Consider the following 57671-nt stretch of genomic DNA (forward strand, 5'->3'; position numbering starts at 1 on the left):
GTATCCACCCGAGCAACCCCGTCTAGGAAAAGCGGGTTTTGTAGTGCTGGGGGTATAACTGCCGCAGGTCTTTGTGGTTGATCGTCAGGATGTGTTCCAGCACATACTTCAGCCACTCATTGGCATTCACCCCATGCGCCTGACAGATGGCAAACAGCGAGTAGATGCCCGCTGCCCGCTGAGCGGCCGCATGCGAGCCGGCAAACAGATAGTTCTTGCGGCCAAGGGCGATCGGCCGGATGGCATTCTCCACCAGGTTGTTGTCCAGTTCCAGATGACCATCCTGTAGGTAGGCGCACAGCCCATCCCAGCGGGCCATACTGTAGCTGATGGCTTTGCCCAACTGACTGCGCGGCAGGCTGCTTTGGGCCTGCTGCGCCAGCCACTGACCCCACTCGTTGAGCACCGGCAGGGATTGCGCCAGCCGGAGTTCTTTGCGCTGGGTCGCACTCAGTCCCTGCTGCCGCGCCTGGGCTTCGACGGCGTAGAGCTGCTGAATATACCTCAGGGCCACCTCCGCTCGCCCAGCCTCACTGCTGAGCGCCCGCTCGAACTCCCGACGCGCGTGCGCCAGACACGCCAGGTGGGTCACGCCGGCCTGCCGCCCATACTGGCTGTAGACTCCATAGCCGTCACTTTGCAGATACCCCACAAAGCCCCCCAGCAACTCACGCGGACCCTGGGCCGAGCGCGTAGGCTGGTAGTCAAACAATGTGGTCTGATCCAGCGGACAGTGATAGACCCAGTAGTAGCCCTGATGGCAGGCCCCTTTCCGCTCGCTCTCCAGCACCCGGATCGGCGTCTCATCTACCTGTAGGTACCCTTTGGCTTTGGTATCGGCTTGTAGCTGTTCATACAGCAGGTACACCCGCTCCAGCGCCTGGCGCGTCCAGCCCTCCAGGGTAGAGGCTGCCAGCTCAATGCCCCAACGCTGGAAGCGCTGCCGCTGGCGGTACAAGGGCAGGTGGTCGAGGTACTTATCCACCAGCAAGCCTGCCAGCAGCCCCGCGCCGGGAATGCCTTTGGCAATCACCCGCTCAGGCAAGACCCCGATCTGCACCGGCCCTTCTTTGCTAGCGGCCATGTACTTGTAGCGGATGTAGCGCCGGATGAAGCAGCGGGCCGGCACACACTCCAGTTCGTCGGTGATGTCTTTGCCGATGCAGATAAGCCCCCTGAGATCACCCGCAGGAAAAATCTCGATCTCCTCCACCGGCAGGTGGGCCGGCAAGGGCAGCCGACCCGGATGAGGACGCCTGGCGGAGTTCTGGCGCAAGTGCTGCTGTTTTTGGGCGAGCTGTTGCTGCTGAGCATCTGACTCGGGTGGTGGCTCTAGCGGCAAACTGACCGAAGGGTGTTGAAAGCGCTCCCGCTTCTGGCCAAACAGCATGCGCCGATACTGCTCGACTTGGGCTTGGAGCCCCTCGACCTGCTGCTGGAGCTGGACCAACTGGCGTTGCTGCTGAGCAATCAGCGTTTGCTGTTGCACCAGCAACTGCTGCTGCTCAGCCGGGCTTAGCTGGTGGAGGGGAATGGCCATAGGCGAAAATAGCCAAAAAACAGCAGCTTTGCCAGGTAAGTGGCTGGTTTAGCCGCTGACGGGGTGGCGCATGCGCTTTTTCTGGCGGAAGGTCAGCAACTGAATGCCCTCAACCATCAACACCAACTCGGGCCAGCGCAGGAGTGTAGCCGCCCCGCTGGCCACTGGCCGAGCAAAGCGACCCTGCTCCAGGCGCTTGCTGTAGAGGACAAATCCACCCGGCTCCCAGTGCAGCAGCTTGAGGGTAGTTCGGCTGCGGTTGAGAAAGACAAAGACCTCTCCGCTGGTAGGCTCACGCTGGAGTCCCTGACGCACCAGGCCACAGAGCCCGTCGATGCCCTTGCGCATATCACAAGGGGCAGTGTAGAAGAGATAGGTCTGAGCTGAACTCAGGCTGAACATGCGTCAAGCAGGGTGACTAAGGAGCGCAGCAGGCTAAGTTGGGGGCCGGGTAGTTGGATGCGTACCCCGTTGGGGTAGATTACCTCCAGGGGCAAGGCCGTGGGCTGGGGCTCCAGGGAGAGTGCTACAAAAGCGGGGGGCGGAGCAGCGGCTTGGCGAGCTTTGCGCTGCCAGTAGTAGAACTTGGCCGGGGAGATGCCGGCCTGTTGGCAGAAGTCGGCCAGCGAAAGGCCACTAAGGGGGAAAGCCTCAATCAGGCTGAAGAGTTGCTGAGTCTGGTCAGTAGCTAAAGTAGGCATGGGTGTTTTTTAGCCAAAAGTAGCGGCCCCGTAGGCAGCAGAAAAGACGGGGTTCGTCGGGTGGTTACCTCCTTACCAATCTGCGCCTTCTCCCGTAGCGACTGCACTATATAGGAGCGGCCAAAGTGCCAGGCTACCATGCGCAGGCACTATGGCCGCAGTCCATTATATCTAATTGATGATAATGCGGAAAAGAATTCATTCATTTCTGTTGTACTGTCTTTCACATAAAGCTTTGAAAGCACATTAGACTAAGTAAGGAAGGTCTTCTTTTAGTTAACTATCTTAGAAATATCCGATAATTTAAATTGGGTTGGGATCTTATAGCCATCCATATATAGGGTAGGAGTGGTTTCTATACTTGCTTCTCTACACCAATTTTCATTACAACGTATTATTAAGTCATAATTTTCTACATAATTATAAGTAGGGTGTTTTTTTGCCCATTTATCAAAGTTTTTTTCCGGTGATTTATACCAATCTGATATTGCAAATTCAACGTCAACAATGCTTTGTATTTTTAGCTTTATCAAGTGTAATGCTATTTTAGTATTAAGGCCTTTTACACCGTCACAAATAAAAATAACTTGTAGATTAATATTTGAAGTCTTCTTAATAAGTTGTTCTAACTCGAAGTGCATTTTAGCACACGGTCCACAATATGGGTTAGAAACCATGGTTATAGTATGTTGAGCATCGGGATTTCCGATTAAAATAGCGTGTAAATCTGCTGATACTAAAGGCATTTTATCTTGTTGACTTAGTAATGAAAAGAATAAAGTTGGATTACGCTTAAGTCTCATTAATTCAACCTGGTTTTGTCGCCCGTTCTGTTGAGAAATTAAAAGTGGCTTAAGCACAGCCCAAAACGTAGCAGGTATAATAAAAGCTACAATCACAAAATTACTGGATTGCCAACTTTCTAAAAATAAACCGAAGTTCGAAAGTCCAAAAACTGCATCTAACAATAAAATTACTTGAATAAAGGTACATAGGCTGCACCATTGTTGTACTACAAAACGTTGATAATAGATTGAAAAGAAAGAATACGGTAATACTAAAAGGGAGAAAACACTATTTAAGTGCTTTATACTTGGAAATATTGCAGATAAAAATATTAAAAATATACCACTAATAAAGTATAACATCCCGATTTCAGCCCAACTCAACCACTCAAAAAGTTTAGAGGCTTTTGATTTTAAAATTTTATCACAATTTATTTGGGGTGTGAAACTACATAATTGCTCAGCTAAAGGGTCTCTGAACCCTAGGGTTTTATATACAAGTAGTACACTCACAAATAGTCCTAATGTTCTGTTTATTATTAATAACCAATCACTTAAAGTTAAATATTGGTTGATATTCACTAAAATTATCATTAAAGTTAAAAAAAAGCTTCCTATTATGAATAACTTACGAAGTTGGCTGATCAATTCTATCTTATGTTTGCTTTCATATCCATCTTCACCAGATAACGAATCAACTTCAGCTAATAGAACTACATTTGTCCATTTTTTTTGAAAATCCGTTAGCTCCTCTGTAATAGTTCCTTTTTCACTATCAGTATATGTTATTCTTTCGTCTTTTAACTTATTTACGACTACATACCAACCTCCTTTATAGTTTAAATGAGCTAAGAATGGAGTAGGTAATTCATCTAATTGTTCTATAGACTCCAGATGCAATGCTGCATTTCTTACTCCCACTTCCGTGAGTGTTTCACTAAGCGCTAGCATACTTGGATAGTCTGGGTGACTCACTAAATTATCAGCTAAGGTAAGTCGACTTACCTTAGCTCTAAGGTGGCTAAGTAGCTTAAATGAGGCAACTATAGCATTGTCCTCGGTCGAAAATGTTGTCAGCTTATACACAAAATATACCGTTTAATTTTTAATAATATTATACTAAAGCCATAAAGATTAAGGTTTATTATTTAATGTATAAAAGAATTTAATTTTGGAAATTTTAAATACATAAAATGTTTTGGAAGTTGTTAACTTTTTAATCGTTCTTTATTTCGCAGTTGATTGTTGTTTCTATCGATATTGGCTTACCTTCAATTGAAATGCCCTGAATATTTATTCTAATTTTATGTATAATTTCAGATAGTGAAAAAGCTAAATCAGCCTGCCCCTGTGAGTTGGTCTGCAACACCGGCTTCCAATACAATACATCCCGCTGGTCTTTACCCGTAGGAAATTCGGACGATTCGTAGCCGGGGGTGTAAAACTCCCGCTGAACGGCAAACCCCCGGACGGTAAACCGGTTCTCTTCTTTATCGGTCAGGACCGGCTTAGCTTCTCCACCTTTTCGGGTGTAAATAGCGATAATACCATTACCACCACGGGCTCCATAAGCCGCGCCATTGCCGTATTTGACTACCTCAATCCGCTCCACCTCCCTGGGAAGTAACCTTAGCAGCGCTGTTCCTTCCTCATTTTCACCCAAAGCAACCCCATCTATCAAATAAAGTGGGGGTGATGGCTTTGAGGTTAGGTTACCTGGCCCTCCTATCTGTACATCATAGCCTCCCGACAAGTCTTTGGGCCTAACTCGCACACCCGCCACACGGCCCTGCATCATCTCATATACATTCGTGTAGCGAGAGCGGACCGCTTCGTCAAAGACTAGCGAAACATCAGGTTTGACAATACTGGACCTTTGTATTTCGGGTGGGCGGCTATTTTCCCGATTTGCTTTAACAACTACCTCGTTGAGCAGCCGGGCATCCGCCTGCCGGTATAACTCCGGCCAGGCTCGCTGACGGGACAGACCGGCCTCCAACACTTTTCTCAGGCTGGCCCAATCTACTTCAAGCGTATCTGTAACCGGCAGTTGGGCAAGTCCCGGATTATCCAGTTGTACGGTAGCCCGGATAGGCCGCAACGACTCGTCACTAGCCTGTACATGAAGGCGGGCTGTATCGGGAAGCATCAACCCGCCCAGCCGGAAACGCCCCTGTGCGTCCGTTTTGATACTGCGGGTAAATAGCTGCCCGTTACTCTGGGTGGTAATTAATACTTGGCTGTTGGGAACTGGTTGGCTCCTGCGGTCAATAACACGGCCACTGACGACTACCCCACCCAGGGTATCTGTTTGGGTAAGCTGGGCCGGCTGGTCTTGCCAGCTAAGCCGACGCCAGCCCTGAGTCAGCAGCAAATCATCCAGCGCCCGGCGGGTGTCAGGCCGCTGATTCCGGAAGTAATAGCCCGGCTCCTCTACCCGGCCGCGCAAATCACCGGTCAGCAACAGGTGTGCTCGTATATCGGCCGCCATCGTATCGGCCGTAACCTGGTCGGCATCGGTAATCGATGCCGACAGAAAGCCCACCACCGGCAGATTGTCTTCCCGAACGTGCAGGGTAAACGTGGCCCGCTCGCGAGGCTTATAGCTGGTTTTGCCGGGTATGATGTTGACCTGCACCGAAGGAGTGGTTTCCGGCACAAACACCAGCCTTTCAGCCCAGGGTCGTGCCCGACTGTCCAGCACCGTAAGCTGACACAATCCGGCCTGTAGGGCAGATACCGGTACGGAGAACAAAGCTTTTCCGTCCTGCAATTGCATTTTGGCGTAGTGAGCGAGTACACCCCGACTCTGCACCAGCACATATACAGGTTGCTGGCTGTAGGCTCCCGCCCCCCGTAACCGAACGGTCAACCGGCTGCTGTCGGAGGTCATATCGGCATACAGCACCAACCCTTCTGCTTTTGCCGGTGGTAAAGCGATGCGATTGGAATCGGCCGCTACAACGGCAACATACGTTTGTTGGAGCAACGGAGTCAACTCGACGCTACCCATACCGAAGCGGTTGGTGGTAAAGCTGGTTACCGCCTGTCCCTGTGCGTTTAGGATATGGCCGCTAATAGCCCGCCCTTTCCCGTCCGGCCCCACCGCTTTAATGCCCAGGCGGGCCGGCAGACCGGCAACCCACTGCCCACCTTCAGGTAAGAATTGTAAATCTATTGGGGCATTGATTGCCGTACCGACGGTTGCTGGCTTTGGCGCGGCTTTGGGATTGAAAATAGTCAGCGTACGCTCAAAGGCCGGTCGGCTGAAGGTATTCGGGTGATTCCGTTCCTCCTCCGGGTACGCCCGCAGCTGGTAAGTACCTGATGGCAGTGTATCGGCCAGCGCGAAGCGGGTGTGCCCCCGGCCATCCTTCAGCCGCACCCATTGATGCTCCACCAGTCGTCCACCGGGCGCTATCAGGTCCACATGAAGGGCATCGTCAAGGTCCGTGTATTTGGTGGGTATAAGCTGATGCGTGGCAGCATTCAGCCAGAAAGCACTTACCCACAAGGCGTCACCAGTGACGTATACGCTCTTGTCGATATGCAGAAAGCTGGTCGGCGCCCGGTGTGCATACTGTTTTTTCCACCCGTTGGTCAGCGAGTCCAGCAGCGGGTCGGCGGCCAGGATAGTTCCCTCCACAGGAACGGGTGTTATCACCGAATCGGTAGGTTGGTACTGCCAGTCGGCGGGCAGAAGGTTGGCGAGCCGGTCATTACCGAGGTCACCGTGCAGCAGCATACCCTGAGGTTTGGTAATCCAGCCGTCCAGCGTAACCAGGGCTTCGCCTTTGGGTAAGGTCAGCAGCGAACGGGCAAACGGCATGGCCGGGTTCGCTGGGTTAGTGGCCGGGCGGTGGATGTAAAAAATTTCCAGCACCTTGTCGGTCACAAACCGTCGTTCAAAGGATAATTCACCGGGCCGAAACAGCGTATCGGCCTTTTTATGAAGGCGATGAAAAGCGGTGGAGATGACAGGAAGGCCAGAGGCTAACATCGATGGGGGAAAATCCGTCTCGTATACATCAAAGCCCTGCGCCCGATACGTTCCGTTTATCAGGCTGGCCAGCAGGTGCCGGGTAGAGCCCAGATAGGCCCGCTGGCGGTTGCGTTGCCACCGTTTGGCCTGCTGCGGATCCGCCGGCTGCATTTCCTCAAACCGGCTGTTACCGGCGTAGAGTACTTTACCCCGGAAATAATCGAAATATTGCAACTGGTAATGAATCCGATAACCCAGGGCATTGTTCTCCACAACAAGTGGTTCTGTTGATTTGGCCTGAAGATGCCCATTCGTTTCGGAAAACTGAACCTGGTTTCCGTTCACAAACGTACATTGACCGACAAAAAGGCTATTCCCCAGCAGTTGGGCTTTAAAAATCCGGAAATGACGCTGCCAGTCCCTGGAGTGTTTAGCGACTACCGTAACGGTCTGTAGTCCAATTCCGCTCCGCTTCAGCGCGATATTCACCATACGGGGCTGCTGATTGACAAAACGAAGCGTCTGCCGCGAGGCTTCATAGCCCACATACGATGCTACCAGTTCGACAGTACCCAGCGGTACGCCCGGTAGCCGGTAGTAGCCCAGTTCATCGGTAAGGGTGCCCCTTGTTGTTAAATTGACAAAAACAGTGGCAAAAGGAAGAGGTTCTCCAGTATTAGCATCAGTGAGTCGACCTGACAAGGTAGTGGTGACACTCATCTGCGCGTGGCCTAATTGCCATATAAACGCTATACATAAAATTAAAGACCATTTCATATAGACGAAATCTTCTGCTTCGTACCAACTCTTAAAGCATTTATGAAATTATATTGTAACATCGCAAAAATTAATAATTTTAACAAATTTTATAAAATTTAATGACTGAATTTTTCTTAGTTCACTTGTTATATTCACAATTGGTTTACAGACTTCTCATTCCAAGCGCTAGACTTCGTTTTTTATCATGTAAAGTGTTTTTATAAGCTTTTTTATAGTTTAAGCATAGAGTAATTAACTTTAATAAGTTTTTTGTTGTACTCTTCAATCCTTAATTAGTTTATTAAACAAACCAACGCAAAGAATGAGTATAAATCTTTAATTATTCGCTAAAGGCGTTAACTCGGTATGCTTAATTAAAGCGTAGCTACCCAAGGAGCTACGCTTTCTTGTAAAGAAGAGCTAAAAAGTTTAAACTCTTTTAACAACCTCCTGCATAAGCATTATTGCCAAAGGCGGCTTTGCAAGCAGAATCCGAAGTCGAACCAGTGCAACATCCCCATATTGTACCAACTACAGATCCAGAACCTGAGTCACGACAATTAACATTGCCAAAATTCGAAGATTGGCAGTAGCCATCGCCACCTTTTACTGTTTTCATCTGCTCTTTTGAAAGTAGATGATTAGCTAAATTTACAAGAATTTTTTTCATAAAAGTAAATTAGTTAAAATTGGAAAATTATATTAATTGATCTGCAAATCCACATCATTTATTATTAAGTCTTTAACTAATGAACTAGGAATACTTAAATCTGTGCAAACTTTATCTGGTTTTAATTTGAATGCTGATTCAATACGTTTAAGAATAGTATTAACGCTATCATTTTTAATATCACCCAATAAGCCCCATTCATGATAAGTAACTCTAGCTCCATTACCTATCATATCCATTTTTTTATTTAAAGGGTATATTAACATAGGAATACCTGCAACTATACATTCCTTAATTGAAGTTAAACCCCCATGTGCTATCATTAAATCACACCAACTTAGTATATCTATTTGTGGAGCAAAGGGTACAATAGTAATATTCTTAGGTAAGCTTAAACGTTTTGCAGATTGCTCAAGCGAAGCGGAAAGGATTAGATACAGATCTGGCCTCCTACTAAAAGCATCTATAATCTTAGTTAATAACATGTTAACCGAATTAGCATTTTCCTTCATTAAAGTACCAAAGGCAGCATATACAACCTTTATATCACCGGCTCGTTTTTGATTTATTAGCTCATTTTTGAGACAAAGGTAATCACTTGTAATATAATTTGACTCATCTCTATCTACAGGCGGATTAACATAATACTGATTAGCTTCTTCACGAATATTTCTATACTCAAAAATTTTAGGAGCCAAAATAATAGTTGGTAAATTTTTTGCTTTTTCATAAAAAGAATTATCTTCTTTAAAGACATCGGAGTAACTGATATTATACCGGCGTAAGAGATGCTTGATAAAATAACGATCGGAATATCCACAAAAAGCAATCGTTTCAATAAAATGCTTAAAACGGCGATGGATCAAATGTCTTTCCCACAAAAAATGGCACCAATATTGTGAAAGTTTTGTATTTATAGGAATGAATGCTGAATTTAATGGAGGAATATTTGAGCACCTACTCGTAGATAATTTTGTATTTACTATAGCTATTGAAACTTTGAAAGAAAGCAGATAAATATAATAATAGCTTAAATGCTCATCTAAAAAAATTATCTTTGGTTTATTCTCCTTAACTATAGTTCTAAATAATTGTATTGTATTATACCAATCTTTGTATCGCTTAAATATTGAATTTGGTTCGACTACTTCCTTTATCAACAAACCAAGAAAAACCTTAATTTTATAGATTAAGAATGTAGAGGTATAATCCATATTTATAAAAGTAAAACCTTCATTTTCAACTAATTCTTTTTGGCCTTCGTGTCCAGTAAATAATACTTTATAGCCTCTTTTTTGCCAAAGGTGCGCAAATCCAAAACAGGCAATATAATGACTTGGATATGGAAGTAAGACAAATAGAACGGTCATAAAGATTTTCTTTTATGGATAAAATATATTGTTTGGTTTCATTGAAATAAACATACGTCTCTCATAAGGAGTATAGTCTTTCAGCCGGAGCGTTGAATGACTTAAACCAAACAATTTGGACGCTTTGATCAAAATATTTTCGACCAAAGTGGAGTTAGCAGCGACAAGAATGGCTTTAGAATCGACAAAACTGTTTCCCTACCCTGCAATGGAATGACGAGCCAATCGGGTCTGGTGGACTCGTTGCAGGTGATGATAGACCAGTAGTTCGTAGGTGCGCTGATGATTGGTAAATAGCCGGTTTACAAACATGTGGGCGATACCGGCTATATACTGTCTCCGCTGAAGGCCCGAGTTTCGGTTCAGGTAAGCCGTAATAGTTGAGCTAGTTGTACTAATTCGCAGACGGTATTCACCGAAAAGCTGCTCTACAGGACAAGGCTCAGTCGAACTCGTATCTTCAAATAACTGCATCACTAGCGGCTGGTTATCCCGGTACTTCTTAGCTAAGGTCTGGCGTAAAGATGCTGATCCCCCATGTTCCGCGAAGAGTGTTTGGTACACTTCATCACATACCTGTAGCTTTTCTTCGGGCGATAAGCCAAAAACTGTCTGATACAAGTCGATGCCCTGAATCGCTGTCCGTAGCAAATCAGATGGCGTCAAATCCATTTGGTGCAACTGACAGATGAATTCACTTTCCCGCCAAAAGAGGTATTCTGTCGGCTCAATGGCGGCCTCGCCGTATCGCTCCAGTTCCCGATGGTAGGTATCTACTCTTACTTTGTGAATCTCTCCGGAGGTGGTAAGGGAGGACAAAACTGCTTGACATCTTGTCAGCCAAAGACCTGCCTGTTCCTGGCTGCTAAGCCGAAACCTGATTCGTAAATGAAAATCCGGATCAAAATAGCGAACAAAGAACCAGTATTTTAATTGACCCGAATTCAGCCCTTGTTGGATTAATTCAGATAACTGGTTCAGCACCACATCCGCTGTCGAGCAGCCACAATACACTTTTAAATACAACCACTCGCTGCCAGGAGAGAAGCTGCGTTGGTTGGTTAATAACGGACTTACGTTGACCCTGTATGACACACGGCGATGTTCTTCCTTCTCAGAAATATTAGTAAACGGGATAACCACCTCGTGTGTCATTTTGCCATCCGGCCCCTGCACCGGGCAGTTTTCGGGTGTACGCAGCCACTCGATGACCCTTACCGATTTAAGCCGGCGTATGGTCGAAGTAAAAAGCTGTTGGCATATGGGTGATCGGAGATCTAGAAAGAGCTCTTGATCTCCTTCCTGAAGCGCAATTAAAGCGGGCAGCCCTTCTTGCTGCTGGAGCCGGCAAACATTCTCAGCATCGGTAAGGCCGGCGACTAAATCGGTGTGAGATAGTAACCAGGTGGCTTCCTGGAGGATTATATTCCGGTATTTCACCCTGGGTAGCCGCCGGGCCTGGACTAAGGCTCCCCAATGCCAGCTTACCGAAAACGACGCTTGCTGGTGTTGCAGGTCACATAAGAACCGGTACAGCGGCAAACCGCTGTTATAGTCATGGGCCGTGGTTAGCTGGGGGATTACTTCTTTGCCTAATTGTTTGGATCGGAGAACAATCCGTTGGCCGTGGGGAACCGACACCAGCAAATCGTCGAGTGAGAGTTGTTGGTTAGTCGGTAAGGTTGAATGCGTCAAGTATGGAATTTCATAGGGCCGCAAATGAGGGCGAGCGACCACATTGCCGGTTCGGGGCTGGGGCAGGTGGACTACTTCGGCGTAAATTCGATGGGCATCCTGCTGCTGTCGTCGGGCCAGGTTATCGGTAACCAACCGGGACAATTCCTCATCAGCCGAACAGAAGCGACCGAATAGGTTGAATCCAGAGGGACCGCTTAAGGCTTTTAAGTAAAACTGGTACTGCCCTGCATCGATAGATTCCGTCGAGGAAGCCAGAAAGTAACCTATCGCATAGTAACTATCCGGGAGCTTAACTGCGTCTGTCGTTAACTGAAGCAGATCGTCGTCGGTGATAGTAACCCCACCATCCCGCTGAGGATCCCAGCTTGTGTAGAGCCGGATTCGTAATTGATGCAAGGCATCCTGTAAATAGACGGAAGGGTCCGTTGAGCTTTGCGACACCAACCCCTCAATCAATTCGCCGGCAGTGTTGGTCAACGCATTGCCGTAGCCAATCCCGATCTCCTCATCCAATACGGCTAACAGGGGTATCTCCTGTTCTTCATACCGATCATAGAAGCGTTGTTTGAACGTTACCAAATTATCATTTGGTGCGTTAAAATGGCTAAGCACGTGCAGGGCCGATAGTGATTTTTCGAGTTGCTGGAGCACACGCCCGCTGAGCTGAGGTCTGCTCTCGTCAAAACAAGTATCTGTTTGTAAGATTGGTCCGGAAGACAGAGATAAGCCCAGACCGAGTGTCAGCCTGAAGTTAATCTCTTCCGTTGGCTGGGCTTTTCCTGTGGACTGGGTTAGCACATCCTGAATGGCAATCAGATGAGGTAAACAGTCCGGTGGTGTCGGCCAGCTTCGGATTGTGTTGACCAGGTGGGTGAACGGATCAATCCCGGTGGGAGCAGGTAAGAGCTCACTCGTCAGCAGGCAATCCTCAATCAGACAATCGATGAATGCATAGGCTTCAGCCTGCTGGTCTGGTGAGGCAATGGCCTGAGCTAGTTCCGTCCGGGTAGCTCCCTGACGGGCTAGCGCCAGCACCTTTAGAATAGATGACTCTGCCGGCACCTCACTACTAAAATAATGCCATTGGCCATCTAACCATTGTCTTTCGGTATAGCGCAATCGTTGACCAACCTGGTACAAAGTCTGGTTGGTAACATAGCGGAGTTGGTGTTGAAGCTCAGGCCTATTAGAAAGGGCGTACGCTAGTTCGGTCAGCACCTGCATGTCTAACCGATGATGCGGCCTGGCTTGCCGGTTGGTAAAATCCAGTGTTGATGAAGTACCGAAGTATCCTACGGTACCACCCGCAAACAGCCCGAAAGGCGTACAGCGGGTACTCATCCGCAGGAGGTATTTCAGTCGCGTTTCGGCCACTTTAGGGGAGAGGGTAGCGTTTAGTAGCTCCTGCGTGTTTAACCCTGGAGCCGCAATTCGGATGGCTTCGCTAACGTGTTGATTCGACAACAAGTCCTCAGTATGACCCGTGGAGAGGCAATGCGTCAACCGCTCGATGGAGAGAAGCGGTTGACGCAGCCAAAAGAAATTCGGCAAACTCATAAAGGTGCAGTTCCTAGTAGATCTTACCGAATGGGTTTTGCGGCAGGAGCCTGCCCGTAGATGATACTAGTTGACGTACAGGCCCAGGTAGTAATTGCTCCTTTGCCAACTGACGAGTTGGTAGGTGTGCTGTGGTGGGCAGCCGTACGCTGCTTGCGGTAAGTGAATGGATTCATATAAGAAGAGGATTTAGTTTATCCCAAACATACTTATCCTCATATGGCACCAAAATTTTTTCGACTAAACTGGGTTTAGAATAGACGAAGCCTACCGTAAAGCCGATATAAATTTTTTAAGCTCTTCCCGGAAGTGGAGACCAATTTGCAATTCAACGTCGTTCTCCAGACGAATTACATTGCCTTCGATGAGCTGGATGGCCGATCGCCGAACGATATGAGAGCGGTGAATGCGAACGAAAATAGGGGGAGGGAACAGTTCTGCTGCCTTTTTAAAGGGCATGTGTGTCAAGATGGTTTGATCTTTCAGATGAACTTTGACATAGTCTTTGCAAGCTTCAACGAAAAGGATTTTTTCGTATGGAATTTGCAGTAGCCGTTTATCCTCGCGCAGCCATACCGAGCCATCCAGTAGACCAGAAGGGATAGTCTCGTCGGATGAAGGCAGATAAACGGGTGACCAGTTGGGCGACCTGGTTGCGCGGACCTGTCTCTCCTTGAACTTCACCACGGCTTGCATAAACCGTTCAAAAGCAATAGGCTTCATCAGGTAATCCAGCACGGCGAACTCGTAGCTTTTCAGGGCGTGTTCGGGATAAGCTGTGGTAATGATGATCTCCGGTCGGACGGGTAGTTGAAGCTGCAACAAGTCCATGCCCGTCATTCCCGGCATCTGAATGTCAAGAAATACTAAATGGGGTTGCAGTTGTTGAATGGCTTCAATAGCTTCGTAGGCGTCAGAGCAGGTGGCTACGCACTGCAGATCAGGTACCCGCTCCACAAATACGTCAATGACGTCACGGGCGGGGGGTTCATCATCAACGATGATGACTCGATAAGGCTGGCTCATGTAAGATAAGGGTTAAATGTATGCGAAAGGATTGAGGCTGCTCCTCGATTTGAAGCTCATAGTCTCGGTCATAAAAATGATCCAGGCGTTTACGTACATTGACCAGACCAATGCCGCCAACTCCATTAATTTTTTTGATTGGCCGGCTATTCTCGACAGAAAATACTAAGCTATTCTTTTTAATGGTTAAGCCAATACTCGCCCAACCTGCTTTGGGGTTAGCCTGTAAGCCGTGTTTGAACGCATTTTCAACGAACACAATCAGCAGCAGTGGAGGCACCATAAGTTGACCCGGATTACCCTGCACGGTATACGAAAGATTGAAACTGGCATCATAGCGAATCCGTTGCAACTCGATATAGCTGTCCAAAAACTGGATTTCTTTGGCCAACGGTACCAGTTCGGTTTCAGTTTCGTAGAGCGAATACCGCATCAGATCGGCCAGTTTAAGTACTGTATCCGGCACCTTATCGGGTGATTTAATGGCAAAGGAGTAGATGTTGTTGAGGGTATTGAACAGAAAGTGTGGATTGATCTGCGCTTTCAGAAAATTGAATTCCAGCAGCAGGTTTTCTTTCTCAAGCCGCTCCTGACGAATTTTTAAGCTGAAGAGATCCTTAAATACTTTGAACCCAACGGCGTATAGTAGGTAGTTATAAAAAAGCGAATACGAGAAAAGAAACACGGTAATAGTATCAAAGGGAATTTGCCAGATCGCTAAGCTAGCAACATGTTCGGCATTGCGGCTGTAGATATTGGGTAGGTTTGCTGGACCCAGGTAACGGAGAAAGAATAGAAAATGCCAGTGAACCACCAGGGAGGTTAATACATGCACCCCCAACAGACACAGTACAAACATTCCCATTCTAAATTGACGAAGGATAAATTGGCGAGTCAGCAGGGTAACCAACAGATAGGCTCCAATGGTTAGGCTACCAAAGAAAAGAGTAGACAGAATAATATATTGCTGCCGTGCTTTTGGGTCCGAGACGGGACCACTGATATAGTCAAAGCCACGATAGATCAGCCACAGCGTGGTAGACCAAAGCAGGGCATAGCGGGCTACCCGGTAAGTCCAGGCCGGGCTAGTCAGGAACAGAAAAAAGTGATTTTGGTCTAAGTTCGTTCCCTTTTGGGCTTTTGACGTACCATCCATGAGATTACAATATTGAGCAACTGATTTTGATTGGTGATTCTATTAAGATTTACGGTATGGATATGATAGTGTGATCGGCTGATGCCAAAAGTATGTAAAGTCCCGTAGCTATTTAAATTTATTCGATTAACAGCCTTTTAGGGTCGATTAACTAGGTTTCGGAATAGACGAACGAAGAATTGAATGCCTCGGTGAAATTCGTAAAAGCTGTTTTTCAGCTATTTAGTATCCAGCCGATTACTATAAAATGACACAGATATTTAAGGCGAAGAGTTACACCGCACGGAGGTTGAGCACGGTAAAAAACTACTATTGCGTCTACTTTGACCGCCTGCCATAGTCAGCGCAATCGGAGCTGGCTCTTTAGGTATTTTAACGATAATGTTTTTGTCAGAGGAGTTGACCGGTAGTCATGCAAGTAGAATTCGACTACCTGGTCTGTTTAGAACATCAAATGAAGGTTTTTCGGGTACGGTTCCCCTGTACCTGCCGCTGGCGCGGGGAACAGACCCCGGCCGGCGGCAGGTACAATCCGGCAAAGCAAACCATTATTTATTGTTTGGATCCATATCGCCAAAAATTTCACCAATCGACTTCGGCTTAGCTGACCGGCCAGTGGATGATGTTGATTGAAGTGGAGATTTGGGTACCGGTGCGGAAATCCCGTCGGCCGGCTGAAAGGGAAAAATTGATAGCTGCGGCAGCGGAGGTGTCGGCACTGGGGTAGGCTGTTTGTCAATTCCGAGGGACTTCACCAGGTATGCTGTGCGGTTCCTGACTTTTGGCCGTAAGCCATTAGAGAGCTCTGAATCCACTCTGTAAAACGTCTCTAGGATGGTAAGATCCGACACGATCAACTCTTTCTGCCAGTCCGTCAATTTGTAGTTAGCCATAAGCTTCCAGGCCGCCTGAACAGCTTCGTTGATAGACATGGTATTAATAAATTGCCGGTCCTGCTCAACATTCTCCAGAGCTATCTGTCGTTGTGTTTTGATGGAGAACTCCAATTCAAGAATCCGCTTGCCTTCTTTTTTAGTCGGCCTCCAATCCAGAATCATTCCTGCTTTCTCCAATAGTTCTTTCTGCGCCCTTACCAGAGCATTCCGCTTAAAGTCAGCGAATGAGTGTTGCTCCGGATAGTTGACCATGTGGCGCAACCGATCCACCATGTAGCGAAATTGATTCTGGCCACGGTGGTGATACATTGACACGATCTCGTAGAAGCGCTGGGCGTACACAGATCCTAGTGACAGCATGATATCCAGGTCGTACTTGGTGTAGCGCTGGCCAAGCTCCGCAAAGTGCGGAACAACATCGGCGAACATCGTCAATTCGATAACCTTCTTACCATCTACTATTTCTGATTCTACCCTGGGGAAGGGGGTAATAAACAAGAACTTCTCAGTCTTATCATTCCGATATGATAGACGCTTTGACTGCAAAGAGTCAGCCGCTTCACTGATCTCCCTATAATGTTTCTTGGTCAGTTCGCTATAAGGGATAGTGAATTTGACGTTGAATCCGGGCTTGATTTCGCCTTTTAAGGCCATATGGCCAATCTGATTAACCACTAACACGACAATCTTCTTCTCCAGTTCGCTGAATTCGTGGCGGGACTCGGTGAAAAGATTAGGCTGGTAGTTAGTCGGATGTTTGACATAGTCGGAAGCTAGCAGCGCATCAGGAGTAGACGGTAGATTCATTGATCTAAAGGGTAGGTATATACTAGGCTAAACGTATAAAAACGAGTTTTAAAAAGCAAACTCACTTTTTGTCCTTTATTGAACGGTACCCCCTAAACCTCCTTTTTCACACCCCGCAAAACTCATTTTTCTACAAAGTTCGTGTTACAAAAACTCCTTTTAGAATTGATTAACGGCCAAATTGAGCTGTAAAAGAAAGCTAACAGCTTGAAATACAAGTCACCACGTAAACCTCATTTTTCTCAGGGGTGCCACCTACTAAACCTCTCTTTCTTCCCCATAAAACTCATTTTTCTAATGGTTCATGCACTTAATAATGTCTGTTCTAATACTTCTAAAGTTTAATAAGTAGCAATTTTTCCCGCTCAGTTATCCACAATTGGCCAGAGTAATCAACACCCCGCAAAACTCATTTTTCTAAAGAAGCACCCCATAAAACTCATTTTTACCCCCCACAAAACTCATTTTTTGGCCCCGTAAAACTCATCTTTCCAAAAATTTTACCCCCCACAAAACTCATTTTTACCCCCCACAAAACTCATTTTTGTCTGTATAAACGCTTGATTGTCTGTAGTTTAACTGCATCTAAATCAATCAAACTAAAAATTGATAAAAGATAAAGATCTAAGCGGATTTTTATTGGAAAGGGGATAGAAAGGTTTACTGATAGTATTTATTTACCGTTATAGTAAATATTAGCTGATTTTTCTACCTTTCCGACATGGAAACGAAACGAAAGAAACCCGAAAAGCGGCCAGACTCAGCCCCCCTTGATGCCTTGCGCCTGGTGCTGCGCAGTCACGCTATTGAACTCAAGCCTTTTGTTCACCAGGTGAAGGACTTACCACAGGATCCAGATCTGGAGTACTACTTCGTGCCGGCCGAGTTGAGAGAGACCTACCGGCCATACTACCGACCCGGACGGCCTTACAAAAATTTAAAGCTAGTCAACTTCGACCAGCCAGCTATCTCGCTGTCCTTCTACTTCAAGCACAAATACTCCATCAAGCAGGACGCTCCCGCTGACCAGGCTATTGAATACCTCAAAAATTATCGCGATGAACTCTTCAATAAAAGCCTGTTGACGCAACTCAGCCAGGCTCAGCAAAAGGAGTTACAGGAGGTGGATAATCTGCTGCGGCAGATTCGAGCTACTCCGCAGGCGTTTCAGTACTGCTTTTCGAATTTCCATCACTTCTACCGCTACTGGTATTGTTCTTACCGGTATTTCGAAGAGGAGAAGTCGGAGAAACTGGGAAGCGCAACCGAACACCTCCTGAAGCATTCAGAGCGGGTGAAAGGCCAGGTTAGTCAACGGTTAAACATCATCTTTGTGGATACCGACTATATCACCCGGACTATTCCCCTTTCTCAAGACAATAAGACCATCGAAAAAATACTGGCTACTTATAATCATCGACATTCATTTAGCACAGTAGCTCTATACGTCAAACCGTCGGCTAACAATGCGGATGGTAATAATTAGGTTTTCTCCTAGCATAGTAGGGAATCATTTACGCCGGGCCACCCCGGCGTACCGGTTGCCACGAGCCGGAGCGAGACCGGCCACCTTTAATCTTCTTCGAAATTTATCATAAGGGTATGTGCTGGAGAAGCATACCTTTGTGAAACCACAGACTTAGGAAACTATCTGCGGCCGGTCAGTGGGCCAGAACGTCATGCTTACCATCCAATCAACACCCCTCGGGATGGGCGTCCGCCTATCGGGTAAGGCGGAGCAACTGAATATGCTGGGGGATCAGTTTATCCAACTGGGAATGACTCACCCCAACGAGGCTATTGGGCAACTTATCGCTGCCTTTGGCCATGAACTCAAACCGGCTCGACAACCAGCACGCATAGTTGCCGAATAAGGGAGAGCATCAAAAAGTGTGGGGCAATCCGGGTTAAGCCGCCATTGGAACAGCCACAATAGCTGGTGGCCGAAAACCGGGAAAGCGTGTTCGGAAGCACTCGTCCCACTCCTCATTCAGGACCTTGGTGCGAGCTTGTAACAGCAGATGCGCTCCCTTCTTGCTCCATTGCATTTGTTGATGCTTCACAAAACGTTTGGCGATCACCTGATTGACCGTTGATTCCACAAAACCTGTCGAGACTCTTTCGCCGTATCGGTGTCGTTCCGAATAATCGACGATAGAGGAAGAGTTCTGGCGCACATACTTGCTGAAATCATTCAGGTAATGGGTGAACACTTTTAGCTTATCGTATTTGTGGCCAATCAACTTATCTGCCCTGTGGTTGACTAGAGGTATATCCAGGTTGTCGATTTTTTCCAAAGCCCGTTCTGTGTTGCCATGCCACAAATGCCACTTGATACTGGTCAGTGTTTCGGTTACCTCTTTACCCCGTACTTCATCAACTTTGGTTAGACCCAGCGCATACTGCTGAAGCACAGTAACCCGCATTGTCAAGTGAAACCAGTCCAGAATATGTGTCGATTCTGGATTTAGATAAGCAGTCAATGACCGGAGCGTCGGTGCACCATCGGTGAGAAATTCAACTAATTGATTGGCTTGTAGCCCTTGTGATCGGAGTACCTCAAAAACGCGTCGTCGAGGTTTGGTATCATAATCTTGGACAAACCCAAAGCATTTACCCGCTTTTCCGTCTGGTATACTCCTACCAGTAATGATTTCAAAACCGGCTTTTTTGTGCCAGTGACGGACGTAGCCACCGTCGATACCCACCACGAGTGGGCGCTCAGGAAGCGGCAGAGCTTCCCGTTCCAATTGACAGCAACTGTTGAAAAACGTGGCTTCAGGAGCCAGTTGTTTTTCCTGCACTTCCACCACGGCATGAAGATGGTGCTGAATCGTAGTTGCATTGATTTTTTGATCCACAGGAAGCACTTCTTTGAGCAGGTCAGCGGTTTTCTGATAGGGAATCAGGCTAGCCCATTTGGTCTCCAGATACAGCCGCTCTGGGGTCACGTGCTGACTAAGGATATCTTTGAGAGGACTAAACGTTTTGGCTCTGGTCACTTCGGATGGGTGATAGAAGCGAGGGCTATCGACCATTACGTCGCCGAACAAGGTTTTTAACCGCATGGGGTAAGAGCCTTTCCGGCGTAAACCAACCGGCGTATTGTTCTGAGCATAGTGAGCTATTTGCGTATTAATCAATTTTTGCTGAACTGTACTGAGGATTTCTTTCGATTCAGCCAACGTCAGGCCCAGATTTTCTAAGGTCAATTCATTCCGATGAAGGGTGAAAATAGCTTCCGTTACTGGCTCCTGCTCATCCGACAGGCAAGCCACTAGTTGCAGTTTGAAGTTCATGGCAAAAAAGAAAAGAGTTAAAGAAGTGCTTTCACTTTGCGGACGGTGTTATTGGACACTCGAACGAAGATGATGGCCTGTTGCATAAGCTAAATGTACGCGGCCTGTATCAACTAAACCACTTGGTTTTTCTGATACACTCACTGGCTTGCCGGATCCTCAAAGAAATAGTCATAGGCCCCTTTGGCGTAGAGAAAATCCGACCTACCCTTAAATTGATACAGTTTGGCTAATCGTTGGTTGATGGTAGCTCGGTCAAAGTGTTCAGGCCGATAGGTCCAGAACCAGTCCGGCACATCAAGATCCTGCTCTTCGATCGGCTCCCGTTCCAATAGGCACGTAATCAGATCCCGCTGCCAGCTTAACTGATCTAATGTACGTTGGCGGTAGGCTTCAATGCCGCCAATCTCTTCGGGCGGACAGGCTCGTTGCCCATTTAGGCAGAAAGCAAGCTGTAGAGTGGCAGAAGCGGGTTGAATCTTCTCAATGCGTACCTGGTGCAGCCAGTAATCGGTGAAGTCATAGGTATAGCTGAACTTGTCGTTCACACGCCAAGGAAAATCACCCAACCGAACTTGGTTGGCATCGTCGGCAAAATACATTCCGCCGTAGCGAATGCCATATTGCTTACCCCAAATGTGAAAGCTGTGCAAGTGCCAATTCTCCCAGCCCATGACAACTTGAAAAATGTGATGGAGTTGGGCTAAAGTTGTATCAGCTCGGACCATCAACCGCCGGTAAATCTGCGGACTGACTCCCAGCAGATGTATCTTGAGTTGATAGGCAAGCTCATCAGTCGGGCCTTTCTCGATGACTGGATGGATGGGTTGTTTTTCCATCTGGCAGACAGCTTCTAAGACTCGTCAAAGTTAATCTGTTTTGATGGAGATGCTAGTTGCCCCACACTTTTTGATGCTCTCCTTACCCGCCAGCTGCAGCAACGGGAAGCCGAACTCACCCAGCTTACAGGTCAGCTGGAAGAAAGCCAGGCCGAAAACACCAGGTTGTTAGCACAAGTGGCCAGCCTTCAGCAGAAACTGGAAACCGAAAGCGCCCTGCGCGCTGAGTTTGACGACTTCAAGCAAATGGTCATGACGCTGCTGGCCCAGAAAACGCCCGGCAAACGGAAGACTAAACCGTAAGCGGCTCTTCCCGTCAGCGGTGACGCATTTTGTAACGTTTCGCCTTCTTTTCGAAGGCGGCAGCACCCGGTGGCCCTTTCCGGATAATACTTCCTTTGGCGATTCCGGCTAAAGTGGGCCACGGTGGAAAAGTCGGAACAGGCGTGATTTACCCTTAGGACCGCTACCTTTGTTGCCGGAGAACAATACCTGACTGATGAAATACAAGCCGGCTAAACTTACCCGCCAGCAGAAGAAGCAGCAACAGGCGCAGGAACTGGTTCATCAAGCGGAGCTGGCACCCAATCCGGAAGAGACCTTCGCGTTGATGATGAATGCCCGCGATCTGGACCCGGACAACGTAGAGGTCCTGACCTTTATGGGGGCCTACTGTCCTGAGCCAGCCGTCAGTCTAGCGTTTTTTGAACGGGCCCTTGTCGTTGGTCAGGAGAGGCTAGGGGAAGAGTTTGACGAATTGAGGGGGCATTTCTGGGGCTTTCACCAAACCCGTCCTTACATGCGAGCCAAAGCCGGGTTAATCCAGGCGTTGATGAGTAACGGTCAGCCGGAGCAGGCCATACTGCATTTGTGGGACATGCTGGAGTTAAATAAGATGGATAATCAGGGCATGCGCTATATCCTATCCACGGCTTTGCTGAAGGTACGGGATATGGCTGGATACCAGCAGCTCTTAAACCGGTTCCCGGAGGATAGGCCGGCCGCCTGGTCGTACAATCACGCGTTGTTTCTCTTTCAGACCGAAGGTTCGAACCAAACCAGCCAAACCAAATTGAAGGAGGCCATTAGCCGGAATGGGCATGTCGTAGCTTATCTGCTGGGCACCCAAAAGTTACCTATCCAAGCACCGGCAGCCGTACTACTAGGGCATACCAGTGAAGCAGTGGCCTATGCGCAGCAGAATCGTCCGCTGTGGCAGGCTACGCCGGGTGCGTTGGCGTAGCTGAAACGTATCGCTCAGCCATCTCAGCCATAAATGGAGATACTCTGTGTCGCGCAGCCTACGGTTGTTAGCGATCATTAACGAAGGGAACGTATGCTGTTAACCGATGAGCAGTTACGGGAGATTGCCGGGGAGTTACAAAGCGGGATGCGGTGTTATCTTCATCGTCAAAGCGGGGAGCTGGTGGCCCTGCCTGATGCGGATCAATTTCCGGATGCCGATACCGAACCCTGGCAAGAGGAACAGGCGAAACTAGCCCGTACTCCACAGGAGTACATACCCGTTAGGCCCCTGAATAGTCATGATACGTTCCGGATGATGGAACAGTTTGTGCAGGAGGAGGTAAGCACAGATGCCCTGCGGAGCCGCCTACTCAGAGCCCTGGACCAGCCGAAGCCATTCCGCCATTTCAAAGCCGAAATCGATACCGCCGGCGAGTATCGACAGCGTTGGTTTGCCTCCCAATAGGCAAAGACTGTTGAATGGCTGAAGAGCCAATTACAAGAGGCTGATGAAGGGTAGTGCCCAACTTCGTTTCTTGATGTCCTTCTCTTTCCCTTGGCGAAAGTTAGCAGGCTAAACAGCTTTTTGTATCTTAGGCCTATGCGACCTTAAAAGCCTACTCCTATGAAGCTTGGCCTCAACGAATACACCATCCTGCCCCTTGATGAGCAGGCCAGTCTACTCTGGGTGTATGGTACCCACCTGCTGAACATGAAGCAGCTTGGGAAGTGGTATATCCTCTACCAGCTTTGGGACTTCTTCGTCGAGGTGCGCTATGATCAGGAGTGCAACGAAATTGAGGGGTTATCCACCTTCAACAGCAATCGAGCCTTAGAGCCGTACCTGAGTGAGATAGCGCTAGCGGATCTGCTGGACGAATGATCGTGTATGGATTTAGGGTTGTTGTCGGCAAACAGCATATTTGTTGAAGTCCGCTGTGTTTACTCAGCACAAAACTGTACTGGTTTGATCATTAGCTTATGTCAGTACACCTTTGTAGGTTGACAAAATAAAAACAACCTGTATCCCCTATGACTACAAGTATGTCGACCGGAAACTGGACACTAATTCGCACCGGCTTACTCAAGGAACTGTATCGTGATACCTTAAAAACTAAAACGAAAAAAGTAGTAATAGTTAGACAAGCTATGGGTATATGGGTCTGATTATCCCACCGGAGGTGTACCATCTGGTACTCAAGTGGAATTAGCACTTTTTTATTAATAGTGTAATGTGTAATATTACACGCTACAACTGTGTTATGATTAGGAATTTCCGGCACAAAGGCTTGCAGCTTTACTACGAGGAGGGCAACGGCTCGAAATTGCCCGCGCAGTATCTGCGAAAGATCAATCGCATATTTGACCAGTTAGACGCCATAACATCCCTGAGCGATATTCAGCAAATGGGGTCTGGCATTCACAAACTGACGGGAGATCTAGCCGAGTTTTGGGCTGTCACAGTCACACCGAACTACCGGATAATTTTCCGGTTTGAAGGCGGAGACATACACGATGTAGATTATGTCGATTACCATTGAAGAAAGGGCAGACTATGAAACGGAACCTAGCGCCTGTGCATCCTGGCGAGATCCTTCGAGAAGAATACCTGAAAGCGCGTAACCTTACGGTGACGGAGGTAGCGAAGGGGATTGGTATTGCGCGCGCTAATCTTTCTGCTGTTGTAAACGAGCGGGCGGGCATCAGCCCAGAGCTGGCTGTAAAGCTATCGGAAGCTTTCGGCAACACAGCACAGTTTTGGATGAATTTGCAAAAGAACTATGAACTTTGGCATGCGGAAAAGAAGGTGAATCGTTCAGTAATTCGGCATTTTAGTCAGTTTGATAGTGGGCTTCAGGTATTATGATCCTAAATGAACACCTATCGCAGAAGCGTATTCCATGAAGGATATTCTACTTAGTTTCCTCGAAATACTGAATGAGGATTTTCATTTTGAGGTATACAGAAAGCCTTACGATGGCGCGCCAAAAACAGATTCTGAGCTAAAAGTTTACAGGCTTCCAGAAAAGCTAGGAGCAAATTATCAGCAGTATTATGTTTCTTTGACTAAACGCGAAAGCTTTGAATCTTTCGACTGCAAAGCGAGCGATAACCGAGATCTTACAAAGCGGCTGCTAATTCAGATGCTGCATAATCGGTGTACGCAGCTCGGTTTGCCTCATACTGTAGATGAGGATGGCTTTTTGAAAACGCTTGAGATTAGCACGGAAGCTTATCCTAAAGGGAATCGAGTAATAGTTTTTACACCATATTATTTACAGCGCAAAAATAAGTATGGATTTCTAGTTGATGTTCGATTTCGGCCAAATGATCCATTTGCAAAACCAGATCTGGACACCCTGAAACTAAGTTTCAGCTTAGATAAATCGGGGAATATAAATCGTAGTTTTTACGCTGATAAATACAACAACCTGGTTCAACATTTAAGGGTACTCCTCCCACAGCTTAACTCCTTAATTTGGGGAGCGCTTGAGCTTTCAATAAAAAGCTCTTTTAGCCGAATGCCAGTCAGTACTTTGAGGAAGAAGCAATATATTTTTAAGGGAGGCAATTCAGAAAGTAACCAATATCGAGGCATTCGCCAGTTCCACCCATATAGGTCAATACAGGACGACTGCATGTATATTTTCATCATGGAAGATCGGTTTCGAGATTTTGCTAACAAGCTTTTTCTAAGCTTGATCGGAAAGCAGAACCCAGGAACTTTCCCAGGAATGAAGCAAGTATTTGGAATCGACATTTCAAGAGAAAATGTTCGGCGTGTCCGCATAGCCAACACTGATCAACATGAACTCGATAATGCAATACAAACAGTAAAACAAATTCGAGATTTGGAGACGACTTCAAAGAAGATTGCCATCTTCATTGAAAAGAACAACAACGTTGAAGATGAAAGCGTCTCCGAAACTTATTACTACCTCAAATATCACCTCACTAAGCTAGGTATCCCGCTCCAAGTACTGAGCCATGAAAAGATAAGTGTCGAAAAGACCCTTAAGTGGTCAACATCAAATATTGGGTTGGCTCTATTTTCAAAATTGGGTGGAATTCCTTGGGTTGTAAAACCTAGTACGACTGATTGCCTGATTTTGGGGATCGGAAGCGCACATAAGACAAATGACCAAGGTGGTATTGATCGCTTTTTTGCCTATTCGGTGTGTCTAGATTCTTCAGGCATTTATAGAAAGCTAGAAGTATTGGCTGACGACCATTCGGAAGAGTCTTATCTTGATGCCTTACAGCGCAATCTTATATCCCTTATCAAAGGGCCTGAATTCGCTCATTACACAAGATGCGCTTTACATATACCATTCAAAATAAAACGCAGTGAAATAACTGCTATTCAAACGGCTATAAGTGACATCAGAGATATCGATTTCAAGGTTATTAAAATCAATACGAAGAACAAGTTCTTCGGATATAGCGAGCATAATACGCGAACACCATATGAGAGCTCATTGATGGAGATAAACCGTAATGAGTTTTTGGTTTGGTTTGAAGGGCTACGAATGGGTGAGGAAATATTGAATGAACGGGTCAGTCCACCGGTTCACATCGAGTTCCTAAACTCGGAAGGCACCTCCAAAGATCCGGTAGATACATATCTGCAAGATATAATAAATCTAACTGGGACAAATTGGCGTGGCTTCAATGCTAAAGTGAAACCCATTTCTATTTATTACTCTACTATCATAGCCAAATATTGTAAGGCTTTTGAGGCTTACCCAGATTTCCGCAAGGAGATGTTATCTTTAAATATTCCTTGGTTTTTGTAATCATCCATCATGGCTATTGAGCGTAACAACGTCCTTTTTCTTCTCGGTGCAGGATGTAGCCGCGATGCAGGAATTCCTGTTTCAAGTGAAATGGTCGAGAAGGTCCAAGATCTCATTGTGAATGACGGTGCATGGAGCACCTATAGAGATTTATACTACTATCTACGAAGTTGTATCCAATTTGCTGATGGAATATTCGGGAATTTTGATAGCTCATTTAACATTGAAAAGCTTCTTATCGTAATTAACGAGCTTGAGAAAAAAGAACGTAACTCCATCTTCCCGTTTATTGGAGCATGGGATAACCGCCTTTTAGATTTGGCGGGTGAGAACTTTAAAAAACTGGCTGATTTCAAAGATAAAATAAGAACTGAGCTAGTCAATAAGTGGGTAAAAATCCCAAATTACCGGCTCGCAGAGTATTATAACGGTTTTAACAAATTGCAATTTGGTGAAAGTGGTCTTGGACTGAACCTAAAGGTTTTTAGCCTTAACTATGACCTATGTTTTGAAAAAATTGTAGGTCAACATGCTACTATTGAACTTGGGTTCGATGAGGCAGGAGAATGGAGCTATAACAACTTCGAGTTGTCCGACAGCAAAAGCTATACGCTTTACAAGCTTCATGGTTCTTTAGATTGGTACACCGACAGGGAAACAAAAAGACTGAAACAATCAGCAGAGGCAAACTCTGACCCCTTGTTGATATTTGGTGAGATTAATAAGCTACGAGCAATCGACCCTTATTTATTTTATATCTACGAATTTCGGCGGTTCTGCTTTCATCCTGACTTAAAGCTAATAGTATGCATTGGCTATAGTTTTTCGGATGAACATATTAATGACATTATATCACAAGCTGTCAAAAATAACTCGCAGACAAAGGTTTTAACAACCATTCACGGTACTTCTGAAAGAAGACGGGACGAGATTGTTAAGTCTCTAAATTTAGGCCCAGACTTACGAGATAGAGTTTTATTTGAGCAGACCGATGCTAAACAGTTTTTGGGCGAAACACTTTGCACAGGTTATCTAGCTTCTAAAATAGGTACTTCGGCCGAAACTCTTTTTGAAGCTTAGGTTCACCAATAGGAGATTAAATGCATAGGCCAATTCGAAAGGAAGATTAATGGGGAGTGGCCGCAGTGGCACCGTCCGCGGCTGCGGGACCATCAACATTCGTACGAAATGTTCTACTAGGTTGATTCTAGCATTAAAATAACTCAACTTAAACAGGCGGAAACTTTACCTTGATTGATATACCGCCCGGCGGCCCGGCAAGTTTCTTGCCCAGTAAAACCGGCTCAAGAGCTTTCTTTTTGTTGGGCTGACTTAGGACAGGAAAACGACTGTTTTCTTTACCAAGACCTAAAATTTTGACAATTGGCCTTGATTACCAGTCTATCACAGTATTGATGGAACATTTCGTACGAATGTTGGCGCACCCCAAAAGTGGGCTTGGCTTCCAAGCCAGCAAGAAAATAGAAGTAATAAACAGATATTTAAAAATCTACACTCCAAATTTAGAAAGGAAAATCATTTTCTTCGTTTTGTAAAGCCTGCTCTCTTTCTTTTGCTTGTCTATCGGCTATTTGATTTGCATTAATTATTCCTATTTTTACTATTCTCGGTAATGAAGCACTGGAAAAATGTTTCATATCTACCCTTAAAGACTTACTAGTTATATATTCAGCAAGTTGGGTTTGTATAGATTCCGGAATATATGTTTTATTAAAAACAGTATTAATCTCAGACTGAATTTTCCAACGATCCGCTTCAAACGCTAAATGCCAAAGCTGTTTCAAACATATTAATCTTGTTTCATCATCGTTAACAGTTCTTACAAGCTTAAATAATACTTCACCGAAAGTATTCATTGCGTCAAATGGCCATCCGTATAAACCATAGCACTCATCTAATCTTTCAGAATAAGTATTTACAAAGCTTCTTACGTTACTGCCTAAAGATTGATAATAGTTATATAAGTTGTTGTCTCTAAGCAATAATGTATTTACAGGTTCAATGTAATCATCATAAACATGATTTGTGTACGTACCCATAACCATAAACTGATGCAATTTTACCCAGTCAATTTCTTCTTTCGATTGCAAAAGGTCATGTAGAGTTATATATTCAATAGGAATTTCTTGGTCAAATTGTAGCCTTTTTAATGCATTATAGTGATTTTCAAAATCAGAGATGTCGTTAAATCTATTTTCTGGATTCTCCTCCACTGATTTTGAGATAAGTGATGATAACTCACATTGCTTTAAATTATCTGGATCCTTACCAGTTAAAATAAAATATACCAGCTTACCTAAAGAATAAATATCACTTTTAACTGTAGCACTTTTAAGCATAGTTCTTTGCTCAGGAGAAACATATAAGATTTGGCCATAACCTGATGCACTAGATTTAGTATAGTGTGAAATAGACTCTGTGTCTTTACCTAAACCAAAATCTGAAACTTTAATATTTATTTGTCCATTTTTGATAAAAACAAGAACATTGTTAGCTGAGATATCTCTGTGAACTATATTTTTATTGTGAGCATATTTTATAGCTTGAATAACTTGATCTACAATGGCGTATCTATCCCCTTTATTTAATGTTGAGTTATTCCTTTTTATATAATCATAAAGAGTAAAGTCTGCAAAAGGCATCATATACCAAAGCTTTTCCTTCTCTCTATCGTTGCCTGAATCTATAAGTTCGATAATATTCTCACAACCTTGTAGGTCCTTTAAAAGTTCTACTTCTCTGAGTAGTCTGTATCTGTATTCATCATTTTGGTAATGTTCCTTTTTTAATTCTTTAACTGCAAATTTAATTTTAGATTTTTCGTCCTCGTATAGTTTGACGTTACAAAAATAACCCGCTCCCCGTATAGTTATATATTTTAGGCCATTAAGTACTTCCATGATGGTTAGTTTAATTTTTGTGATACAAAGCTTTATCGAGTTGCCTAAACAAAAAAGAAATTAAGGTAAGTATATCCCAACAATATTGTTTGTTAATTGGCCACTCTATTCCAGGCTCATGAGCTGTAGGATTTCTGATTGCGCTCTTTATTCCACCTTAAATAAATTTTACACCAACTTGCTCGAGCAACTAATGTAAACTTAACAAATCTAAAAGATTTATAGTATGCTCCTTTAAAGTATGTTAACCTCTTAAAGGTAACCAAGTATTACACCAAGCGCCGTTTGACAGTGTTTGGAGGGTGGTCCGGAAATCGTCAAAGTCACTATTATTTTGTTGGTAGTTACACCGAGGGAAATTTGACAGTCGTTGAACCAGGGTCTACAAGCTGTTAAAGTCTCTATAGTGCCGCCAGTAGTTACAAAGAGAAAAATTTTACAACCGTCGAACGAACATTCATAAAATGTTTTTTCACCGTCTTATAAAATCATCTTTATAAGAAGTGGTGAATCTCTGAACTTTTTGGTTTCTTTACTGGTACAATTCTGCTGATATGTCCCGACTGGTCAAATTCACCGACGTTCCCCAATCCGAATTGGGTAAGGCCCAGTCCCGGCTGACGGTTAGCCAACTCATCCGCTACTTTGCCGCCGATCTGCCCAAGGCCAGCAACTACCCGCGCCATGCCAAAGCGTATGTGCGCTATTGCCTGACAGCAAACCTGGGCATTGATGCCTTTAGCTTCGGCCGTTACACGGCCGACCTGCCACCTAACCGGGTCTCACCGTTGCGCAAGTTCCTGCTCTTCTACCAGGCTATCGGGCAGCCCCTGGTGGTAGCCGATTCCCGGCAGCCGAAGATTCCGCCGGCGGCTAATGACCTGGTGCTGCGTTTTATCCGGGAAGCCAAAAACCTGCGGGGGGAACACTCCAAAGAAACCTACACCAAAGCACTTAACGCGTTCTTTACCTATGTAGCCGACCAGCAAGGGTTGGGTCAACCAGCCTCGCTCAGCGGAATAACGGTGGCTGATTTCGTGCAGCACCTGAAGGCAGAAGACTATTCAGCTTTTACTATCAACCTCTACCTCTCGGCCGTTAAGCAACTGGCTAGTTGGTGCATTCGCAAACGGCAGGAACTGAAACTGGAGCCCGAGCAACTCGATGCGCTCCGTGACATAGCTGATGTGCGGGGACTGGCTATCGAGCGTACCTTTTACAAGGACAGCCTGGAGCGATCCGAGCGCCAGCAGTTGCTGGCCGATACCGAGTCGGCCCGCGACAAAGCGATGCTGGCCTTACTGGGGTTGGAAGGGCTGCGAACAGTAGAGGTAACCCGGCTGCGGCTGGGGGATCTGGATTTTACCCGTGGTCAACTGTTGGTGCTGGGTAAAGGTAAGCACACCCGCAAAGCTATAAAATTCTTTGCCGCCTGCCGCCAGCTGCTGCAGGCATACTTAGAGGAAATAGGTCGGTGGCCACTGAAACCGGAATATCGATCAGAAGCCTTGTTTCCGGATCTGAAGACCTATCAGATCCGGTATGTGGTCGATAAACAACTCCGGAAACAAGGGCTTAAGCGCAGCGGAATGTCGGCCCACAGCCTGCGTCATTCGGCAGGCCAGTTGCTGCTTGAAGAGGGTGTTAGCCTGGAGCATGTGCAGCAGCACTTACGGCATGAGACGCTGGAAACCACCCAATTTTATACCAAGAAGAAAACCCGGAGCACGTATTTTCAGCAATTACCGGATTAGTGTTCGCCTGGTTCTGAAGCAGACACCGTGTAGGTACTCAAAACGTGGACTACTGGTTCTGTGTCGCTCTAAACAAGGATAGGCTACATTCTTAACTGCTCGTAATTTCGTTGGAATGGGGATAAAAAATGCATCCTAATCCTATAAAAGTAGCAGTTATAGACCTATAGACTTATAAGTCTAGAGAACTTTAGACCTATAGATCCATAAGCCTATAAGTTTATATATTTATAACTCTATAAGGCTATAGAATTAGGAACTTTTCTGCCAATGCCCCACTGTCGACCAGCCCGCAGAATCGTGCCCCGACGAGGTGTCCCCTCTCCGCTGACGATCTGCCGTCAATGTCTAAACGAGGATCTCCGCAGCTTTGCCCAAAGGCAGCTCTCCCAAGCGCAACTGCCGGCCAGTCCCAAGGATATGCAGGATCAGATCGAACACCTGACCCGCATCGGGGAAGGCATCGCCAGCCGCATGCCCGAGCAGGGCAAGAAAACCTTCTGGCAACGGTTGTTCGGCTAGGGTTGCTGGCCACGCTTCTGGATGTCTTCAATCTCCTCCCGACTGAGGTACTTTTTGGCCATGCTGATACCCCTTTAGCCTTGTACATTCCACCGTCCTGACCCCGCTACGGTGGCCAGGTATTTCAGAACTCCCACATAACCTACATTCTGGCTGCTGACATCGGTCGTTCCATTCATTTTTAACTTAGTTGTGAAGGCTCCGAACAAAGACTAGAATTAAGTGCAGATCCTCAGCACAAAGTAGTATGAAACACATAGCTTTTCTTCATGGTGAATCAGAAGCAGAGACCTATTCTTCGGCGGGTGTGGAATGAGCGCAGAAATTTCCTCCGTCATCGGTGCAGGCCATTCCGGCGTATCATGGGCACAGCGCCCGGACGGAACAGTTATGGACGTGTAAAGCGAAATAGTTGATCCAAAAGCGGTGTTTTGCGCATCAAGACTGAATCTACATAAACACCAGTTTGCCGTTCCTGCCGAATGTCGATCAGACCAAACCAGTTGGCAAACTGCTCAACAAACCGCCAGCGGTATACCCGCTCAAACGCTAACGACAGGCCCGATAGCCGCCCGGATGGAATCGGCTCCCGCAAATGGGGAAAGGCTTGCAGTATTTTGGTGGCATAAAAATCAACTGCCCGCCACTCGCTGCCGTACCGGTGGACCAGGTACAGGGAATAGCCCCAGCCAAATTGACCCGCATTGGTTTGGGTATAGTCCAAGTACGCCCAATTAAACCGCAAAGTGTAATCCTGGAGCAATTGCCGCAAGAGCACCGTGCGCTGTTTGCCTACCAGTTGTTGGGCTGATTTGGTTAAATAGAAGGCATTGTGTCGTTTTCTGACATAGGGACTGAGCGCCAGGCATGCTTTCAGAGCCTGAACAAAGTGCACCGTATCCTCCGAGATCTTTTTCGTGATGCCTCGCTCGATGTCGTCCTGCACCAGGAGCTTACGCTCATACAGGTTTCGACACAGAGCCAGGGGTAGATTTCCTTTAGGTGTTAGTTTAATCGGTGGGTCCACTAGTAGCTGCTGGTATAGGGTCTCCATCAAGACAAAGAAGGGAATTCGATCCAGCAGCGAATCGGTCAAATTAGGCTGTACGTTTAGGAGCGATTCACTTCCCCAGGGATCGCTCAGCAGCCAATGCATCTGATGGGGCGAAAGGCCGTCGAGATCCGGAAGAGGCCGTTGATTACGAGCCTGGACAAAAGCGGCCATTTTTCGATTCACTTCCTCCAACGTTAAGTGACCGTTGGTGACCTCGGGATGAGCAGTGATAAAAGCTTGCCAGATTTCTTCAGCGACTCCCATACGACAGCGACAGGGTGGTGGATCTGTTGGTGAGTAGCTCAAAGATAACGTAAAAGGCAACGAGAGGCATACATCATGGTGCTAAACCCTCTTGTTCGTCCGCCTGGAGTAACGGCCACCGTGGCTGGATTAAGTGGATGGCCTGTAAACTGCGGTTCACCTCTGGGAATAAAGACAATTTAACGGCATACAGTGACGGTGAAGGACCGCTTTCTGCCGTTATAAATACGTTGCGCCGAGATGTACAGTTAAGTTTTGCCTTGCAGCAGAATCTGCTGGATTTCCTCCCGAGACAGGTACTTTTCCGCTACCGGGTTTCCCCCTTTAGCCTCGTAGCCTTCGACCTTCCTGGCCAAATACTCCAGTTCCGTGTAGAGTCGGTTCAACTGCTGTTTCTGATGACTGCGCACCCGGCAGGAAGGGGAGCAAAATTTAGCCCCGGACCGCACCTTGGCCTCTTTGCCACAATACGCACAGTTGATAGTCGCCATAGCCGTAAAGTAACGCTTGTTTCGGTGTAAAGAAAACTTTCTCTTTGTCCCCCTTTTCATTTTTACAATTAGGTGTAGATCGTTAGCTGAAAGTGAACAAACAGCAGGACCGCCCTAGGGTAGAGAAAGGAAGGAGTGGTTTTAAGTACTTTGCCCTGGTTGGCCTGCGCAACGGCACTCCGATTTCCCGGAGACGAACGTAGATGAAAGAGAATGCCTATTTTACACATAACCACAGTTGTGATGCTGTGGTTATGTGTTGTGTAAAACTACCTGTTTTTATCTGATTGGGACAAAATAGATGCAGCTAGCGTATGCGTGAGATCGCTATACTTATTGCTGGCCAGAGCCTTAGCGGCTGCATCTTCCATCGCACTACCGGTCTGATTCCCCTTCTGAACTTGGGAGAGTGCAGAAGCAGCAAACTTTTTAGCAATTGCAGAAGCGTTTGAATCATTTAGCGTCTTTCCCGCTAATGAGGCCACACTAGGTGAAGTACTCTTTTTGTTTGGCATACTCATAAATTAGTTACGGTGTATAAGTAGTTAAAGATACAAAATAGCCTTTAAACCTTATTGTTTTTAGGACTTTTTCAGGCGGCAAAATGCGCTATGCCCTGCGCACCACTCCCATATACCCCATCAGCAAGCTGCAGCTGCCTACCGCTCGTAAATTTTTCTGTAATATCCAGACAGCCTCCGGCGATTCTTCATGAGCGCTATGCTAATTATGCCAAGCCTTAAACTCGTTGGTTGAAGAGCTGGCAGAGCCAGCTTCAGCAATTTGGCTTTAGTGAAGGTGGCCAATTTGGGATTTGCTTTGCCATTTGTTGTATGTAGTCAAATGAAGGTGGCCCGCGCCAGGGTAACTTAGTTTAGCTGTTAAGAAGGCAGAGGGTATTGACTTCAAGGCTCATCTGCGGCTCAATGCAAAATCATTGGCTTTACGCTTTAACAGGTTGCAGTGACTGCATAACCGTTTAAAAAAATGGGCCGGTGTATCTTTGAGATGTCGACCTACTTCCTTTACTTCAGAAGACTATGAGGTAAGTAAATCCCTAAAACAGTGCATTGAAGTAAGTAACCTTGAGCTGAACACTCGCTATCTAAAAACAGATTTAAACATGGAGACCATCTTTTTCCAGATATTTACAATAACTGGCTGGCTCTCAGTGAGTGTATACAAGTCCTCATTTGTTGGTTCAGGCTCACTTTTCTCAAAGTAGTCTCGCTTAGCTTGCCTGTCCTTCCGTTTACCAGCGTCAATCTTTTCTTGAGTCCACTGACCAGCCCACTCTACGCCACCTTTCTTTATCCAGTAATGTGATTGGCATGGAAAGCTCCAGTTGCCAATCGAAGGGCTTAATGAAATGGTGCATCCATTGAAGATTAATGACCAATCAGTGGGCGTCAAAGGAGTTACTACCTCACTACCACAGCCACAGCAACACTTGTGAACAACTGTTGCATACTCTATGGAGACATAGACCACCCCTTCCTGCAACTCCTTTGGGATAAGCTCAACGAATTCGTGTACAACCGACAACCTTTTCTTCATGCTGAATGATCTTCATTTATAAGGCTGTTTCCATCTATGGTGTACGTACTGTGATGTTCACCTTCCAAATCGAGATAGAAACCGAAAAGCTTTTTCCATTTGATAACAGCTAAAGCGGCATTTAACGCGTTTAGATCGGCAATCTGGATATTTTGCTGATACTCATTCACCTCTGCCCCGTCCCCAAAAGATATTCGTCTTTTTTGGTGCACATGGTCGCGTTGCAGTTGAGTGCTGGTCGTCACTCTGACAATGCCGCCGAGCGAAAGCGAATCCATTTCTAGGTATATACCCATGCCCACATCTACAAATGGAATAGCAGCCGCTTCCAGCCGGGCAATAATGGTATGCTTCACTGTGCCCCGGTCAAGGCATAAAAATATGAAGTCCATACCGAGGAGCTGATCAACGTTCTCTTCGGTAAGAAATTCATTATGGGGAATAATGTTCCGGCGCATTTGAGCATAAACACTGGCCAGATAATCCACCTTTTGAGGTTTACTACGTAGCTGTTCCAGCGACGGCGCACCCGGTGCCCGAAACGCGTTATGTTGTGAAAATACATCCCTATCAAAAAGATGAATTTCGTTAACCGGTGTTTTTGCGACTAAATCAAGCACATATGAACCGGTTCCACCTAATCCAATGATAGCTATCCTACCCAACGCCAGCTTGCGGGCAACAGCCGAAATCCCAGCTCGACTTGAGGCCGTGTCCATGTAGCAAAATACTGACTCAACCTCCGATTCCTCAATGACCGGGTAAGTTCGGGCTGTGATCAAAGAGTCAATCGAATGAACGGGGGCAGAAATGATATTGATGTATGTAGTCATTAATTCATAATAGTCGGCGTAGCCAACTTCCAAAGGGAAGGGTTTATTTGACATCATGTGTTGTGCGTACAGGCCAATACCATATGGATAGGGTGGCTGTCCGGCAAGTACCAACTTCACCATTGGAGTTCCGTCTTTGTGGCAGGGGTGCTCACCTGCAAAATAGGCAATGTGAGTAGCTGGCTTTGTAGTGATGTCACCAGCCATACTCAAGGGTGTTACAAGCGTTCCATACGCGACCGCTTGACTAGGGGTCACGTATGGAATGTCGTTAACAATCAAGATTCCTGCTTCCACGGCGATGTTAAACCCTTCGTCGCGGAGCCGCTTCAAATCAGGACTAAGATTTATCAGTTGGTGTGACATTGAAGATCATGCCGTCTTTAAGTTTCACAGTTTCGCCTTCTACTAGGCTACCTTCAGGCTTGTTACCCTGTCCCCTTCGGTACGTTATTGTGTATGTCACGTTGGGACCAGTGGGCGTGTTGGATAAGGCGACCAAATCACTAAAGGAGATGTCCTGTTTGGTTACGGCATGTTGTCGGCCATTGACTATAATGGTAATCTGTTGGCCGGGAGGCAATTTAGAAGCCTCGTTCCTCTCTTGGGAAGCGTTCATATAATATGCTGAATTTATAATGTGTAGTGGATGACAGAATCAATCCATGGTCAATTAACATATTACAAAACCAAAAAGTTCATTTTATAAACACTATCAAATAGTCAATTTTACAAACGTCAATAATATTGACTATGTGTCTTTTTCAAAGTATATTTGCTATGTGAACCAGAAGCAACGACAGCGCCTTTACGATCTATTAGGCGACAACGTTAAGAAGTACCGCTCCCAGAAGGGCTTAACTCAGGAGCAACTGGCTAACGAAATAGCCTTAACCCGCACCTCCATTGTTAATATTGAGCAGGGTCGGCAACACCCGCCATTGTACCTGCTTTTCGATATAGCAAAAGTACTTGGGGTTGAGTTGGGCACGCTACTGCCAGACGAGACCGTTTTTCTGAATACGAGCCTAATTGACGAAGAATCGCTCAAAGACATATCCGAGAAGGATGTACCTAAGCTTACCTCATTCGTTGCAGATTTTATGAAAAAAACTGGAAGCCATGAACAGAAAACGGCAAAGACAGATTGAGGAGATAGCCCATGCTACACTCCGTCGATGCGATGCTTATCCAGTGAATGCGTCTGAGCTAATCAGTAATGGAGGTATTGACGTAAAACAGGTCGCAGCTACCTTAGGTATCGAACTGATGCTTTACGACTTTGGGGAGGATGTGTCGGGAGTGCTGTTGAGAGACGGAGAAAAAGCAAAGATCGGCTATTCTACGCAGACTGGCCTACTCCGGCAGCGGTTTACAATAGCCCATGAGTTGGGTCACTACATTCTGAACCATCAGCGGCAGGGTGTCTTCGTCGATACGCCCGAAAAGTACTTTACATTATTTCGGGATAGCAAATCGTCTACGGGCGAAGATTTCCAGGAACGTGAAGCCAACGCCTTCGCAGCCGCCCTCCTGATGCCCCGTGATCTGCTGATTGAAGCGGCTACCAACATCTACCAGTCGGGCATCACAAGAAAAGAGGATTACGATATGGTGCCCGTGCTGGCCGATGCCTTTAAGGTCAGCAACCTGGCTATGAGCATCAGGCTAACTAACCTTGACCTCGTCTGGTAACTGTGTACTTATCAAAAACCTTTAATAAGCCGGTTGTTTACCTGCTTTGGTGTATCAATTCATATTGGTTTAGCTGTTTTTTACACACTAAGGCCCGTGCGTAGGTTACGGCCACCGAACCATACTTTTTCAGAAAGGGTGCTTTCTCTTCCAGCGTCCCATCAGGTCGGCCAATCTTCTTGCCTTGCAGACGAGCTTCCTCCATCCCGGGCAAAATTCGTTCGCGAAGCGTCTCTCGTTCCAGGCGGGCAAACTCTGCGGGGCCGCCCTGGCCAGTAGGGTAAACATGAACTGAGCAACCGGATTCCGCTTCCCATTTTTGAGTGTCTCCAGACCAAAGTCTTGCACATATATACTGATGCTAACTGAGTCAGCTCGTCGACGATATGCAGTACCTCTACTGTGGAACGACCCAGGCGTGAAACCTCACTGACGAACACCTTCTGAGGGGTAGTTGACACTTTTACTGATAAACTGGGGTATAAAGTTCTGGCCTTACGATTACCAACCATCCAGCGTGATACTATAGTCTTATCTGTCATACGTAGTAAGTTTATTTTACTCGAATTTTTAGATATTCATGATCTGACTACGCTGGCGCGTAATCTGGCCTTGCAGAAACTTTGTAACCAGTACAACTAATCAATCCTGGAAATTCTTACCTTTTCTTTTCACTTATCAAAACAGGATTGGGAGCAGTCGACCGGAAAAGAAAACTGGCTTTGCCACAGGTGTTAATTCTAACCACTACCCAATACAGCCGAGTATTGGAAAGCACAGTTCAATATTGAGCAGATACCCCGGAGTATTCTGTTAGGTGGGAAGAAAATAATTATTGGTCGCGAGATGGACATAGCAGAGCTTACAGGGTTCCTTGAGCAATTGGTAAAAAAATATTTAATATCTTGTGTACTATCCTCGTCAGCTTAGACCATCGAACTTTTTTAAGAAAGAAATACCTAAACGAAAACCGCACTCTCCATGAAAACTATGTCCAATGTGAGTTGCTGCTGTTTGCTTCTGCTGACGATCTATATTAAAAATTTATTATTTACTATAAATCAAAATTGTTTATGACGAATCCAACTTCAACCTTTATTTGGGAAGGGCGCATCCACATTGGCGACGAGCCAGGTATTTACGGCAATGCCAATTACTGCGGTCTTGCCATGGAGTTTCCGCTCACGGTAAAAAATTTTAGTTTATCAAGTCCTAATGGTGATACCATAAAATATGAACTCGACACGGAAAATGTAAATGTGTTCACGGGCTATAATGGCCATCGGATTGTAGTGCGGCAATATACGCCAGATCCACAGCCGGGCAACCCCTATAAGTGGAAAGAGACCATTATCAAGAATTCAGATCGAATTGCCAACGGTGCCACAAAAACGATTGTTGACGTAAATGTGTCGGGTAGTACCGATCCAATCTATTTGAGTATTGCCATTGAAGTGGATACCGATGTGAAACCAGGATTGTATGACGATTTTTTGTTCACTGGGTTGGAATACAGCACTACCTCACAGAACGTTTATGTGATTTTTGGCTTTCGGGAATAAACCAGTAATATGAACAACATTTATCAGCTCAGCTATTACCCGTGGATCACCCAACACAAAACGCCGGAAGTGATCCGCCAGAACATTGACGTTTTTGCTAGGGCTTTACAAGAAGAACTTTCTAAAAGTACAGGGCAGCAAGTGCTAGTCAATGTTCTGCCAGCGATGGAAGTGCCGCAACAAATTTTGTCCCTTGCACAAAACCAATCACACATTGCACTAATGAATCCGTTGGGTTTTATTTATGCGCGCCAGAGGAATAATCAAATTAATGCGGCTGCGGTAGCCCTTCGGATTATTGACGGTAATATAGGTGACAGCTACTTTGCGCAAATCTATACGCATGTGGATACGGGTATAAAAGACCTGCCGGCATTACGTAAACGTTCTATCGGATATGGGTCCTCGCAATCCACCTCCAACTTTATTATTCCAGCGTTTGAACTGAAACAGGCCGGTATTCATCCCTTTGCAGCTTTCAGGAGAATGGAGTTCGTGGGCGGTCACGATAGGGTTGCAATGGCTGTTTATAATAGGCAAATCGATGCGGGTGCTGGCCATGACGGAGTCATCATAGACCTGGCTGGTCAAGCTGGTTACAGCGATGCAAAGGAAAAGCTAATAACGCTTCACCGCTCCAAGCCTATACCCAGCGATCCCGTAGCCGTGAATGTGTCAACGAGTGATGAATACAATGCTATTCAAAAAGCACTCGTGTTGGCTTCACTTAATAGCCCTGCCAAAGAAGCAATATCGGAATTTTGGGGCAACGCACAAGGGCTGAGAGAAACAACGTACCAGCCGTATGAGTATCTCTTAAATGCTGTGGGTGAATTGGGACTAACTGAAAAAGATATTTTCGGTTAAAACATTTTTTTGTTTGGCATTTATACATCAAATCCGTCTGCTTTCAGTTTCAAAGAGAGTTGGTAAAACTGGGGATCAGAGATAGTAGCTGAGGTTTACTTTAATTCACTCAGCTTTTGAAGTGACGCTGCTGCAGAACTTGATTACCTGGAGGGCCTTGGCGGGAATCGGCTCACTCATGGCTGTAGGAATTCTATAGACGCGACCGCAAGGTTGTAAAGTTTTACTCCACTTAAATCATTCGGATACAGCGCTTTATGAGGAGTTGAAGTTTACAGGTTAACGCATTGCTCAATAATTTGAACGTGACTTAGGCTTGCGGTATGGCAAAAGCGGGGTCTTACATTGCCAGTAGGTAATCGTCAAAACTATTATTTAACAATATTAGAGAAGTACAATATCCGTCCAGCTTTTCGTAAGGCTTCGAATGTTGTACTTTTTAAAATGTCGTTAATTCCTCTTGATATCAAATAGAACACCACTTGCCAAAAAGCGATACGTGAAATTGCCTAACTTATACTCTATTAAGCTGTCTGTAGATTGCAGCGTTTCCTTATACCTGCCATGATTAATTTCCTTAAACTCCGGCAAAGTAATCCCTCGGTCATAATGACAGACCAACAACATGAAAAAATTGATGGTACCTAATTCAGCCTCATGGAGAGGTATAAATTTATTATTAGCAGCTTGAGGCAGATCGGCAAATGCTTCAGCTTGAATGTTCACTTCATTTATAATTTTCTTGCTTTCATGGCCCCAGTACTTCTTGGCTACTTTTTCATAACTATCTATCAGATTAGGATTAATTTGCATCAACTGTTTCGCCCATTTATTTAATCCATCTGAAGCGCTAAAATCGGTTAGGAAACCTTCATTAAAATAAAGGTAATGACCTATTTTTGGTACAAAAAAAACACCGTTCTCATCTGGACTTTCTATAGCCAGTACACGAGCAAGATAGTCAATGGATAATGTTCTATTCTCTATACCTTCCTGTAATATATCCTCTGTTGTAACGCTGTTATAAAATTCTTCAAGCTTAAAATCCCTTAGGAAATAATCAACCTTACTTCTTGTAAGCTGGGTAACGTGGGTTTTAGTGCTAACGAAAACAATGTTTTGGGTAAACACCTCAAAAATTACAGCGGTTATATCTGGATTTTCGGGAGGGTAACCGTAATAAGCTTGAACTTGATTCGTATTATACCCCAAATGTTCAGAAATTCCATTTATGGAAGTGTCTTCTAGAGCCTCGGTCAACTCCTTAAAGGCTTGACCCTTAGGAATAAAGATTCCACTTGATTTTTTCTTTTTATTAAAAATTGAAGAAAACATGCTAATAGTGCTTTTAGCTATGAACTGTCTTGGTTTACAAAGTAAACTATTTGTGCGTAGACTAAATAGTTTACTTTGTAAATTCATACAAGTTAAACCACCCAAGAGCCAAGTGGCCGTAAATCAGTTGATGGTTGACAAAACGAATAAGTTTAAAGAATAATAAAAGAGTTGATTAAAAGCCAATCTGAAACCCCGCTTTGTTGTCTTTTGGGAAATCTAGTCTGATTTTTGGATTCTTACCACTGCACAAACCTAAAGGCCGGCGGACAAAGATTAGGGCTTATCTCCCCATGAGCCATAGAAATCGGGCCGGCCTTTTTTCCTTCAGTTTCAGTGGTTCGCTACCGCAGCAGTACTTAAAAGCCTAGGCTTTACATTTACAACTTTGAATTTGCTAAAGCCAGAAAAAGCTGTCAGAGGATTCATTTACTTCCTTTAATAGCAGCATAAAAGCATCGGCTACACTTCTATTATTCATGGTCTCTTAGCAATTACAACAACTTATCAGCCAACAGATAGGCATTATTTAGGTTGAACCTTCTGGAAGTAATACTGTAGAAACCAATTGGGTACAAGCTCTTGGTTGTCAATCTCCCATTTTTTTTCACCCCCAATTACTTTAAAGTAGGCAAAGGGTTCAAAGAGCTCACCAGGGTTTTTAGGTATGGAGTTGTCAAAAAAGAAAGTTTGGTAGGTCAGTTGAGCCGCTTCGTAAAGCAGTTCCAGCGATCGGTAATAACGGGATTCAATTTTGTCCGGCGGCACGTGGTGCCCCCCCTGCTTGGTACGCACCTCCACCCGGAATTTATTCACTTCCGGAGATTCAGTAGAGACGAAATAGAGGTATACTTTATAACCTGCCTCGGCTGCCTGACGCATTACATCCAATTTGGATGGATGGGAAAAAACGGTTTCAAAGGAAAACTTTTTGCGTTCTTCGAGCAGCTTTTTCCGTAGATAATCCGCTAAAATCTGAGCCAGGCGTTCGTCGCTGGTTTCCTCCAGAAGCCGCAGCCGAGTTCCATGCATGGCAAAACTTGCCTGAAACTGAGTTTGCGAAAAAGCCCCGCCGACCAGGCCCGAGGCAAGTGCTACCTCAACAACCTCATCCAGGGTTGGGTTGATTTCGTACTCATCAAACTCAAATCTATCTTCCCGGAGAGATCGGGCAATGTCATCCGCGTTGATGTATAGGCCAAAGTCAACCGGTAATGAATTAATCCGATAAGCCCGTACCGCCTGGATGATCGTACTCTTACCTGAACCATTGGGTCCGGCAAATACCCGTAAGCGAAGCGTCGTGTTAGTCAAGAATTAGCTGCGCAGGACGTTCGACACGATTAATGGGCGCTAGCCTGGTTTCCTGGCCATCCCGGTCCAGGCGCACCACCCACCCATCCTGGGCTTGAATAATGTATCCTGAAACCTCCATTGCCTTTTGGGACGCCTGCCGTACAGCCGCGCTGGTTGCCCGTACCAATACGCGCCGGGTAACATCGGCTCTTCTTCGTTGTGCTTTCTTGGCCATAGCTCGGTTTTTCAACTTTGGATAAAGATATACGTCTTTATATTATAAACGTAAAGGGTACTGATCAAGTTTAATTAAGCACTAATAACAAGTCGAAAAATAACGGTGAAGTGCCCTCAATTTATGTTTACCTTCAAGGAGGGAGCCGGAACGCTGGGCCCTTGGGAACCGGATTGGCTCAATCGTTCCTTCCGGTCATTGAAAGGAATGCCTGATGTAACGACCATCATTCAGGAAATCTGGTGCCGGGGAGCATCAGCCGTCGAGAACCAAGATTGTCATTCGGCAAGTATAATCCGGGCGTAGGCCACTCCGCTACTGTGTCGTGTGTCGAACGCACTACGCTTGAAATAGTCCAAAAGCCTAACTGGTTACATTTAATTATGAATACAATTACACCCCAGGTGCGACAAACAATCACTCAACTTTGTCTGGCTATTCAACGCAGGCAGGTTATTCGGATCAGGTACAATAATAAATGGCGTACCGTTGAGCCATATCTGGTAGGCCGGCACAATGATACGGATAATCCAACGCTGCGGGCATATTACGTGGATGCTCCTCTGGAAGGTCAACCTCCTCAACGGCAACATTGGCGGTTGTTTACCATTGAAAAAATTGAAGAAGTAGCACAAACAACCAGTACGTTCCGGATACGAGCTGATTATGACCCTGTAGATGATAATATCTTGCAGGTTGACTGTCGAATTTAGTCATTGACGTACCGTCAAAATACGTTACTAGTTTTCTGCATAGCCAGACTTACGACTTGCCTTTCTTTTTCTTTTCGTCTTTAAATAATAAAACCAGTCGCTCTGGTATGGCATAGGAGTTTGTTGGCTCAAACTTTTGGAGCGGCTTCGCATCGAAATCCGAAAAGTCCTTGTTCAGGAAACTCCTGATAGACTTCTTCATTTTGAGCCGCTTTCCAGGATAGAATACCTCCTCGTTGGATTCTGTGTCAAAGAACTCGCTATCTTCCGAATAGGCGTTAGATAGCTTTAACACATAAAAACCTTTGCTTTTCTTGTGGCTTAGGTCCCAGAATGTTAGATAATTATACGTCAGCTTGGCAATACCCAGTTCGTATTCTTTAAACTTAACGGAATGCCGTAAATAGTAGCCTGGATCAGCATCTACCCCATCCATGGCTAATTCCATTGTGGAGTAATAACGGTAAAATCGCTCGTATTCGAAGGGCAATACCCACAATACATAAACACCCAATGAATAGTACAGCGATGTACGTCGGTACACGTCAGCGACCGTGAGGGAACTGGCCTGCACTTCAACGGCAACTTTACTTTTCAGGGTTTCAAAATAGACATCAGCCCGCAAAATATCCTTTAGACGATGCTCCACATCAACAAACTGAATTGCTCTCTCCCACTTTGTTTTCAGATGCCTGTAGATATCCAGTTTGATTTTCATATGCACCTCGCTTTCCCCGGCATTGTCGCAGTTGGTTAGGCGCTGATGACGAAAATAGGCAATCTTCTTTAATCCTTTATTGAGAATGACTATGGACTGGCAGTCCGGACAATGGTAGGTATGGGTACCCTTCTCTTCATCATCGGCCAGTACCTTTTTCTGATCGGAAAGTCGAATGGCACTCAGCATGTTTATTATGAAAAGCCCCTCATTGACCAATGAGGGGCTTACAGTCAAATGAAAACTTTATTACATGTCGATCTAAAAGGAATCTGTATCCTTTAGCGGACAACGACTATCTTTTTCGCTAAAAGCTTGTTACCCGTTCTCAACTGGACGATCAGCAGACCAGGTGCTTTATTCGGAAGGGCCACCTTCTCGATATGCTTTCCTTCTCCTTTTAGCTTCTGTTCATAATAGCTTACCCCTAATAAATCGACAACCGATAGCACCGCATCCTGGCCAGCTTCCACGTAAAAGCCTACTTCGAACTCGCCATTAGTCGGATTAGGCGCAACATTTAATTCGCTTCCTGTGGTCAGGGTCTCGTCAAAAACACCGCGCCGTGTACCCGGTGAACAAGTAATGGTTTTCGGTGAATTGTTCAACGTATAGGTACAGCCCGATACCCGGATGGAAATGCTTCGGCTCTGTCCGTTCTTGAGCGAACCGGGCGTACTAATGGTGAATCCATGATAGCCGTTGCCCTTGCCAGCGTCAACCAGATCCTGGCGGAAGTTACCTGCTGGATGATTACCTGATATTAAGGTGCTACCTTCATAGACATCTACATTAACTACTGTATTGGGATTGCTTGCGTCATACACCCAGCCCCCCAGCGTACCGCAGTCGGCGTAGTCAAAGTGCCCTTCCAGCGAACCACAGTTAATATTGGAGCCTCCCCCTGCGGTGTTCACCGTAATGGTGATGGTCGCGGCCGTACTGGTACAGCCATTGACCGAGCAGGTAGCATTGTAGGTGGTGGTAGCGCCGGGCGTAACGGTGATCTGATTGCCCTGCTGGCCGGTAGACCAGCTTACAGTGCCTGCGCAGCCGCTGGCCGTCAGCACACTGCTTTGACCGCTGGTAAGATTCGTTGAAGAGGCTGATAGCGCCGGTGCGGCAGGTGGAGTACAGCCACTCGAATTGGGATACAGCCGGCAGGCAGGCACAAGCTGGGTAGCTTGCCCCGGTGGCGTCCAGAAGAGCCGAGCTTCGTAGCCGCCCCCGCCCTGCATCCACTCGACCTTAATATTGTATTTGGTGCCCGCTGTCAGGTCAACCGTAAAGGTGTGGTCTTTGGGGGGGTAATAGCTCCAGTCATCGACCACCAATTGGCCGTTGAACCACACGCGGGTGCCGTCATCGGTGCGCATGTTAAACGTATAGGTACCCGTAACGGGGGCCTCTAGCTGGCCTTCCCAGCGGGCCGAAATGTTCGAAGCCGTTACGTTCGTACCGGGCATGATTTGAGTGCCATCGCCGGTAAAGTCAATAGGCCCCTGCGTCAGTGTAGCGATAGGGCTCCCCTGTAAGTCAGTTCCAGTGTAATAGGTAGCCGTCAGGCCAATACCACTGCCGCAGCCAGCACCGGATGAACCCACCGTAACTTGAATACTGGCATTGGTGCTGGTACAGCCATTGACCGAACAGGTGGCATTGTAGGTGGTGGTGGCCCCTGGACTGACGGTTATTTGACTGCCCTGCTGCCCGGTTGACCAGCTTACTGTGCCCCCGCAGCCACTAGCCGTCAATACACTGCTCTGACCCGTATTAATTGTGGATGGGCTGGCCGACAGTGTAGGGGCCGCCGGTGGTGTACAACTGCCGGCTGAGTAAGGCGAAAGCACTGCACCGGGAACAATCTCGGAAGGGCTTGCCGTTGATTGGCCGGGCTTAGCCCACCCTACCGCCAGGTTATCTCCCCAGCCGCCCTCGCGGTGGCGGATCTCGAAGTAGTAGCGCTGACAGGCAACCAGGTTGATGGTAGCTGACTTCTGATTGGCTTCCTGGTTCCAAACCTCCGGATTGGTCCAGTTATCGACCCAGGCCACCCGCTGCATAGCTGAAGGACTTTCGCTGGTGCTCAGGTAAAGCTCACTCTGGTCATCACTGGAAATCCAGAAGGTATAACCGCCGGTTTGGGGGGCTGTGATGTAGCCCTGAATCTGCTGGCCATAGCTGTCTCCCCAGCTGGTCTCGGTTCTTAGTTCGGTCACATTGCTGACGGAAGCCGGAGTGATGGTAAAGTTGTTGGTCTGGCTGCTCAAATCACTTAAGGAGGAGGTGTTGAGGCCGGTCCAGCGTTTGAGGGTAGCATACCCGGCTGCGGGGGTACAAGCTGTTCCGCCAGTAGGATACAGCCGGCAGGCCGGCACGAGTTGGGTGGCTTGTCCGGGAGGAGTCCAGAAGAATTTGGCTTCGTAGCCGCCCGTTCCCTGCTTCCACTCAATCTTGATGTTGTACTTAGTGCCGGCGGTGAGGCTTTGGGTAAAGGTGTGGTCGGTGGGGGGATAGTAGTTCCAGTCATCGACCATCAGTTGGCCGTTAAACCATACGCGGGTGCCGTCGTCGGTGCGCATATTGAAGGTGTAGTTGCCGGTGAGGGGGGCTTCGACCTGGCCTTCCCAGCGGGCGGAGATATTTACGCCGGCTACGGACGTACCGGTGATTGTCTGGCCTTCACTGCCGCTTAGGTCAATGGGTCCCTGAGTTATAGAAGCAATCGGGTTGCCCTGCAACTCATGACCGCTGTAGTAGGTTGCCGTAAGGCCACTGCCGCTGCCGCAGCCGGTATTGGTGGGAGTGCCTACTGTCACCTGAGCAGTAGCCGTTTTGCTGCACCCGGTTTTAATGGCCGTAACTGTATAGGTGTAATTGCCGGCTGTGGAGGGCGCATTAAACGTTACAGTACTACTAGTTCCGCTAATACCATTTCCCGACCACGAATAACTGACATTACCACAATCACTTCCACTACAAGAAACCGATAAGGTAACCTGACTACCGGCATTCACATTCCCTCCTCCACTGGTTGAAAGGCTATAAGCACAGTTATTGTCGGGTCCTTGATTAATCCGGGCAATGCGATTTCCGGCATTATCGTAGCTATACCTGACCTGAGCAATTCCCTGCAACCAGCAGAGAAGCAGAAGTAGAACGGTAAAATAATTTCTCATAAAAAAGGAAAGTTTAGGGTTCCGATTTAAAAGGCTCAACCACTCGGAAAGATTTAGTTAAGGAAGCTACTTTTATCAGCTTTTTCTAATTGCACCTTCGGGAGAATAACCAATAATGAGGCTACAAAAAAATCCAAGTTATCGGTGCTTTATATTTATGCTTCTAGTTTGGAATGATGAAGCTTCTCTAACTTCTTTTCTTGTTTATTTTGTTTGACCTTAAATATAAGTTCTTCTCTATTTTCCACCATTTTTTGCAACTGGTTCAACCATTGACTTACATCAACTTTCCACATAGCAAAGTGAGCTACATCCCAGTTACTTTTCTGTATGTGACTTAAAATGCTTCGCACTTGGTCATCGTTACTTGTACATAATGCTAATGCAAGTTTCGACTCTTGGAGTACAGCTTGTAGATAAGAATTGGGGGCAGCACTTAAATACGATGTTTTTGAGTATTCATCAATAGTAGAAAACAGTTTTTTCAATGACACATCTCCTTCAAAGGGTATTGGTATTTGTTTTTTTACCTCACTTAGTACATCCGAAAAAAAGGCAGTGTGCTTTGCATAAGGTATAGAAAACAGCATCCCTTTTTTATTATTAAATTCTTTTATAATTATTGGATTATCTAGACACGTCTTAATGTTCTGTTTCCACAATGGATAACAAATGAAATATGGTCTGTAATCCTCTGTTCTGGGAAGCTTAACTAGTTCAAGTCCTATTATAGTTGGACCAACTATTTTATAGAACTTGTTCTGTGAATATACTGCTAATTCAGGAAAGGCATTTTGCCAATCTTCAGTAACTTTCTTTTTTAGTTGAATCATGTTATCAGCCGTTGTTACGGTCTAATTATTTGTATTGAATACCCAGGAAAATTTCTTGAATATTTCAGGTATTGACTTGAACCCATGACAGCATTACCGAACTTGTAATCAAATATAGTTCTACTCCCATGATCAACAACATCAAGAAAGCCACGGTTTCCTACCCCATTATTGAAATAGTAATTTACATCCAATCCTCGGTTTCCATAAAGCCTTTGATAGCGACTCAGTAAGTTGTTTGCATAAGCATGTTTAGCAGTTCCAGCAAATCTTCCAGTTCCTCCAATTGCAGCTTCTGCCTTTGTTGCGGAACGAGAAACAAGTTGTGCATTTGAAAGTCCTCCACTAGCCACCCCTCCTCTTATACTGCCAGCGCCAAGGTTGGGTATAGAAGTTATTCCTTTAGGAAGTATTGGAATAAAATTAGTTTCCCAGTAAACAGGTGTTACTGCCCCAGAGGCCAGCACCGGCGGCATAACATACCGCATGGCATCTAAAACATCCGCTACACCCAAAAAGCTCTGCCGCACTTGACTGGCTGCATCTACTAACCGGGGTGCCCGCACGATTACCTCCTGAAGCGTTCCTCCATTCAAAGGCGGCCGAGGCTGGGCAAACATGGTATAAGGGTCTTCTAAGGCGTTAAGAAACGAATTATATTTAATAAGCCCTGTCAGCATTCCTGTCAGACCACCCATGACAGCCCCTTTCCAGGCTCCCTGCCAGACATTGCCCCCACTAAGGGCCGCAAAACCGGCACCGCTTACTAAACCGGCGGCCGCCCCCGATGCCGCATAGGCCGGAATCGCACTGGCAAACATGCCAGACGAAGCGCTCACCGAGAAAGCCCCCAATACCGCCTGACCTATACCAGCCGAAAAAGCAGCAATGGTGGCTCCTCCTAACGTATAGCCAACTAACCCCCAGCCTGTAGCTCCATGAGCTTTACCCGAAAGATAACCCACCAGCGCCCCTATCCCTACCGCTACCCCTATACACACAGGGCAGTTGCCGTCGGGATCGTTATACACCATGGGATTGTTAAACGCATACGCATAGCGGTTAAACGCTTGGGTATCAAAGGGGTCGGCTACGATGTTGTCGGGGCTGAGCACTCTGCCTAATACCGGGTCGTAAATGCGCCCATTCATGTTGATGAGCACGAAGGGGTCGAGCATCTCGTGACCCGTATAGCCCCGGTATAACCAATCCGGCGCGCTGCTAACGTTGTTGTACGTCCAGTCGTTGGCGTTCCGTCGGCGGCCCCAGGGGTCGAAGTTCTGCTCGGCTACCAAAGCCCCGCTGCTGTTGCTCACCGTCAGGATTGACCCAAGGTGATCGGTGTAGGTATAGTAGTAACTATCGTTGCCGTTCTCCCGCACTACAATAGCCACCAGACCTGCTGGACTACTGATGTAATGCAGATATTTATCGTTATGTCGCTCCACATCGCCTAAATAGTAGCGGGTCCAGAGTACATTGTTATTCTGCTTTAGTACTCCTTTGTAGCGCTCGTAGTCAGCATCATAGGTGTAAGTCAGCTCATAGCCGTTCTCCGTTAGTACCTGCGGCTGCATAAAGGCCGTATAGCTAATCTGCTGTTGTTGGCCGGATATTACGCCCTGATCATTGCTGACATACTCCACCGCATTGGGCTTGCTGCCCAGATAGGAATAGGTACCGGCGTCAGTTTTGGTATTAATATTACCCGAGGAGGCATACCCCATCGAAATGGCACTCTGGCCCTCGACCTGAAAGCTGGTGAGTCGATTCAGGTTATCGTAGCCGAAATTCTCTTTTTTCCCTTTCCGACTATCCTGCCGGTAGTTGAGGTTACCGGTCTGATAGTTCCAGTTCAGATTCAGATCCTGAACGTCCTGTGTATAATAACGGGTAGGCGTTCCGTAGTAGTAATCAATCTGCGAGTTTTTGCCGTTGCCCAGGCTGAAGGTTTTCACTTGGCCCAAGCCATTCAGGCTACCGGTATTGTAGAGCGTAACGGTATTGCTACTGTTTTTGATGGAAGTCAGGTAGCCGTTTCCGTCGTAGTAATGATTGGTGCCAAAGCCCGTCGAGTAATTTCGAGATATTACATCGCCATAGGTATTATAGCTAAGGGTAGTTGTATAGACCGTACCATCAACGGTTTGTTTAAAGGTTTGAATTCGTCCTTTATCGTCGTAGGTGTATTCGGTCGTATTCCCCGCAAAACCCGTAATTTTCCGGACCTGATTCGTAGAACTTCCCTGCGAGCCGTAATACTCGGTAACCGTAGTGCCTTCGGGTCCACTGCGTGAGGTATTCCGCCCCACCATATCGTATTGCATGGTGTGGGTTTGTGCATTGGCATTGGTTTGGGAAACGAGTTGCCCCAACGCATCGTAGTCGTAGCTGGTAGTACCCGCATTGGCATCGATGAGTTTGGTTTGCCGCCCGTAGGCATCGTATTCGTGAGACGCGATAACGGTACCATCTTTTTTTACCTCTTTCAGGCCTCCGTGGCTGTAGTACGAATAGCTTAACGAACCGCCGTTGTCGTTAGCCGTAATTACCTCGCCACTCGCATCGGTAGTTTTGGACGATTGCTGCCCTGCCGGATTGGTGGTGGTAACGGTCAGGTTTCCGTTGTTATAGGCATAATTTAGCGTGGTGGTTCCGTAAACACCGTTCCCGCTATTTGCTAGGCGATTGTATTCGTCGTACGAGGAGGAGGTGGTTAGTTCATTTTCGCCGGGCAGGTATGGCTGTGTAGACGAAACGACATTCTCCCGGCTGTCGTAAGTCTGTTTCTGGGTAATCCACTGACCGTTCATACCTTCGGTCTGTTTGCGGATTTCGCGCCCCAGCCCATCATACCAGGTCTTTACATCAGGTCTGCCCGGATGTTGCAAATAGGTGTAGTAAACGGCCCCTTCCGAGAAATCCCAGCCGTAGGATTGCTGCACACTGTATCCTTCGGGAAAGTTCGTTGTTTTGGCTCGGCCAAACGCATCGTATTCATAGCTGGTTGTCAGACCAGCGATACTGGTTTCGAAGAGGGGTTTGCCCCAGCGGCTATCGTAAGTGGCCGTAGCGGTCTGGCCCAACTCGTTGGTAGTGCTGGTCGGATAGCGCCCTTTTCCGTCGTAGCCAACGCTAGAGGAGCGGCTTGCCAATCCAGCCGGACTAATGGTGGTCTGAGACACATTGCCCAGACTGTTGTACCCATAAGAAGTAGTTATATATTTAGGCAGACCAGCAAACTCCGTTTTTGACGTTACCTGCCCAATGCCATTATAGTTGTACGTGGTCGTTATACTATAGGAAAGTTGTCCGGAGCGGCTGCGCGTTGTGGTGACCTGAGTCGGATGAGCAGGCACCGGAGTACCATACTGTCCATACTGGGTGTCGGTTGTGGTAGTCACCACGTTATTGTTGTTCTCTACGCTTTGCGTAACATTGCCGTAGCTGTCGTAGCTGAGGGAGCTGGTTACCGTGCGGCCTTCCAGGTCCTGATTCTGCGTGCTGCCGTTTACGCGCTGCCAGAAGCGCCGGTTACCTAAATCGATCCACTGATTTGCCAGGGTCGTCTGGCTGAGCCGCTGCCCTGTTGCCATTAGGTACGTGCTGGTCTGGTACAAAGCCGGGGCAAAGAACGTGGGATTGAATTCGGCCGTGGATTCGGTGCGAATACCCATCGTCAGGTCGGAAGCTGTCACCTTCGTAAAACCCAGCAACCCTTTTCCCGCCCGGTGCAGACGCATACCGGCATAGCCGTATTGTATGACCGACTCGCCACCAATACCATTCTGAGCCCGTTGTTCCCAAACCAGGTACATCGGAAGCTGCATGGTCAGCAGCGGATACCCTGTCAGGCTGCCCTGCGTATAGAACGAGCCACCGTCGGTAAGTTTCTTGTAGGTAAAACGCTGCTCATGGTTGAGCCCATTCTTTACTTTTTGGAGCAGGGTTTCGGTGCCCTCCCGCCGGAAGTAAAAAATGTCCATGGGGGTATAAATGTCTTTGTAGTTAATAATGTCGGAGCGGCCGTCGCCGTTGGCATCGCCAACCATTGGCGGTGGAGCACCCAGGTTAGCTGTCATCGATTGGCGGACGCGCAGCACTCTTAGACCGGTTCCTCCATGATAATCGTAGCCTTTGCTGTAATAGACATCGTGTTCGGCCTGCCCGTAACTAACCTGCCAGGCGTGGTAGACATCGGATTTACCGTCGCCGTTGAAGTCTGATACAGCCAGTTGATCGCCAGTATAGGGGTCGGTATTCGGTGTACGGGCAAAGGTGAATCCTGTTTCTAGATACACCTTGCCGGTCGATATGAGTACCTGCCATTGATTCGTCGTTGAATTCTTGACCAGCAGGTCGGTTTTCTGATCGCCGTTGAAATCGCCTACGTAAAACAGGCCATTTTTGTTGAGGTAGGCGCTGCTGGACGTATAGTAAATCTGACGAGCCGTATACTGATCGAAGGTGATGATTTCACACTCGTTGTTTTTGATCAGCATCAGATCGCTTTTACCGTCGCCGTTGAAATCCAGCACCAGTACATTATCAACGCCAGCCCACTCGCTAAGGGGGAAATGAAGCGTACCCGAGGTGCCCAGGGTGAGAAAACCCGAAGTGGTCTGGCTATAATAGATATGGGCGTAATAGCTGGTGCCGGCCGGATTGCCCAGCATGCTGACAATGTCCTGAGTACCGTCACCGTTAAAATCTCCCGGAAACATGAAGTTTCCCGACGGGTGTACCCGAGTAAAGCCAGGATAAGGGGTAATATCCTGCGTAGTAAAGCTGATCTTTGGCTGGCCGTTGCTTTGCCAGTTCTGATTAGGAACGCTATTGTATATACGTAAGTAGTTGACAGTCCAGTCACTCCGGTTGATGTTACTCATTAGTACATCATCGACTCCATCACCGGTGAAATCATAGGCCGTAAAGCTGTAGGCATTGGGAACGTTGCGTTTCCCGATCAGGCTTGATCCGGCCGGCAGGTTCTGAACAGCTCCTATGCCGTAATCTTCTGGTTCAGTGGTGTCGAGTGCCCGCACAAAGACAGTGAACTTGGTGCTAAAGAAAATGGGGGGCGCATTAGGATAGGCTTGATAAACCTCATGATCTGGCGTCAGAATATCGGTCATACCGTCACCGTTGAGGTCTCCCGTCAGCGGTGAAATATTGTATCCAAACAGATCCGGTGTTTGAACCCGGGTGAAGTTGGCTGGGGCGTCCCCATATTTAAAGTGCGTGGCGTTGAGTGAGGAGCCGTCGCTGCCCGCTTCGGTAAGCGTTTTCAGGTAGGAGCCAAAGTTCTGTCCACCATCGTACGAGGGGTCGGTACCATATGTAAGCTGGTATGATTTGACCGCCTGCCCTTCGGCCTGCGTGGTAATTCGGTCCAGCAGATAGCGGGATTCGATCTTAGTATCCGCCTGAAAGGCCAGATTGATGTCCTGACGCGTTTTATAATAGAACTTGACCTGATTATAGGGTGCCTGGCCGGTATTGCTGTTGCCCGTATAATTAATCTGGTCGATAAGCAGATTGAAGCCAACATCTGACCGGTAGACAAAGTCGATGTAATTGCCATCCGGATACCGGATTTTGCTGATACCCCAGGTAAGAACGGTGGCAAATTGGCCTGAATGACGCGAGTCGGACGTGTGGCCAAATTCCATGATAACCCCTTCTTTGGTGGTCACCTGAAACCATTCGGGGCCGTTACCCTGCGAGCCGAAAGACGTGATGGTCGAGAAATTTTCGCTTTCGGTTCCGTAAGTAGTTCCGTTACCGCCGTTGCTGCCGGATTTGAGAATCAACCGCATGCCGTCAAGTACGAACCGATCATTATTGTTCATCTCTACGGCATTGGTCTCGCCATCGTAATACATAGTACGAGGTACTCGGGTAATGAACGACAGCCCTGACAAGCCCCATCCCACCCCGGCTATTCCATCGCCTGATTGAGAGTTGTAGCTGAGGGCGATGGACGGAGCTACCCCATTGGTGCCCGGCGGCACCGTAATTGGAATGGTATACGACGAACCACCAGACGGCGATACACCAGCCGAGCCGGCAGTACTACCCACCGGCAACGCGACGTTGATGGTTTGCGCGTTAAAATTGCCATTGTCGTAAACGGGCGTATAGCTGACATCCTGAGCCAACGCGCTCAGGCCTTGTAGTAAGGTTACCAGCAACAATATCCAATAGAGAATGGAGATTGGGAGTTGAAAACGGGTACGAATGACCTGGCCAACCGTGCGGATATGTGGCCCAAGGGAAGGGATAAACATGGAAAAGCTATGGATGTACGGTGGATAATACAGCGAATCGAGTGGGGTGATTATTTAAAGCAATTGGTTTCCCTGTTTTTTCTCGCGCTTTCGAGTTTGCCTTTTTTTTCATTCTCTCCCGCCTGAGCAGGAAAGAAACACCCCTGTTTCGATTGAAAGTAATTGGCCTCGGGTCCACACACGATGGCGCAGGCGGTACCTTCGATTATATCCTTATTGGCCATTTTATCATCGACTCTCATGCGGTATTTAAACAGGCCTTTATAACGTGTGCCATCTTTTCGTAGCCCGTTCCAGGCATAATAAGACAGTTTAGTCGAGTCTGACCCATCGAAACGAGGACGCATGAACAGGACGGTGTCACCAGTAGCGCTTAGGATGGTAAACCCCCAGACAGTGCCTACCTCGTCGTTGACATAGGGCCTGAAGTAGTCATTAACGCCATCCCCGTTGGGCGTAAAGGCATTTGGGACATATATCTGCTTTTTAGCTCGAGTAAATTCAACCGGTTGGGCCCCGCAGCAACCTTCATACTCATTCATCGGCATGGTATGTTTGGGGGCAAAGCGGGCTGAAGTGGACAAGACAAAGAGTAAGGCAAGAGAAAATGAGTACGATAAAGGTTTACAATTCATAAGGTATAGCTGTTACGGTGTAGCAATTGGGTACGCACTGGGGTTAGTTGAGCTTACAGATAAGCTACTAACACCGCCAAATGTCGAATGTATCTATAGTACTATTGAATTTAGAATTGTTTATCAAAAGCACATGCCAAGCCAGGGCAGCTCAGAACAAAGCTTCCGCGTCGATCACCCCAAGTTTAGGACGAAAGGCGGCCCGTTAGGGTGGCTATCTGGTTTACTGGATTTAGAGGACTTGTATGGGGCGGTAAGAACACCGTTTCGAGCCGCAGTAATAACCGGCCGTTGAATTCTGTAAACTGAGTAAAATAGGCCTGGTAGGCCCAAATTCTAGAAGGTAAAAAGTGTTCATAAAGGATTTAGGTACAAGGTTCGGTGCACAAGAATAAATGCCCAAATAATATTATGCAAGTATGTTGCTTTAATAATTTCTATTGTTTTTCTAATCGGCTGATCCTCTAATCTTTATATAAATACAGGTTTTATTCATATGAAGTAATTCTATTGAGGGATTACAGCAGGAATGGTTTCTAACTCGATAGCCACACTGCAACTGGCAGGTCTGACGGTGAAATACGGCCTGGGCTTCCCTGTGTTGCTGTTGTAGCGCTTTCTGTAAGCTGGCAAATAGTGGTGCCGTTTACAACAACTGTATAAGTATGGCTTTAGCCACGTTCAGTCAAAGACGAAGCCGCTGCAGCACCTCAATCAGAGTGATCATCTGCTCAGGCTTCCAGAGATCGGGGCGCTTTCTACGACTGTAGTACGAATCTTGTGGAATACCTGCCTGCTCCAAAACAAGGCGCAAGTAATTGGTTTTTACCAGTCGTAGATTCAGGGACTCCTGCGCCCGCTGAAACGCCTGAAGAAATTCCCGGTCTTGCTCACTGCCTAATGTATTGATAATGCGTTCTATATCTTCGGTTGTTAACGACCGGTGGCCCATGCGCTTCAGGTAGACACTCCCTGAACTGCCGGATAGTAACTCGTCTGAGGCTGATGATGCCAGTTCATTAGCTTTTTTCTGAAGAGTAAGGTATTTCTGTGCTGCCTCTACTATCTGCGCGTCAGTAGTTCCCAAGTCCGCCATACAATGCGTTATGTCTGTATTTGCCGGGAGCAATATTACAGAATTTGCATCCATTTTTCTGTCAATTTTTGTAATAGGAAGTTAACAGGGCCAGCAAACTGAGGCTGGCCACTTCGGCATTGGAAAGGGGACGAAAGTCCCTCAACGCATCTATATCAAGCAGGCTGTTGATTTCCCGCAGTGAGCTGGCCAGCGCTGGCGTGTCAAGGGCTTGAGCCGGCAAGGTATTGCTGCGCTGCCATACCTGACGGTCCCGGAGCCGTCGGGCACAATAGGTTTCGTGGTAAATATGCCACCAGGCTTTCACCAGAATGCGCAGGTGCCTTGCCAGCCGCCGGCTAAAGACAACGGGTACGTTACCAAACACCCAGCGCCTGTTCAACTCCATCTCCACGGAGTTGAACAGGATTTCGATTTGTAGCTGCTCGTTCATAGCGTCTAGATTTCTACCAGGATAGGCTTATTAACCGGCTGGTACTACTTATTGAGCAAGTCACGGGTATGGGTTATCACAAAGCGGGTGGTTGCTAACTATCCAGCTATGCTTCGTTTTCTTCATGGCTCAGCCGAAAAGTTCGGCTTGTGCTGCCTCACCCGGCACCGCTGCGCTCGATGTGGTTGACGGGTCGAATACTCCGCGCTGCGCGTAAAGGCTGAACTGAATCAATTCTGAAATACCGCAGGTCAAATCCCCCTGGGAATAAGTAGTATGGTAGTAGGCTTGCAGCGGCCGACAGCGCGGAAACTTGCCGTTAGCCCGGTGAACCGTTGTTTCAAGATGCTTCTTAATTTCCTCCGGATTCTCGACCGTGACACATTCCAGTGCTTTAAGTTGCTTTTGCAGGTAATCCTGAAGCTTGTTTTTAGGGTGATGGTAATTGGTGATTTTGGCGAAATACATGGCGATTGGGGTTTGGTTAGTCGCTATCCTCCATATTCATCCACTGGGCATCCTCCTCGTCCCATTGCTGTTGCTGCAACGCCTGTTTCAGGCGGTCCCGGTGTTCAATCAGAAAATCAGCGATGTCGATTTCAGCTTCGAAAGATTCTCCGTTTTTACCCCACCTGGCCACAAAGGCCTGCTTGAAATCTTGATATAATGCCTGGGCCACGTGCTTGTTGCCGAAGATGTGCAGGCAAATCATCAGAGCGGCCTGCGCGGGACCGCTCCCACCGTAGCCCCAAGCCGGGCCATCCGGACTATGATTCCGGATGACCTGACTGTCGGCCAAATTCGTTAGCTCCTTCCCATCAACATAAAGATGATTGTCGCCCAGACTGCGGGAGATGCCTTTGATGGAAAAGGCTGTTTTTTCAAGGGTAAATTCGGGTGCTTCCATGTCCTAAATCAGTTAAATGGTACAAATTAAGAAACTAGTTGGACCTTCCAGGAGGAAGGAATAAAACCACTGCGTTGAATGCCTCTGAGCAGGGTCTGATACTTTTTACGGCCCCCTGCGATGCAGTCACGGTGAGCCGATACCTCAAAATAGAATACCTCGTAAGGCGCTTTCTTCTGAACTCCCAGCAGCACAAACCGGCTGGCTTTTGGCAGACCGTCGAGATAAAAGGCTGCCTGCCGGTCGTAGGCGTACAAGTCACATGTGTTTAGGAACTCTCCGTAAGTACGGGCGCTGGTGGTCTTTACATCGACAATCAGTTCGGTAGCCTCTACCCAAATGTCGGTTTGGCAT

Annotated in this window: 50 protein-coding genes (1 of these 50 running past the window's edge); 16 read left to right on the forward strand and 34 right to left on the reverse strand. The window is 46.8% G+C overall.

Annotated features, from left to right (window positions below; genetic code table 11):
• Positions 1 to 22 precede the first annotated feature (22 nt).
• The 12 genes from tnpC to ABD931_RS26710 form a co-directional block, all read right to left on the reverse strand.
• Positions 23 to 1540 carry an IS66 family transposase gene (tnpC, locus tag ABD931_RS26655; RefSeq protein ID WP_345271086.1) on the reverse strand — a complete coding sequence of 506 codons (1518 nt, stop codon included), beginning with the start codon at positions 1538 to 1540 and terminating at the stop codon, positions 23 to 25.
• A 48-nt stretch (positions 1541 to 1588) separates the two neighbouring features.
• Positions 1589 to 1942, reverse strand: coding sequence for an IS66 family insertion sequence element accessory protein TnpB (gene tnpB, locus ABD931_RS26660; protein ID WP_345271087.1), 354 nt, complete (start codon positions 1940 to 1942; stop codon positions 1589 to 1591).
• Positions 1930 to 2241, reverse strand: a complete 312-nt coding sequence (gene tnpA / locus ABD931_RS26665) for an IS66 family insertion sequence element accessory protein TnpA (protein WP_345271088.1) — start codon at positions 2239 to 2241, stop codon at positions 1930 to 1932. The genes tnpB and tnpA overlap by 13 nt, the downstream gene beginning before the upstream one ends.
• Positions 2242 to 2513: 272 nt before the next feature.
• Positions 2514 to 4112: a cysteine peptidase family C39 domain-containing protein gene (locus tag ABD931_RS26670; RefSeq protein WP_345271089.1), complete on the reverse strand. Its 1599-nt coding sequence runs from the start codon at positions 4110 to 4112 to the stop codon at positions 2514 to 2516.
• 130 nt (positions 4113 to 4242) lie between these two features.
• Positions 4243 to 7785: a carboxypeptidase regulatory-like domain-containing protein gene (locus ABD931_RS26675; RefSeq protein WP_345271090.1), complete on the reverse strand. Its 3543-nt coding sequence runs from the start codon at positions 7783 to 7785 to the stop codon at positions 4243 to 4245.
• 421 nt (positions 7786 to 8206) lie between these two features.
• Positions 8207 to 8437 carry a hypothetical protein gene (locus ABD931_RS26680; protein ID WP_345271091.1) on the reverse strand — a complete coding sequence of 77 codons (231 nt, stop codon included), beginning with the start codon at positions 8435 to 8437 and terminating at the stop codon, positions 8207 to 8209.
• Between the two features lie 32 nt (positions 8438 to 8469).
• Positions 8470 to 9807, reverse strand: a complete 1338-nt coding sequence (locus ABD931_RS26685; protein WP_345271092.1) for a glycosyltransferase — start codon at positions 9805 to 9807, stop codon at positions 8470 to 8472.
• Positions 9808 to 10005: 198 nt separating this feature from the next.
• A complete protein-coding gene (locus tag ABD931_RS26690; protein WP_345271093.1) occupies positions 10006 to 13062 on the reverse strand; it encodes a lantibiotic dehydratase in 3057 nt (1018 codons plus the stop codon).
• Between the two features lie 23 nt (positions 13063 to 13085).
• Positions 13086 to 13238 carry a hypothetical protein gene (locus ABD931_RS26695; RefSeq protein WP_345271094.1) on the reverse strand — a complete coding sequence of 51 codons (153 nt, stop codon included), beginning with the start codon at positions 13236 to 13238 and terminating at the stop codon, positions 13086 to 13088.
• A 91-nt stretch (positions 13239 to 13329) separates the two neighbouring features.
• Positions 13330 to 14088: a LytR/AlgR family response regulator transcription factor gene (locus ABD931_RS26700; RefSeq protein ID WP_345271095.1), complete on the reverse strand. Its 759-nt coding sequence runs from the start codon at positions 14086 to 14088 to the stop codon at positions 13330 to 13332.
• The gene (locus ABD931_RS26705; RefSeq protein ID WP_345271096.1) at positions 14057 to 15244 is read right to left on the reverse strand and encodes a sensor histidine kinase; all 1188 of its coding nucleotides are present in this window, start codon (positions 15242 to 15244) and stop codon (positions 14057 to 14059) included. Before ABD931_RS26705 ends, ABD931_RS26700 begins: the two co-directional genes overlap by 32 nt.
• A gap of 548 nt (positions 15245 to 15792) precedes the next feature.
• Positions 15793 to 16947 carry a replication initiation protein gene (locus tag ABD931_RS26710; RefSeq protein WP_345271097.1) on the reverse strand — a complete coding sequence of 385 codons (1155 nt, stop codon included), beginning with the start codon at positions 16945 to 16947 and terminating at the stop codon, positions 15793 to 15795.
• A 721-nt stretch (positions 16948 to 17668) separates the two neighbouring features.
• On the opposite strand from ABD931_RS26710, the gene ABD931_RS26715 reads away from it, so the two are divergent.
• A complete protein-coding gene (locus tag ABD931_RS26715) occupies positions 17669 to 18433 on the forward strand; it encodes a hypothetical protein (protein WP_345271098.1) in 765 nt (254 codons plus the stop codon).
• Between the two features lie 193 nt (positions 18434 to 18626).
• The gene (locus tag ABD931_RS26720) at positions 18627 to 18821 is read left to right on the forward strand and encodes a hypothetical protein (protein ID WP_345271099.1); all 195 of its coding nucleotides are present in this window, start codon (positions 18627 to 18629) and stop codon (positions 18819 to 18821) included.
• A 33-nt stretch (positions 18822 to 18854) separates the two neighbouring features.
• On the opposite strand, the gene ABD931_RS26725 is transcribed toward ABD931_RS26720, so the two are convergent.
• Together ABD931_RS26725 and ABD931_RS26730 are read right to left on the reverse strand one after the other, a co-directional pair.
• Entirely contained in the window at positions 18855 to 20246 is a 1392-nt protein-coding gene (locus ABD931_RS26725) for an ISKra4 family transposase (protein WP_345271100.1), read from the reverse strand.
• Between the two features lie 140 nt (positions 20247 to 20386).
• Positions 20387 to 21085: a plasmid pRiA4b ORF-3 family protein gene (locus tag ABD931_RS26730; protein ID WP_345271101.1), complete on the reverse strand. Its 699-nt coding sequence runs from the start codon at positions 21083 to 21085 to the stop codon at positions 20387 to 20389.
• A 165-nt stretch (positions 21086 to 21250) separates the two neighbouring features.
• Here ABD931_RS26730 and ABD931_RS26735 point away from each other — a divergent pair, with 165 nt between their 5' ends.
• From ABD931_RS26735 to ABD931_RS26770, 8 genes are all read left to right on the forward strand, one after another.
• Positions 21251 to 21388 carry a hypothetical protein gene (locus ABD931_RS26735; RefSeq protein WP_345271102.1) on the forward strand — a complete coding sequence of 46 codons (138 nt, stop codon included), beginning with the start codon at positions 21251 to 21253 and terminating at the stop codon, positions 21386 to 21388.
• Positions 21389 to 21584: 196 nt separating this feature from the next.
• A complete protein-coding gene (locus ABD931_RS26740) occupies positions 21585 to 22328 on the forward strand; it encodes a hypothetical protein (protein ID WP_345271103.1) in 744 nt (247 codons plus the stop codon).
• Between the two features lie 93 nt (positions 22329 to 22421).
• Positions 22422 to 22796 carry a UPF0158 family protein gene (locus ABD931_RS26745; protein ID WP_345271104.1) on the forward strand — a complete coding sequence of 125 codons (375 nt, stop codon included), beginning with the start codon at positions 22422 to 22424 and terminating at the stop codon, positions 22794 to 22796.
• Between the two features lie 159 nt (positions 22797 to 22955).
• Positions 22956 to 23213: a hypothetical protein gene (locus ABD931_RS26750; RefSeq protein WP_345271105.1), complete on the forward strand. Its 258-nt coding sequence runs from the start codon at positions 22956 to 22958 to the stop codon at positions 23211 to 23213.
• A 379-nt stretch (positions 23214 to 23592) separates the two neighbouring features.
• A complete protein-coding gene (locus ABD931_RS26755) occupies positions 23593 to 23871 on the forward strand; it encodes a type II toxin-antitoxin system RelE/ParE family toxin (RefSeq protein WP_345271106.1) in 279 nt (92 codons plus the stop codon).
• A gap of 14 nt (positions 23872 to 23885) precedes the next feature.
• Positions 23886 to 24197: a HigA family addiction module antitoxin gene (locus ABD931_RS26760; protein ID WP_345271107.1), complete on the forward strand. Its 312-nt coding sequence runs from the start codon at positions 23886 to 23888 to the stop codon at positions 24195 to 24197.
• A 34-nt stretch (positions 24198 to 24231) separates the two neighbouring features.
• On the forward strand, positions 24232 to 26127 hold the full coding sequence (locus tag ABD931_RS26765; protein ID WP_345271108.1) for a Piwi domain-containing protein: 1896 nt from the start codon (positions 24232 to 24234) through the stop codon (positions 26125 to 26127).
• Positions 26128 to 26136: 9 nt separating this feature from the next.
• Positions 26137 to 27207, forward strand: coding sequence for an SIR2 family protein (locus ABD931_RS26770; protein ID WP_345271109.1), 1071 nt, complete (start codon positions 26137 to 26139; stop codon positions 27205 to 27207).
• Between the two features lie 443 nt (positions 27208 to 27650).
• Here the strand turns inward: ABD931_RS26770 and ABD931_RS26775 are convergent, their stop codons facing one another.
• Together ABD931_RS26775 and ABD931_RS29335 are read right to left on the reverse strand one after the other, a co-directional pair.
• Positions 27651 to 29048 carry a serine/threonine-protein kinase gene (locus ABD931_RS26775; RefSeq protein WP_345271110.1) on the reverse strand — a complete coding sequence of 466 codons (1398 nt, stop codon included), beginning with the start codon at positions 29046 to 29048 and terminating at the stop codon, positions 27651 to 27653.
• Positions 29049 to 29058: 10 nt separating this feature from the next.
• Complete coding sequence (locus ABD931_RS29335; protein WP_370469360.1) at positions 29059 to 29199, reverse strand: TIGR02391 family protein; 141 nt, start codon at positions 29197 to 29199, stop codon at positions 29059 to 29061.
• 403 nt (positions 29200 to 29602) lie between these two features.
• Here ABD931_RS29335 and ABD931_RS26780 point away from each other — a divergent pair, with 403 nt between their 5' ends.
• Complete coding sequence (locus ABD931_RS26780; protein ID WP_345271111.1) at positions 29603 to 30802, forward strand: tyrosine-type recombinase/integrase; 1200 nt, start codon at positions 29603 to 29605, stop codon at positions 30800 to 30802.
• Between the two features lie 910 nt (positions 30803 to 31712).
• Here ABD931_RS26780 and ABD931_RS26785 read toward each other — a convergent pair.
• From ABD931_RS26785 to ABD931_RS29340, 6 genes are all read right to left on the reverse strand, one after another.
• Positions 31713 to 32642 (reverse strand): hypothetical protein, encoded by a 930-nt coding sequence (locus ABD931_RS26785; RefSeq protein ID WP_345271112.1) that lies wholly within the window; start codon positions 32640 to 32642, stop codon positions 31713 to 31715.
• A gap of 248 nt (positions 32643 to 32890) precedes the next feature.
• Positions 32891 to 33133, reverse strand: a complete 243-nt coding sequence (locus ABD931_RS26790) for a hypothetical protein (protein ID WP_345271113.1) — start codon at positions 33131 to 33133, stop codon at positions 32891 to 32893.
• Between the two features lie 269 nt (positions 33134 to 33402).
• On the reverse strand, positions 33403 to 33648 hold the full coding sequence (locus tag ABD931_RS26795) for a hypothetical protein (RefSeq protein ID WP_345271114.1): 246 nt from the start codon (positions 33646 to 33648) through the stop codon (positions 33403 to 33405).
• 586 nt (positions 33649 to 34234) lie between these two features.
• Positions 34235 to 34690 (reverse strand): ubiquitination-like system serine protease family protein, encoded by a 456-nt coding sequence (locus tag ABD931_RS26800; RefSeq protein WP_345271115.1) that lies wholly within the window; start codon positions 34688 to 34690, stop codon positions 34235 to 34237.
• On the reverse strand, positions 34687 to 35889 hold the full coding sequence (locus ABD931_RS26805; RefSeq protein ID WP_345271116.1) for a ThiF family adenylyltransferase: 1203 nt from the start codon (positions 35887 to 35889) through the stop codon (positions 34687 to 34689). Before ABD931_RS26805 ends, ABD931_RS26800 begins: the two co-directional genes overlap by 4 nt.
• Entirely contained in the window at positions 35864 to 36142 is a 279-nt protein-coding gene (locus tag ABD931_RS29340) for a multiubiquitin domain-containing protein (protein WP_370469358.1), read from the reverse strand. Before ABD931_RS29340 ends, ABD931_RS26805 begins: the two co-directional genes overlap by 26 nt.
• 163 nt (positions 36143 to 36305) lie before the next feature.
• On the opposite strand from ABD931_RS29340, the gene ABD931_RS26810 reads away from it, so the two are divergent.
• The 4 genes from ABD931_RS26810 to ABD931_RS26825 all read left to right on the forward strand — a co-directional run bounded on the left by ABD931_RS26810 (position 36306) and on the right by ABD931_RS26825 (position 39647).
• Positions 36306 to 36674, forward strand: coding sequence for a helix-turn-helix transcriptional regulator (locus ABD931_RS26810; RefSeq protein ID WP_345271117.1), 369 nt, complete (start codon positions 36306 to 36308; stop codon positions 36672 to 36674).
• A complete protein-coding gene (locus ABD931_RS26815) occupies positions 36646 to 37218 on the forward strand; it encodes an ImmA/IrrE family metallo-endopeptidase (RefSeq protein ID WP_345271118.1) in 573 nt (190 codons plus the stop codon). Before ABD931_RS26810 ends, ABD931_RS26815 begins: the two co-directional genes overlap by 29 nt.
• 1073 nt (positions 37219 to 38291) lie before the next feature.
• A complete protein-coding gene (locus ABD931_RS26820) occupies positions 38292 to 38780 on the forward strand; it encodes a hypothetical protein (protein ID WP_345271119.1) in 489 nt (162 codons plus the stop codon).
• Positions 38781 to 38789: 9 nt separating this feature from the next.
• A complete protein-coding gene (locus ABD931_RS26825; protein ID WP_345271120.1) occupies positions 38790 to 39647 on the forward strand; it encodes a phosphate/phosphite/phosphonate ABC transporter substrate-binding protein in 858 nt (285 codons plus the stop codon).
• A 450-nt stretch (positions 39648 to 40097) separates the two neighbouring features.
• Here ABD931_RS26825 and ABD931_RS26830 read toward each other — a convergent pair whose 3' ends face one another.
• Both ABD931_RS26830 and ABD931_RS26835 read right to left on the reverse strand, forming a co-directional pair.
• Positions 40098 to 40982: a hypothetical protein gene (locus tag ABD931_RS26830; RefSeq protein ID WP_345271121.1), complete on the reverse strand. Its 885-nt coding sequence runs from the start codon at positions 40980 to 40982 to the stop codon at positions 40098 to 40100.
• A gap of 525 nt (positions 40983 to 41507) precedes the next feature.
• Positions 41508 to 42296: an ATPase gene (locus ABD931_RS26835; RefSeq protein ID WP_345271122.1), complete on the reverse strand. Its 789-nt coding sequence runs from the start codon at positions 42294 to 42296 to the stop codon at positions 41508 to 41510.
• 600 nt (positions 42297 to 42896) lie between these two features.
• Here ABD931_RS26835 and ABD931_RS26840 point away from each other — a divergent pair.
• Entirely contained in the window at positions 42897 to 43226 is a 330-nt protein-coding gene (locus ABD931_RS26840) for a WYL domain-containing protein (RefSeq protein ID WP_345271123.1), read from the forward strand.
• A gap of 49 nt (positions 43227 to 43275) precedes the next feature.
• On the opposite strand, the gene ABD931_RS26845 is transcribed toward ABD931_RS26840, so the two are convergent.
• The 10 genes from ABD931_RS26845 to ABD931_RS26890 form a co-directional block, all read right to left on the reverse strand.
• Positions 43276 to 44133, reverse strand: coding sequence for a competence protein CoiA (locus ABD931_RS26845; protein WP_345271124.1), 858 nt, complete (start codon positions 44131 to 44133; stop codon positions 43276 to 43278).
• A gap of 92 nt (positions 44134 to 44225) precedes the next feature.
• Positions 44226 to 47123: a PA14 domain-containing protein gene (locus tag ABD931_RS26850; protein WP_345271125.1), complete on the reverse strand. Its 2898-nt coding sequence runs from the start codon at positions 47121 to 47123 to the stop codon at positions 44226 to 44228.
• 155 nt (positions 47124 to 47278) lie between these two features.
• A complete protein-coding gene (locus ABD931_RS26855; protein WP_345271126.1) occupies positions 47279 to 47956 on the reverse strand; it encodes a hypothetical protein in 678 nt (225 codons plus the stop codon).
• 14 nt (positions 47957 to 47970) lie between these two features.
• Positions 47971 to 54246, reverse strand: coding sequence for an FG-GAP-like repeat-containing protein (locus ABD931_RS26860; protein ID WP_345271127.1), 6276 nt, complete (start codon positions 54244 to 54246; stop codon positions 47971 to 47973).
• A 50-nt stretch (positions 54247 to 54296) separates the two neighbouring features.
• Entirely contained in the window at positions 54297 to 54881 is a 585-nt protein-coding gene (locus tag ABD931_RS26865) for a T9SS type B sorting domain-containing protein (RefSeq protein WP_345271128.1), read from the reverse strand.
• Positions 54882 to 55566: 685 nt separating this feature from the next.
• On the reverse strand, positions 55567 to 55977 hold the full coding sequence (locus ABD931_RS26870) for a hypothetical protein (protein ID WP_345271129.1): 411 nt from the start codon (positions 55975 to 55977) through the stop codon (positions 55567 to 55569).
• A gap of 61 nt (positions 55978 to 56038) precedes the next feature.
• The gene (locus ABD931_RS26875; protein ID WP_345271130.1) at positions 56039 to 56410 is read right to left on the reverse strand and encodes a hypothetical protein; all 372 of its coding nucleotides are present in this window, start codon (positions 56408 to 56410) and stop codon (positions 56039 to 56041) included.
• Positions 56411 to 56539: 129 nt separating this feature from the next.
• Entirely contained in the window at positions 56540 to 56878 is a 339-nt protein-coding gene (locus ABD931_RS26880) for a hypothetical protein (protein ID WP_345271131.1), read from the reverse strand.
• Positions 56879 to 56894: 16 nt separating this feature from the next.
• The gene (locus ABD931_RS26885; protein ID WP_345271132.1) at positions 56895 to 57317 is read right to left on the reverse strand and encodes a DUF6166 domain-containing protein; all 423 of its coding nucleotides are present in this window, start codon (positions 57315 to 57317) and stop codon (positions 56895 to 56897) included.
• Positions 57318 to 57343: 26 nt separating this feature from the next.
• Positions 57344 to 57671: the 3' portion of a PD-(D/E)XK nuclease-like domain-containing protein gene (locus ABD931_RS26890; protein ID WP_345271133.1), read on the reverse strand. 296 nt of this gene lie beyond the right edge of the window; 328 of the gene's 624 nt are visible here — the last part of the coding sequence; the start codon falls outside the window, past its right edge — the gene reads right to left on this strand; it ends in the stop codon at positions 57344 to 57346.

This window comes from Nibrella viscosa (assembly GCF_039541875.1).
Lineage (GTDB): Bacteria > Bacteroidota > Bacteroidia > Cytophagales > Spirosomataceae > Nibrella > Nibrella viscosa.

Coding starts and splice junctions, on each gene's coding strand:
- tnpC (WP_345271086.1), bottom strand. CDS start 1,540: ATGGCCATTCCCCTCCACCAGCTAAGCCCGGCTGAGCAGCAGCAGTTG.
- tnpB (WP_345271087.1), bottom strand. CDS start 1,942: ATGTTCAGCCTGAGTTCAGCTCAGACCTATCTCTTCTACACTGCCCCT.
- tnpA (WP_345271088.1), bottom strand. CDS start 2,241: ATGCCTACTTTAGCTACTGACCAGACTCAGCAACTCTTCAGCCTGATT.
- ABD931_RS26675 (WP_345271090.1), bottom strand. CDS start 7,785: ATGAAATGGTCTTTAATTTTATGTATAGCGTTTATATGGCAATTAGGC.
- ABD931_RS26680 (WP_345271091.1), bottom strand. CDS start 8,437: ATGAAAAAAATTCTTGTAAATTTAGCTAATCATCTACTTTCAAAAGAG.
- ABD931_RS26685 (WP_345271092.1), bottom strand. CDS start 9,807: ATGACCGTTCTATTTGTCTTACTTCCATATCCAAGTCATTATATTGCC.
- ABD931_RS26690 (WP_345271093.1), bottom strand. CDS start 13,062: ATGAGTTTGCCGAATTTCTTTTGGCTGCGTCAACCGCTTCTCTCCATC.
- ABD931_RS26695 (WP_345271094.1), bottom strand. CDS start 13,238: ATGAATCCATTCACTTACCGCAAGCAGCGTACGGCTGCCCACCACAGC.
- ABD931_RS26700 (WP_345271095.1), bottom strand. CDS start 14,088: ATGAGCCAGCCTTATCGAGTCATCATCGTTGATGATGAACCCCCCGCC.
- ABD931_RS26705 (WP_345271096.1), bottom strand. CDS start 15,244: ATGGATGGTACGTCAAAAGCCCAAAAGGGAACGAACTTAGACCAAAAT.
- ABD931_RS26710 (WP_345271097.1), bottom strand. CDS start 16,947: ATGAATCTACCGTCTACTCCTGATGCGCTGCTAGCTTCCGACTATGTC.
- ABD931_RS26715 (WP_345271098.1), top strand. CDS start 17,669: ATGGAAACGAAACGAAAGAAACCCGAAAAGCGGCCAGACTCAGCCCCC.
- ABD931_RS26720 (WP_345271099.1), top strand. CDS start 18,627: ATGCTTACCATCCAATCAACACCCCTCGGGATGGGCGTCCGCCTATCG.
- ABD931_RS26725 (WP_345271100.1), bottom strand. CDS start 20,246: ATGAACTTCAAACTGCAACTAGTGGCTTGCCTGTCGGATGAGCAGGAG.
- ABD931_RS26730 (WP_345271101.1), bottom strand. CDS start 21,085: ATGGAAAAACAACCCATCCATCCAGTCATCGAGAAAGGCCCGACTGAT.
- ABD931_RS26740 (WP_345271103.1), top strand. CDS start 21,585: ATGAAATACAAGCCGGCTAAACTTACCCGCCAGCAGAAGAAGCAGCAA.
- ABD931_RS26745 (WP_345271104.1), top strand. CDS start 22,422: ATGCTGTTAACCGATGAGCAGTTACGGGAGATTGCCGGGGAGTTACAA.
- ABD931_RS26750 (WP_345271105.1), top strand. CDS start 22,956: ATGAAGCTTGGCCTCAACGAATACACCATCCTGCCCCTTGATGAGCAG.
- ABD931_RS26755 (WP_345271106.1), top strand. CDS start 23,593: ATGATTAGGAATTTCCGGCACAAAGGCTTGCAGCTTTACTACGAGGAG.
- ABD931_RS26760 (WP_345271107.1), top strand. CDS start 23,886: ATGAAACGGAACCTAGCGCCTGTGCATCCTGGCGAGATCCTTCGAGAA.
- ABD931_RS26765 (WP_345271108.1), top strand. CDS start 24,232: ATGAAGGATATTCTACTTAGTTTCCTCGAAATACTGAATGAGGATTTT.
- ABD931_RS26770 (WP_345271109.1), top strand. CDS start 26,137: ATGGCTATTGAGCGTAACAACGTCCTTTTTCTTCTCGGTGCAGGATGT.
- ABD931_RS26775 (WP_345271110.1), bottom strand. CDS start 29,048: ATGGAAGTACTTAATGGCCTAAAATATATAACTATACGGGGAGCGGGT.
- ABD931_RS26780 (WP_345271111.1), top strand. CDS start 29,603: ATGTCCCGACTGGTCAAATTCACCGACGTTCCCCAATCCGAATTGGGT.
- ABD931_RS26785 (WP_345271112.1), bottom strand. CDS start 32,642: ATGGGAGTCGCTGAAGAAATCTGGCAAGCTTTTATCACTGCTCATCCC.
- ABD931_RS26790 (WP_345271113.1), bottom strand. CDS start 33,133: ATGGCGACTATCAACTGTGCGTATTGTGGCAAAGAGGCCAAGGTGCGG.
- ABD931_RS26795 (WP_345271114.1), bottom strand. CDS start 33,648: ATGCCAAACAAAAAGAGTACTTCACCTAGTGTGGCCTCATTAGCGGGA.
- ABD931_RS26800 (WP_345271115.1), bottom strand. CDS start 34,690: ATGAAGAAAAGGTTGTCGGTTGTACACGAATTCGTTGAGCTTATCCCA.
- ABD931_RS26805 (WP_345271116.1), bottom strand. CDS start 35,889: ATGTCACACCAACTGATAAATCTTAGTCCTGATTTGAAGCGGCTCCGC.
- ABD931_RS29340 (WP_370469358.1), bottom strand. CDS start 36,142: ATGAACGCTTCCCAAGAGAGGAACGAGGCTTCTAAATTGCCTCCCGGC.
- ABD931_RS26815 (WP_345271118.1), top strand. CDS start 36,646: ATGAACAGAAAACGGCAAAGACAGATTGAGGAGATAGCCCATGCTACA.
- ABD931_RS26820 (WP_345271119.1), top strand. CDS start 38,292: ATGACGAATCCAACTTCAACCTTTATTTGGGAAGGGCGCATCCACATT.
- ABD931_RS26825 (WP_345271120.1), top strand. CDS start 38,790: ATGAACAACATTTATCAGCTCAGCTATTACCCGTGGATCACCCAACAC.
- ABD931_RS26830 (WP_345271121.1), bottom strand. CDS start 40,982: ATGTTTTCTTCAATTTTTAATAAAAAGAAAAAATCAAGTGGAATCTTT.
- ABD931_RS26840 (WP_345271123.1), top strand. CDS start 42,897: ATGAATACAATTACACCCCAGGTGCGACAAACAATCACTCAACTTTGT.
- ABD931_RS26845 (WP_345271124.1), bottom strand. CDS start 44,133: ATGCTGAGTGCCATTCGACTTTCCGATCAGAAAAAGGTACTGGCCGAT.
- ABD931_RS26850 (WP_345271125.1), bottom strand. CDS start 47,123: ATGAGAAATTATTTTACCGTTCTACTTCTGCTTCTCTGCTGGTTGCAG.
- ABD931_RS26855 (WP_345271126.1), bottom strand. CDS start 47,956: ATGATTCAACTAAAAAAGAAAGTTACTGAAGATTGGCAAAATGCCTTT.
- ABD931_RS26860 (WP_345271127.1), bottom strand. CDS start 54,246: ATGTTTATCCCTTCCCTTGGGCCACATATCCGCACGGTTGGCCAGGTC.
- ABD931_RS26865 (WP_345271128.1), bottom strand. CDS start 54,881: ATGAATTGTAAACCTTTATCGTACTCATTTTCTCTTGCCTTACTCTTT.
- ABD931_RS26870 (WP_345271129.1), bottom strand. CDS start 55,977: ATGGCGGACTTGGGAACTACTGACGCGCAGATAGTAGAGGCAGCACAG.
- ABD931_RS26875 (WP_345271130.1), bottom strand. CDS start 56,410: ATGAACGAGCAGCTACAAATCGAAATCCTGTTCAACTCCGTGGAGATG.
- ABD931_RS26880 (WP_345271131.1), bottom strand. CDS start 56,878: ATGTATTTCGCCAAAATCACCAATTACCATCACCCTAAAAACAAGCTT.
- ABD931_RS26885 (WP_345271132.1), bottom strand. CDS start 57,317: ATGGAAGCACCCGAATTTACCCTTGAAAAAACAGCCTTTTCCATCAAA.